The organism is Vibrio sp. KUL80, from assembly GCF_059725495.1.
On record NZ_AP045841.1, the window covers coordinates 3,514,803 to 3,557,306 of the forward strand.

At 47.8% G+C, this 42,504-nt stretch carries 41 protein-coding genes (1 of these 41 cut by a window edge); 13 read left to right on the forward strand and 28 right to left on the reverse strand.

Annotation, left to right across the window (positions count from 1 at the left end; translation table 11 throughout):
- The 3 genes in view from ccoG to AC6I8U_RS16410 are tightly spaced (at most 60 nt apart) and all read left to right on the forward strand, a layout consistent with a single transcriptional unit that may run on beyond the window.
- Positions 1-1,358: the 3' portion of a cytochrome c oxidase accessory protein CcoG gene (gene ccoG, locus AC6I8U_RS16400; protein WP_498017377.1), read on the forward strand. Its footprint begins 61 nt before the window's first position; the window shows 1,358 of its 1,419 coding nt (coding positions 62-1,419); the start codon falls outside the window, past its left edge; the stop codon is at positions 1,356-1,358.
- Positions 1,359-1,418: 60 nt separating this feature from the next.
- Entirely contained in the window at positions 1,419-2,402 is a 984-nt protein-coding gene (locus AC6I8U_RS16405) for a serine/threonine protein kinase (protein WP_498017378.1), read from the forward strand.
- Between the two features lie 52 nt (positions 2,403-2,454).
- Positions 2,455-3,054 carry a thiol:disulfide interchange protein DsbA/DsbL gene (locus AC6I8U_RS16410; RefSeq protein ID WP_042478078.1) on the forward strand — a complete coding sequence of 200 codons (600 nt, stop codon included), beginning with the start codon at positions 2,455-2,457 and terminating at the stop codon, positions 3,052-3,054.
- Between the two features lie 67 nt (positions 3,055-3,121).
- Here AC6I8U_RS16410 and yihG read toward each other — a convergent pair whose 3' ends face one another.
- Positions 3,122-4,006 carry a 1-acylglycerol-3-phosphate O-acyltransferase, YihG family gene (gene yihG, locus AC6I8U_RS16415; protein ID WP_498017379.1) on the reverse strand — a complete coding sequence of 295 codons (885 nt, stop codon included), beginning with the start codon at positions 4,004-4,006 and terminating at the stop codon, positions 3,122-3,124.
- A gap of 199 nt (positions 4,007-4,205) precedes the next feature.
- On the opposite strand from yihG, the gene AC6I8U_RS16420 reads away from it, so the two are divergent.
- Complete coding sequence (locus AC6I8U_RS16420; RefSeq protein WP_498017380.1) at positions 4,206-5,210, forward strand: DUF2860 family protein; 1,005 nt, start codon at positions 4,206-4,208, stop codon at positions 5,208-5,210.
- A 107-nt stretch (positions 5,211-5,317) separates the two neighbouring features.
- Positions 5,318-6,325: a DUF2860 family protein gene (locus tag AC6I8U_RS16425; protein ID WP_498017381.1), complete on the forward strand. Its 1,008-nt coding sequence runs from the start codon at positions 5,318-5,320 to the stop codon at positions 6,323-6,325.
- On the opposite strand, the gene AC6I8U_RS16430 is transcribed toward AC6I8U_RS16425, so the two are convergent.
- Positions 6,326-7,849 (reverse strand): YifB family Mg chelatase-like AAA ATPase, encoded by a 1,524-nt coding sequence (locus AC6I8U_RS16430; RefSeq protein WP_498017382.1) that lies wholly within the window; start codon positions 7,847-7,849, stop codon positions 6,326-6,328. It lies immediately after the preceding gene.
- Between the two features lie 479 nt (positions 7,850-8,328).
- Between AC6I8U_RS16430 and ilvG the strand changes: the two genes are divergently transcribed.
- The 6 genes from ilvG to AC6I8U_RS16460 all read left to right on the forward strand — a co-directional run bounded on the left by ilvG (position 8,329) and on the right by AC6I8U_RS16460 (position 16,162).
- Positions 8,329-9,975 carry an acetolactate synthase 2 catalytic subunit gene (gene ilvG, locus AC6I8U_RS16435; protein ID WP_234494881.1) on the forward strand — a complete coding sequence of 549 codons (1,647 nt, stop codon included), beginning with the start codon at positions 8,329-8,331 and terminating at the stop codon, positions 9,973-9,975.
- Complete coding sequence (gene ilvM / locus AC6I8U_RS16440) at positions 9,975-10,256, forward strand: acetolactate synthase 2 small subunit (protein ID WP_103881691.1); 282 nt, start codon at positions 9,975-9,977, stop codon at positions 10,254-10,256. The genes ilvG and ilvM overlap by 1 nt, the downstream gene beginning before the upstream one ends.
- A gap of 14 nt (positions 10,257-10,270) precedes the next feature.
- The gene (locus AC6I8U_RS16445; RefSeq protein WP_128649116.1) at positions 10,271-11,212 is read left to right on the forward strand and encodes a branched-chain amino acid transaminase; all 942 of its coding nucleotides are present in this window, start codon (positions 10,271-10,273) and stop codon (positions 11,210-11,212) included.
- A 29-nt stretch (positions 11,213-11,241) separates the two neighbouring features.
- A complete protein-coding gene (ilvD, locus tag AC6I8U_RS16450; RefSeq protein WP_498017383.1) occupies positions 11,242-13,083 on the forward strand; it encodes a dihydroxy-acid dehydratase in 1,842 nt (613 codons plus the stop codon).
- Between the two features lie 2 nt (positions 13,084-13,085).
- The gene (gene ilvA / locus AC6I8U_RS16455) at positions 13,086-14,624 is read left to right on the forward strand and encodes a threonine ammonia-lyase, biosynthetic (RefSeq protein WP_498017384.1); all 1,539 of its coding nucleotides are present in this window, start codon (positions 13,086-13,088) and stop codon (positions 14,622-14,624) included.
- 101 nt (positions 14,625-14,725) lie between these two features.
- Entirely contained in the window at positions 14,726-16,162 is a 1,437-nt protein-coding gene (locus tag AC6I8U_RS16460) for an IS1182 family transposase (RefSeq protein WP_498017385.1), read from the forward strand.
- A 122-nt stretch (positions 16,163-16,284) separates the two neighbouring features.
- On the opposite strand, the gene AC6I8U_RS16465 is transcribed toward AC6I8U_RS16460, so the two are convergent.
- Positions 16,285-17,952, reverse strand: coding sequence for a sensor domain-containing diguanylate cyclase (locus AC6I8U_RS16465; RefSeq protein WP_498017386.1), 1,668 nt, complete (start codon positions 17,950-17,952; stop codon positions 16,285-16,287).
- Positions 17,953-18,037: 85 nt separating this feature from the next.
- Positions 18,038-18,943, reverse strand: coding sequence for a DNA-binding transcriptional activator PunR (gene punR, locus AC6I8U_RS16470; protein ID WP_498017387.1), 906 nt, complete (start codon positions 18,941-18,943; stop codon positions 18,038-18,040).
- 138 nt (positions 18,944-19,081) lie between these two features.
- Here punR and punC point away from each other — a divergent pair, with 138 nt between their 5' ends.
- Positions 19,082-20,287: a purine nucleoside transporter PunC gene (gene punC / locus AC6I8U_RS16475; RefSeq protein ID WP_498017388.1), complete on the forward strand. Its 1,206-nt coding sequence runs from the start codon at positions 19,082-19,084 to the stop codon at positions 20,285-20,287.
- Between the two features lie 76 nt (positions 20,288-20,363).
- On the opposite strand, the gene AC6I8U_RS16480 is transcribed toward punC, so the two are convergent.
- Positions 20,364-21,140 carry a transporter substrate-binding domain-containing protein gene (locus tag AC6I8U_RS16480; protein WP_498017389.1) on the reverse strand — a complete coding sequence of 259 codons (777 nt, stop codon included), beginning with the start codon at positions 21,138-21,140 and terminating at the stop codon, positions 20,364-20,366.
- A gap of 92 nt (positions 21,141-21,232) precedes the next feature.
- Here AC6I8U_RS16480 and AC6I8U_RS16485 point away from each other — a divergent pair, with 92 nt between their 5' ends.
- The gene (locus AC6I8U_RS16485; protein WP_252012976.1) at positions 21,233-21,976 is read left to right on the forward strand and encodes an amino acid ABC transporter permease; all 744 of its coding nucleotides are present in this window, start codon (positions 21,233-21,235) and stop codon (positions 21,974-21,976) included.
- 93 nt (positions 21,977-22,069) lie between these two features.
- Here the strand turns inward: AC6I8U_RS16485 and glmU are convergent, their stop codons facing one another.
- The 23 genes from glmU to AC6I8U_RS16600 form a co-directional block, all read right to left on the reverse strand.
- The gene (gene glmU / locus AC6I8U_RS16490; RefSeq protein ID WP_498017390.1) at positions 22,070-23,431 is read right to left on the reverse strand and encodes a bifunctional UDP-N-acetylglucosamine diphosphorylase/glucosamine-1-phosphate N-acetyltransferase GlmU; all 1,362 of its coding nucleotides are present in this window, start codon (positions 23,429-23,431) and stop codon (positions 22,070-22,072) included.
- Between the two features lie 153 nt (positions 23,432-23,584).
- A complete protein-coding gene (locus tag AC6I8U_RS16495) occupies positions 23,585-24,007 on the reverse strand; it encodes a F0F1 ATP synthase subunit epsilon (protein ID WP_042478114.1) in 423 nt (140 codons plus the stop codon).
- An 18-nt stretch (positions 24,008-24,025) separates the two neighbouring features.
- Positions 24,026-25,429 carry a F0F1 ATP synthase subunit beta gene (gene atpD, locus AC6I8U_RS16500; protein ID WP_006073055.1) on the reverse strand — a complete coding sequence of 468 codons (1,404 nt, stop codon included), beginning with the start codon at positions 25,427-25,429 and terminating at the stop codon, positions 24,026-24,028.
- 35 nt (positions 25,430-25,464) lie between these two features.
- Positions 25,465-26,331, reverse strand: a complete 867-nt coding sequence (gene atpG, locus AC6I8U_RS16505; protein ID WP_042478116.1) for a F0F1 ATP synthase subunit gamma — start codon at positions 26,329-26,331, stop codon at positions 25,465-25,467.
- A gap of 41 nt (positions 26,332-26,372) precedes the next feature.
- Positions 26,373-27,914: a F0F1 ATP synthase subunit alpha gene (gene atpA / locus AC6I8U_RS16510; protein ID WP_006073059.1), complete on the reverse strand. Its 1,542-nt coding sequence runs from the start codon at positions 27,912-27,914 to the stop codon at positions 26,373-26,375.
- A 13-nt stretch (positions 27,915-27,927) separates the two neighbouring features.
- Positions 27,928-28,461, reverse strand: coding sequence for a F0F1 ATP synthase subunit delta (gene atpH / locus AC6I8U_RS16515; RefSeq protein ID WP_042478162.1), 534 nt, complete (start codon positions 28,459-28,461; stop codon positions 27,928-27,930).
- A 14-nt stretch (positions 28,462-28,475) separates the two neighbouring features.
- Positions 28,476-28,946: a F0F1 ATP synthase subunit B gene (gene atpF, locus AC6I8U_RS16520; RefSeq protein WP_042478163.1), complete on the reverse strand. Its 471-nt coding sequence runs from the start codon at positions 28,944-28,946 to the stop codon at positions 28,476-28,478.
- 82 nt (positions 28,947-29,028) lie between these two features.
- Complete coding sequence (gene atpE / locus AC6I8U_RS16525; RefSeq protein WP_006073065.1) at positions 29,029-29,283, reverse strand: F0F1 ATP synthase subunit C; 255 nt, start codon at positions 29,281-29,283, stop codon at positions 29,029-29,031.
- Between the two features lie 57 nt (positions 29,284-29,340).
- A complete protein-coding gene (gene atpB / locus AC6I8U_RS16530) occupies positions 29,341-30,144 on the reverse strand; it encodes a F0F1 ATP synthase subunit A (protein WP_234494890.1) in 804 nt (267 codons plus the stop codon).
- Positions 30,145-30,152: 8 nt separating this feature from the next.
- Positions 30,153-30,542 carry a F0F1 ATP synthase subunit I gene (locus AC6I8U_RS16535; protein WP_042478120.1) on the reverse strand — a complete coding sequence of 130 codons (390 nt, stop codon included), beginning with the start codon at positions 30,540-30,542 and terminating at the stop codon, positions 30,153-30,155.
- 190 nt (positions 30,543-30,732) lie between these two features.
- Entirely contained in the window at positions 30,733-31,614 is an 882-nt protein-coding gene (locus tag AC6I8U_RS16540; protein WP_128649111.1) for a ParB/RepB/Spo0J family partition protein, read from the reverse strand.
- A 22-nt stretch (positions 31,615-31,636) separates the two neighbouring features.
- The gene (locus AC6I8U_RS16545) at positions 31,637-32,410 is read right to left on the reverse strand and encodes a ParA family protein (RefSeq protein WP_042478124.1); all 774 of its coding nucleotides are present in this window, start codon (positions 32,408-32,410) and stop codon (positions 31,637-31,639) included.
- Between the two features lie 13 nt (positions 32,411-32,423).
- The gene (gene rsmG / locus AC6I8U_RS16550) at positions 32,424-33,056 is read right to left on the reverse strand and encodes a 16S rRNA (guanine(527)-N(7))-methyltransferase RsmG (protein WP_234494892.1); all 633 of its coding nucleotides are present in this window, start codon (positions 33,054-33,056) and stop codon (positions 32,424-32,426) included.
- Positions 33,053-34,948, reverse strand: a complete 1,896-nt coding sequence (gene mnmG, locus AC6I8U_RS16555) for a tRNA uridine-5-carboxymethylaminomethyl(34) synthesis enzyme MnmG (protein WP_394154549.1) — start codon at positions 34,946-34,948, stop codon at positions 33,053-33,055. The genes rsmG and mnmG overlap by 4 nt, the downstream gene beginning before the upstream one ends.
- 471 nt (positions 34,949-35,419) lie before the next feature.
- Entirely contained in the window at positions 35,420-35,857 is a 438-nt protein-coding gene (gene mioC / locus AC6I8U_RS16560; protein WP_498017391.1) for an FMN-binding protein MioC, read from the reverse strand.
- A 70-nt stretch (positions 35,858-35,927) separates the two neighbouring features.
- Positions 35,928-37,289, reverse strand: a complete 1,362-nt coding sequence (gene mnmE / locus AC6I8U_RS16565) for a tRNA uridine-5-carboxymethylaminomethyl(34) synthesis GTPase MnmE (protein ID WP_252012978.1) — start codon at positions 37,287-37,289, stop codon at positions 35,928-35,930.
- 108 nt (positions 37,290-37,397) lie between these two features.
- Positions 37,398-39,026: a membrane protein insertase YidC gene (gene yidC / locus AC6I8U_RS16570; protein ID WP_498017392.1), complete on the reverse strand. Its 1,629-nt coding sequence runs from the start codon at positions 39,024-39,026 to the stop codon at positions 37,398-37,400.
- A 2-nt stretch (positions 39,027-39,028) separates the two neighbouring features.
- Positions 39,029-39,286 (reverse strand): membrane protein insertion efficiency factor YidD, encoded by a 258-nt coding sequence (gene yidD / locus AC6I8U_RS16575; RefSeq protein ID WP_081836355.1) that lies wholly within the window; start codon positions 39,284-39,286, stop codon positions 39,029-39,031.
- Positions 39,253-39,609 carry a ribonuclease P protein component gene (gene rnpA / locus AC6I8U_RS16580; protein ID WP_103881710.1) on the reverse strand — a complete coding sequence of 119 codons (357 nt, stop codon included), beginning with the start codon at positions 39,607-39,609 and terminating at the stop codon, positions 39,253-39,255. Before rnpA ends, yidD begins: the two co-directional genes overlap by 34 nt.
- A gap of 9 nt (positions 39,610-39,618) precedes the next feature.
- Positions 39,619-39,756, reverse strand: coding sequence for a 50S ribosomal protein L34 (gene rpmH / locus AC6I8U_RS16585; RefSeq protein WP_004400210.1), 138 nt, complete (start codon positions 39,754-39,756; stop codon positions 39,619-39,621).
- A 222-nt stretch (positions 39,757-39,978) separates the two neighbouring features.
- Positions 39,979-40,713 (reverse strand): amino acid ABC transporter ATP-binding protein, encoded by a 735-nt coding sequence (locus AC6I8U_RS16590; protein WP_234494896.1) that lies wholly within the window; start codon positions 40,711-40,713, stop codon positions 39,979-39,981.
- Positions 40,710-41,381 carry an amino acid ABC transporter permease gene (locus tag AC6I8U_RS16595; RefSeq protein WP_042478165.1) on the reverse strand — a complete coding sequence of 224 codons (672 nt, stop codon included), beginning with the start codon at positions 41,379-41,381 and terminating at the stop codon, positions 40,710-40,712. Before AC6I8U_RS16595 ends, AC6I8U_RS16590 begins: the two co-directional genes overlap by 4 nt.
- Positions 41,382-41,449: 68 nt before the next feature.
- Entirely contained in the window at positions 41,450-42,211 is a 762-nt protein-coding gene (locus tag AC6I8U_RS16600; protein WP_042478133.1) for an amino acid ABC transporter substrate-binding protein, read from the reverse strand.
- Positions 42,212-42,504 lie beyond the last annotated feature (293 nt).

Consider the following 42,504-nt stretch of genomic DNA (forward strand, 5'->3'; position numbering starts at 1 on the left):
ACAAAGGCAACGGCGACAGATTCAACCCAAGTAATCGAATCTATGTACGTGAGAGCAAAGGTACCTTTCAAAAACTCAGACGCTACGGTGGCTGGTTCTTACTCGTGCTCTTTGCCATCATTCCATGGATACCCTACGGCGAGAGACAAGCGGTACTGCTCGATATCGGTAATCAGCAGTTTAACTTCTTTGGTACCACCCTTTATCCGCAAGATCTCACTCTACTCGCCCTGCTATTTATGGTGGCGGCCTTTGGTCTGTTCTTTATCACCACCTTTCTAGGTCGCGTCTGGTGTGGCTACTTATGTCCACAAACCGTGTGGACCTTTATGTACATCTGGTTTGAAGAAAAACTGGAAGGCAGCGCGAACAAACGCCGCAAGCAAGATAGCGGAAAGCTCACCGGTAACCTTATTGCTCGCAAAGGTCTCAAACATGCCGCTTGGATTGCGATTGCACTCGCTACCGGCTTTACCTTTACCGGCTATTTTGTACCCATTGGTCCACTGGTCAGCGATTTCTTCACCTTCAATGCCAGCTTTTGGCCTGTATTCTGGGTTGTGTTCTTCGCTGCATGTACCTATGCCAATGCAGGATGGATGCGCTCTATCATGTGTATCCACATGTGCCCTTATGCACGCTTCCAGTCTGCGATGTTCGACAAAGACACCTTTATCGTCGGTTACGATACTAAGCGCGGTGAAAAGCGAGGACCTCGATCTCGCAAAGCCGATCCCAAGCAGCTTGGCTTAGGCGACTGTATCGACTGCGATCTGTGTGTACAAGTTTGTCCAACGGGTATCGATATTCGCGATGGTCTGCAATACGAATGTATTAACTGCGGCGCCTGTATCGACGCTTGTGACAAGACCATGGACCGCATGGGCTACGACAAAGGGCTGATTAGCTACACCACTGAGCATCGACTTTCAGGTAAACACACCAAAGTCATGCGACCAAAACTGCTCGGCTATGGCGCGGTATTGCTGGTTATGGTGGGACTGTTCTTTGCGCAAGTCTCCGCAGTAGATCCCGCAGGCTTGAGTGTACTTCGCGACCGTAACCAACTGTTCCGTGTAAACAGTGACGGTTTGGTCGAGAACACCTACACCTTAAAGGTCATCAACAAAACACAGCAAGAGCAGCAATACACCTTGAGCGTCTCTGGTTTAGAAGGGGCAACCTGGTATGGTAGACAAACCATCACCGTTGATCCTGGTGAGGTGTACAACCTGCCGATGAGCCTAGGTGCAAATCCTGATGAGCTAAGTTCACCTGTCTCGACAATTCAGTTTATACTGAGCGACAGTAATGACTTCTCCGTACAAGTGGAGAGTCGATTTATCAAAAAGCTCTAGCTCGCTAGCAGCACGACATAATAGGAAAGGGCTCGGCAACGAGCCTTTTTTATCATCACGATGACAGATACTGCGTTCAACTTCGATGCCCTGACACCCGATTTCATGTGGTACGCCCTTGAAAGTATTGGCGTCAGAGCCGAATCCGGTCTACTTCCCCTCAATAGCTATGAAAACCGTGTGTATCAGTTCACTGATGAAGAGCGCCGACGTTATGTGGTGAAGTTTTATCGCCCTCAACGCTGGACACACGCACAGATCCAAGAAGAGCACGATTTTGCTCATGAACTACTAGAACATGACGTGCCAGTCTCTGCACCACTCATTATCAACGGACAGTCGATTCATGAGTATCAAGGCTACCTATTTACCTTGTTTGCTAGCGAAGGCGGTAGGCAATTCGAGGTCGATAACCTTGAGCAGATTGAATGGGTGGGACGCTTCCTTGGTCGTATTCATAAAGTCGGTGCAAGCAAGCCATTTGAACACCGCCCTACTATAGGTCTGGACGAGTATCTGTATCAGCCCCGCACCCTGCTGCAAAATTCGAGCTTTATCCCTGCACATCTAGAGAACGCCTTCTTTAGTGATTTGGACATGCTTATTAATCAGATTGAAGCGCATTGGCAACCCACTGAGACCATTAGACTGCATGGTGATTGCCACCCTGGCAACATTCTATGGCGTGACGGTCCGATGTTCGTCGACCTTGACGATGCGCGCAACGGACCTGCGGTTCAGGACCTGTGGATGCTGCTCAATGGTGACCGTCAGGACAAACTGATGCAGCTCGACGTGTTATTGGAGGGGTATCAAGAATTCAGCGACTTTCCTAGCAGTCAATTGAAACTTATTGAGCCTTTACGCGGTCTACGTATGGTGCACTACATGGCATGGCTAGCCAAGCGCTGGCATGATCCTGCGTTCCCGCTCGCGTTTCCTTGGTTCAACGACGCCAAATATTGGGAAGGTCAGGTACTGGGGTTTAAGGAGCAAATCGCCGCTCTTAACGAAAAGCCACTTTCATTGCAGCCGCAGTGGTGACAAACTAGTCGAAATCCATCAATAGGATTGAGTTATACACATGGAGAAAATAATGAAAAAAATCATCGCACTTTTTGCGACGCTACTCGTCAGCCTAAGCGTCAGTGCCGCACAGTTCCAAGAAGGCACACACTATAAAGTGTTGGAGCTAGAAAAGTCGTCTAAGCCTGTCGTCACCGAGTTCTTCTCATTCTATTGCCCACACTGTAATAGCTTTGAGCCTATCATTGCTCAGTTGAAGAAAAAGATCCCTGCTGACGCGAAATTCCAAAAGAACCACGTCTCTTTTATGGGTGGTAATATGGGTATGTCGATGAGCAAGGCTTACGCGACCATGATTGCACTTAAAGTCGAAGACAAGATGGTGCCAGTGATGTTCCGCCGTATCCATGACCTAAACCAACCACCAAGAAACGATGAAGAGCTTCGCCAGATCTTCCTTGATGAGGGTGTTGATGCGAAGAAATTCGACTCAGCATTCAAAGGTTTTGCTGTCGATTCAATGGTGCGCCGCTTTGACAAGCAGTTCAAAGACAGTGGCTTATCTGGCGTTCCAGCGGTAGTAGTAAACAACAAATATCTAGTGGAATCTGGAAGTATCCAGTCTCTGGATGAGTATTTTGAGCTGGTTAACTTCCTACTGAAGAAGTAACCCTAGCGTCGAAATAACGGATGTAGAAAAAACCGAGCCCAGTAAACACTTCAAAGGCTCGGTTTTTTTATTTGCGATGAATCTCTTTCAGCGCTTCATCTTTCTCTTGCCAGACCTCTACCAGCCATTGCTGGAAGCGACGTTTGTATGGCTTGTCATTAAAGTAATCGCCGCGGACATTCTCGTCGACGGGTAAGGTTCGCACCTTAACCACGATCTTGGTCATGTTACCCATCAACGCTGCCTTAAAAGGCTCAACACGATTCTCTGGGTAGGCGAGTGTCACATCAATAATGCTATCAAACTGTTCGCCCATCGCGGCCAGTGTGTAAGCTATGCCACCCGATTTAGGCTGCAGTAAGTGCTCGAAGCCAGCTTTGCTGCGTTTTTGCTTCTCTGGTGTAAAGCGCGTCCCTTCGACATAGTTCACGACCGTCGTCGGGGTATCCTTAAACTTGGCGCATGAGCGGCGGGTGGTCTCCAAATCTTGACCACGCTTCTCTGGGTGCTTAATCAAATACTCGCGAGAATAGCGCTTCATAAAGGGCATATTCAGCGCCCAACACGCCATCCCTACGAATGGCACATACAGCAGCTGCTGCTTAAGGAAAAACTTTGGCATTGGAATGCGGTCTTTAAACACGCTACACAGCACAACAATATCAGTCCAGCTAAGGTGATTGCTGATCATCAGATACCAGCCATCTTTTTTCAGCGATTCTATTCCTTCAATTTCCCATTCGAGCTTTGGATTCACCAAATGCAGTATGCCGTGGTTTATGGTTGCCCATAGCCACATAAACTTGTTTGCCAGCGAGGTACACAGTGCCTGAATAGGCTTAAACGGCAACACCAGTTTGATCAGCCCAAAACCCAAGATTGGGATAGAGCAAAATGCCGTGTTGAGAATGACGAGCGACGAACTCATTACAAAAATTAGGTATCCAAGCATATCTAACGTTCTATGAAGTATTTGTAACAGTTTTATGGCGGTTAATTGTACAAGGGGAAAAGCCCCACGCAACGATTAATTTATTGGTCTGATTTGTGTTGTAACTTGCAAAAAACAATCTTATTCTGAACCAATAACATAACATAAACATATAATTACAACCGTTACCTCGATATTCAGAATGTGATAAGGAACCGTTATGAAAAGGGCATGGAGTGTCTTAGCAGTGTCACTGAGTGTTGTCTCTCATGGTGCAGTGGCTAAATTAGGAGAAAGTAATGGCTTTAGTGGCGAGATAGCAATAAACGCCGCTTACGCCAGTAAAACGTCAAATCTCACCAATACCGATGATGAGTTCCGTACCTACAATGGGGGACAGCAAGAAAATAGCAGCGCGCTCGTTCTCCCTCTAGGTAACGTTCAATACACGTGGGGCTCACGCTCCAACCATCAAGTTTTCTTAGGTACCTCCCGAGCAGACGTGGCGGTCGGTACTTTAGCGCTAGAAACAGGTTATCGCTATCAGTTTCAAGGTGGTACCAAGTGGAGTCTAGCAGTACTCCCAACCATTCTTGAAGGCGAAGTTTGGCAAGACCCTTACCTCCTCAACTCTGCGCGAAGCACCACGGATGAGAAAGGCACCGCCTACCGTATGCAGATCGATAATATCGCTGGCTCCCTGTTTAGCCTCGATCTTGCTTACGGAAAACGAAAGTTGGACTCTGAACAATCTGGCTCTGGCGATAACCAATCTGGCACCAATCTAACGCCAGCGCAAATGGCGACTCTCGATCGTAACGCCGATATCTTCTACGGCAAGTTCAAGATGATGCTACCGATCAACCGAGGCGTTCTGTTGTTCCCAGCACTGATCTACACCCAGCAAGATGCCAATGGCAGCGCGATGAAGAGCAATACCTATGGTGCTGAAGTGTCTTCCTTCATCTCGGCAGGAAATCACCAATTTGCCTTCACTGTAACCTACTTGAACCGTCAGTATAACGGTGCCAACCCAGTATTTGATGATGTCACTCGCAAAGATGATGAGTGGAAAGCCTTCTTGGCCTATGAGTACCCAGGCATCTTTTACTCAGACAACCTCTCATTGGTTGCTTTCGGTGGTATCAACAACAGCAGTTCAAACATCGAGTTCTATGACTCCAAAGATTGGATCACGTCTGTTGGTCTAAACTGGGAATTCTAATAGAAGCTCTCCCAAAGCATTAAAGTAACCGATATATGGCTTAGCAAGATGTGTTGTTAAGCCATTTTTTGTCGTTAAAGTATCCGCACTAAATATAGGTGTACGTGATGAGCGTGCCTTTTTCTGACGGATATAGTATGACGATAAGCAAGCCTCTTCTCAGCGCCACACTGCTGGTAGTGTTCTCCCACTCAGTGTCAGCGGCTCTTGCACCCGACAGCGGGTTTAGCGGAGAGATATCCATCAGTAATGCGCAGGTCGGTGATAAGTCGAATCTTGTTGCGAGCTTAGATCCCAAAATCAGCGCCTCGCAAGAAGCCTATGATGATTTTTGGATGCCACTGGGCATGGTGAAATACACCTATGGTGCTCAGCGTGACAAAGAGTGGTTTATCGGTACATCTCGAGACGACATCGCAGTCGGTACCTTTGTGCTCGAAGGTGGCTACCGTCAGCAATTACAAGATGGCTCCATTTGGAGTGCCTCTTATCTCCCTACCGTGATTGGTGAGCCTATCTGGAAAAACCCTTACGTTGGCTCAGACCAGCTCGAAGAAACCGAAGCAAAGGGCGAAGCCTATCGCCTACAGATAGAGAATATTGCGGGCTCATTATTTACCCTTGATATGGCTTACGGCAACCGCGAGGTAACCGACGAAAGCTCCGCCGCCAACCTAGCAAACAACCTGTCGAGTCAATACGACCGTAACAGCGACATGTACTACGTTAAAGGCTCTTACACCCTATCGATGAGCAACGCTTGGACGCTGTTTCCCTCGCTGATTTACCTCCTCGATGATGCCAAAGGCGAAGCGCTTAACAACCAGGGTGTGGGCAGCGAAATCACCGCTTTGTTTGTTCATAAAAACCATAGCATTGCCGCAACTATGAGCTACATGAATCACGAATATCGTGGTAACAATCCGATTTTCGAGCAGTCTGGTCGTATCGACGACAAGTACAGTGCGTTTCTTGCCTATGAATACCTGTCGCTAGGAAACATCGACTCACTGTCGCTGATCTCGCTCTCTGGCTACAACGCGACAGATTCCTCAATCGCCTTCTATGACTCCGCAGACTGGATCACCTCTATCGGTATGAACTTCGCGTTTTAACTACACCGCTTGCGCAGTAAGCTGCTTAAGCAATCTGTCCATGGCGCGGTAGCCTAGCGCCTCTGCAATATGAGCTCTCTGGATGTTGGGCTCATTGGCAAGGTCAGCAATGGTTCGCGCCACCTTGATAATACGATGATAGGCCCGAATAGATAGGCCTAGGCGATGCAGAGCATTCTCCAAAAACTCAGCATCGGCTTTTTCTAGTCGGCAGTAGTGCTCGATTTCGCGACTTTGCAACAGGGCATTGACCTTGCCACTTCGCGATAGCATGGTCTCTCTAGCAACCAACACCCGCTGCTTAACCACTTGCGTGGTTTCTCCCCTATCGCCACCTTCCGCCAAGGTCCCTTTGGGCAGTGAAGGTATCTCGATAGACATATCAAACCTATCTAGCAGTGGTCCGGATAGTCGACTCAGATAACGAAGAATGAGCTGGGGATTGGTTCTGGCTTGATTGCCTTCGTAGTAGCCTGTAGGGCTCGGGTTTAGTGCACCAACAAGTTGAAATCTAGCTGGGAAACGCGTTTTCCCTTGAGCACGCGAAATGATGATCTCACCAGACTCTAGTGGCTCACGAAGTGAATCCAGCACTTTACGCTCAAACTCCGGCATCTCGTCCAAGAAGAGCAGCCCGTTGTGTGCCAGCGAGATTTCTCCCGGTCTTGGAATCGATCCGCCACCAACCAACGCGGCCATTGAACTGGAATGATGGGGCGCTCGAAAAGGCCTGGTTTTCCAGTTACTCTCGTTGATCTCTTGTTGAGTTAACGAAGCGACAGAGGCGGTTTCCATCGCTTCTTCTTCACTCATCTCCGGCAGCAAGTCACACAGGCGAGAAGCGAGCATGGTCTTACCGGTGCCCGGTGGTCCCAGGAACAGTAGATTATGATTACCTGCCGCTGCGATCTCCAAGGCACGTTTGCCCTGTTGCTGACCAATAATATCTTGAAGATCGCGCGTTTTAGCGCAAGATGGCGCTCGGGCTTCACTGGTCACCAAAGAAAGCGTCTGCTGCCCCATCAAATAACTGCACACATCCAACAGTGAGGAGGCAGATTTGTGGTTATCTTTGCCCACAAGCGCTGCTTGGTCGCCGTTGTCTTCTGGTACAAGCAAGCAGCGCTGCGCTTTGTTAGCAGCAAGTGCAGCAGGTAGTACACCTTTTACCGTTCTGAGCTCCCCTGACAGCGCCAGTTCACCGACCAGCTCATGTGCCAGCAACTTATCGTGTGGCAGTTGGTCGGACGCGGCGAGTATTCCTAACGCTATCGGTAAATCAAACCGCCCTCCCTCTTTAGGCAGATCCGCAGGGGCGAGATTAACCGTGATTCTTTTGGCCGGAAATTCGAAGCGAGAGTTGATGATGGCACTGCGAACTCTGTCCTTGGATTCCTTTACGGTTGTCTCGGGAAGTCCTACCAGTGTAAAGCCTGGCATGCCATTACTGATGTGCACTTCCACCGTCACCAAAGGTGCCTCCACACCAACACTGGCACGACTATAAATAATAGATAATCCCATAGAATCCCTTTTTTATTCCGACTTCTCTTTGTTGGGTGGTTAAAAGTCAGATTTTTATATATACCCAATGTTATATCCCGACATTTAATGCTGAGTAAATGTGAAGAAAGTATGATTTTTTGCTTGTCAGCTAACAGAAATTTGTGATACCACTAGGGACGCAAACAATTTCGTTAGACACAACGCAACGATTAATAAACAAGATAATGACTTTTAACGCACACTCTCACACTCTGATTAGCCTGATTATTGTGGTCCTGATTGGTACCGCACGGGGGCATGTGGGCGTTAAATAACCACAAGATTTTAAAAACCCCCGCACTGAAAAGTCCGGGGGTTTTTTTACAAACTCATATTAGTAATTTGATAGTGATCACTCATTGAAGGCCAACTGGCTGAGATGACAGGAAGAATGGAGCACAACATGTGCAAGCGAACGACAAATCGTCACGATAAGCGTGGCACTCAAGGAGGCTATAATGACAGGTGCTGAATTAGTTGTAGCCGCATTGAAGCAGCAAGGTATCGAGACCGTGTTTGGTTACCCAGGGGGAGCCATCATGCCAATCTACGATGCCTTGTATGACGGTGGTGTGGAACATATCCTTTGCCGACACGAACAAGGCGCTGCAATGGCTGCCATCGGAATGGCAAGAGCCACCAAAGATGTTGCTGTTTGCATGGCAACCTCAGGCCCAGGAGCCACCAACCTTGTTACCGGCCTTGCCGACGCTTTCCTTGATTCTATCCCTCTCGTTGCTATCACTGGCCAAGTTGCTAGTTCACATATCGGTACTGATGCCTTCCAAGAAATGGATGTGATCGGTATGTCTCTCTCGTGTACCAAACACAGCTACCTCGTGACCGACATCAATGAACTCGCTCCCACTCTAGCCGAAGCATTTGAAGTTGCTAAAACAGGCAGACCTGGTCCTGTCATCGTTGATATCGCCAAAGATGTCCAACTTGCTAATGCTCCGGTGGACGTGCTTCCTCCATTTACACCGCCTGCAATCCCGGTTGCTGATGAGCAACAGGTAAAACGCGCGCAGCAATTACTTGATGAAAGCTCTCGTCCGGTGCTGTATGTCGGTGGTGGTGTTCAGCTTGCCAATGCGACCGAGTCGGTTCGCGAATTCCTTCGCATCAACCCTATGCCAAGTGTCAGCACGCTAAAAGGTCTAGGTACGATTGACCGCCACGATCCTCATTATCTAGGCATGCTTGGTATGCACGGCACCAAAGCCGCGAACTTGGTGGTGCAAGAGTGTGACCTACTGATTGTGGTCGGTGCGCGCTTTGATGACCGCGTGACCGGTAAGCTAGATACGTTTGCACCGCACGCGAAGGTGATTCACATCGATATCGATGCGGCAGAATTCAATAAGCTGCGCGAGGCGCATGCGGCGCTGCGTGGTGACATCAATGTGATCTTGCCTCAGCTTGAGCTATCAAAAGACATCAACGCATGGGCACATCACAGTGAGAGTCTGCGTAGCGGCTTCAAGTGGCGCTACGACCACCCAGGCGATCTGATTTTTGCTCCGCTACTACTAAAGCAGCTATCGGACATGATGCCAGAGAATTCCATCGTCTCTACCGACGTTGGTCAGCACCAGATGTGGGCTGCTCAGCACATTCAGCCAAGACTTCCTGAGAACTTTATTACCTCAGCGGGTCTCGGCACTATGGGCTTTGGTCTGCCTGCAGCGATGGGCGCAGCGGTAGGGCGTCCAGATGACCAATCGGTACTGATTACCGGTGACGGCTCATTCATGATGAACGTTCAAGAGCTCGGTACACTTAAACGCCGTCAGATCCCAGTAAAAATTGTACTGTTAAATAACCAACGTCTTGGTATGGTAAGACAGTGGCAGTCACTGTTCTTCGACGGCAGACATAGTGAAACTATTTTGGATGACAACCCAGATTTCGTCATGCTTGCTAAAGCCTTTGATATTCCGGGCAAGACCATCACGCGCAAAGAAGAAGTCGAACCAGCACTGAAAGAGATGCTGGAGTCAAAGACCTCTTACATGCTGCACGTGCTGATCGATGAAGAAGAAAACGTATGGCCTTTGGTTCCACCAGGTGCCTCAAATAGTGACATGTTGGAGAATACCTAATGGACAGATATCTACTAGACATCAAAGCCGATGACAAACCTGTCTTGCTTGAGCGCGTATTGCGCGTGATTCGCCACCGTGGCTTTATCATCAAACAAGTGGCCGCCACTCAAAACCATGAGAGTAAGATTGCCAGTGTTGAGATCATCGTAGACAGCGATCGCCCGATCACTACCTTGATCAACCAGATTGAAAAGCTTTGGGATATTCGTACCGTCGAGGTAACAGAGCTTAAACACAACGAACTGACCAATCACAACCTACAAGAACAAAGTGCATAAGGAAGGAATGCTAAATGGCTAAAAGTACAGCAGATTTTATTTGGTTTAATGGTGAGATGGTTCCATGGGCAGAGGCGAATGTACACGTCTTAACCCACGCAATGCACTATGGCACATCGGTTTTTGAAGGGGTTCGCTGTTACAACACGCCAAAAGGGCCTGTGGTATTCCGTCACCCTGAGCACGCTAAACGTCTAAAAGATTCTGCAAAAATTTATCGCTTCCCAATTCCTTTTACCGAAGAAGAAATCATGGAGGCGACGCGCGAAACGCTACGTCAAAACAAGCTGGAATCCGCGTATATCCGTCCTCTTGGTTTTGTTGGTAATGTTGGTCTCGGTGTTTGTCCACCAGAAGGTACGGTAATGGATCTTATCATCGCCGCTTTCCCGTGGGGTTCATACCTAGGTGAAGAAGCACTCGCAAACGGTGTAGATGCGATGATTTCTAGTTGGAATCGCGCAGCACCTAACACGATTCCAACGGCGGCAAAAGCGGGTGGTAACTACCTATCGTCGCTCTTGGTTGGCGGTGAAGCCCGTCGTCATGGCTATGATGAAGGCATCGCGCTGAGCGTTGACGGTTACCTATCAGAAGGCGCAGGTGAAAACATTTTCGTGGTCAAAGATGGCGTGATTACGACGCCACCAGCCACCAGCGCTATCCTTCCTGGTATTACCCGTGACTCTATCATGACGCTAGCAAAAGACATGGGCTATGAAGTGCGTGAAGCCAACATTGCTCGTGAAGCGCTATATCTTGCTGATGAAGTGTTCATGACAGGTACGGCGGCGGAAATCGTTCCAGTTCGTACTATCGATAAGATTGAAGTAGGCGAAGGCAAACGCGGCCCAATCACCAAAGTTATGCAAGACGCGTACTTCGGTTTATTCAACGGCACCACTGAAGATAAGTGGGGCTGGTTGGACTACGTCTACCCACAAGATAACCAGTAAGCACCAAGTAAATTTAAGGAAGTATTACAATGCCAAAATATCGTTCTGCCACCACAACTCATGGTCGCAATATGGCTGGTGCGCGTGCTCTATGGCGCGCAACTGGCGTTAAAGAAGAAGACTTCGGTAAGCCTATCATTGCCGTTGTGAACTCGTTCACTCAGTTTGTTCCAGGTCACGTACACCTGAAAGATCTTGGTCAGCTCGTCGCTCGCGAGATCGAAGAAGCGGGCGGCATCGCGAAAGAATTCAACACCATCGCTGTGGATGACGGTATCGCGATGGGTCACGGCGGCATGCTGTACTCACTGCCATCACGTGAGCTCATTGCTGACTCAGTAGAGTACATGGTGAATGCACACTGTGCGGATGCAATGGTATGTATCTCAAACTGCGACAAGATCACCCCGGGAATGCTAATGGCTTCAATGCGCCTTAACATCCCTGTGATCTTTGTGTCTGGCGGTCCAATGGAAGCGGGTAAAACTAAGCTTTCTGATCAGATCATTAAGCTTGATCTGGTGGATGCGATGATCCAAGGCGCCGATCCAACGGTTTCTGATGAGCAAAGTGAGCAAGTAGAGCGCTCTGCATGCCCTACTTGTGGCTCTTGCTCTGGTATGTTTACCGCTAACTCAATGAACTGCCTAACCGAAGCGCTGGGTCTGTCTCAGCCAGGTAACGGCTCTCTACTTGCCACGCACGCCGATCGTGAAGTGCTATTTAAGAATGCAGGTAAGCGCATTGTTGACCTCACCAAGCGCTACTACGAGCAAGATGATGCCTCAGCCCTGCCACGTAATATCGCCAGCAAAGAAGCATTTGAGAACGCTATGGCGTTAGATATCGCTATGGGCGGCTCAACTAACACGGTTCTTCACCTACTTGCCGCGGCGCAAGAGGGCAACGTCGACTTTGATATGGAAGACATCGACCAGATGTCTCGCCGCGTGCCAAACCTTTGTAAGGTAGCGCCATCAACGCCTAAGTATCACATGGAAGACGTACACCGCGCGGGTGGTGTTATCGGTATCCTAGGTGAGCTTAACCGCGCAGGTCTATTGAACAACCAAACCAAAACGGTACTTGGTCTGACAATGGAAGAGCAGTTGTCTCAATACGACATCATGCTGACGGATTCGGAAGAAGTGAAATCCTTCTACCGCGCGGGTCCTGCGGGCATTCGTACTACTCAAGCCTTCTCACAAGATTGTCGCTGGGACACTCTTGATGACGACCGCGAAAATGGTTGTATCCGTACTAAAGAAAATGCGTACAGCCAAGACGGCGGTCTTGCGGTACTAAAAGGCAACATCGCACTGGACGGCTGTATCGTTAAGACAGCAGGCGTGGATGAGAGCATCCTTAAGTTCCAAGGCCCTGCAGTCGTATTCGAAAGCCAAGAAGATGCGGTAGATGGTATCCTAGGTGGCAAAGTGAAAGCCGGTGATGTCGTGGTTATCCGCTACGAAGGGCCAAAAGGCGGTCCAGGCATGCAAGAGATGCTGTACCCAACGACTTACCTTAAATCTATGGGCCTAGGTAAAGAGTGTGCACTACTGACTGACGGCCGCTTCTCAGGTGGTACATCGGGTCTTTCTATCGGTCACGCCTCTCCGGAAGCGGCTAATGGCGGTACCATTGGTTTGGTGAAAGATGGCGATATGATCAACATTGATATCCCAAATCGTGAGATCACGCTTGTTGTTTCTGAAGACGAGCTAACCGCTCGCCGCGCAGAGCAAGACAAGCTTGGCTGGAAACCAGCAGATCGTGAACGTACTGTTTCGCTAGCATTGAAAGCTTACGCTAATCTAGCCACCAGCGCCGACAAAGGTGCGGTACGTGATAAGTCCAAACTCGAGGGCTAATCATGAGTGACGTAGATAATCATCCCGTATCTGGCGCAGATTATCTGCGTCAGGTTCTCAGAGCACCTGTCTACGAAGTGGCGACCGTATCGCCGCTTCAAGATATGCCGAGACTCGGCGCTCGCATCGGAAACCAAGTCCAAATCAAGCGTGAAGACAGACAGCCTGTACACTCGTTCAAGCTCCGCGGCGCCTACAACATGGTAGCGAACCTAAGCGATGAGCAAAAGCGTGCCGGTGTGATTGCCGCTTCGGCGGGTAACCACGCTCAAGGCATGGCGCTATCAGGCACCAAGCTCGGCATCAATACCACTATCGTGATGCCAAAAACCACACCAGACATCAAGGTAGAAGCGGTACGTGGCTTTGGTGGCAACGTGGTGCTTCACGGCAGCAACTTTGATGAGGCGAAAGCTGAAGCCGAGCGTCTCTCACAAGAGCATGGCTATACCTTTGTTCCCCCTTTCGATCACCCTCTGGTGATTGCTGGGCAAGGCACCATCGGTATGGAAATGCTGCAGCAAAATGGTCACCTTGATTACATCTTTGTCCCTGTGGGCGGCGGTGGTCTGGCGGCAGGCGTTGCCGTACTGGTTAAGCAGCTCATGCCTGAAATCAAAGTAATTGCAGTAGAGCCTGAAGATTCTGCTTGTCTAAAAGCCGCATTAGATGCGGGTGAACCCGTCGTCCTTGACCAAGTAAGTATGTTTGCTGATGGCGTGGCGGTTAAGATCATCGGTAACGAGACCTTTAGGCTATGTCAGCAGTACATTGATGGTCACATTACCGTGTCCAGCGATGAGATCTGCTCTGCAGTAAAAGATATCTTTGAAGATACCCGTGCTATTGCTGAGCCGTCTGGTGCGCTTGCGCTTGCAGGTCTTAAGAAGTTTGCTGAAAAACATCAGCTCAAAGACAAGCAGCTGGGTACCGTACTCTCTGGTGCGAATACCAACTTCCACGGTCTTCGCTACGTCTCTGAGCGCTGTGAGCTGGGTGAAAAACGTGAGGGCTTACTCGCGGTCACTATCCCGGAGCGTCAAGGTGCTTTCTTTGAGTTCTGCAATATCATTGGTGGGCGTGCCGTTACTGAGTTTAACTACCGTTACAACGATGATGATCTCGCGAACATCTTTGTTGGTGTGAGATTGGTGGGCGGACAGGACGAACTCGATGGCATCATCAGTGATCTACGAACCGGTGGCTATCCTGTCGCTGATCTCTCTGATGATGAGATGGCGAAACTGCACATTCGTTACATGATCGGTGGTAAACCATCGAAGCAGCTTAAAGAGCGTTTATACAGCTTTGAGTTCCCAGAGTACCCGGGTGCCCTGCTTAAGTTCTTGAGCACGTTAGGCACGCACTGGAACATCAGTTTGTTCAACTACCGCAACCATGGTGCCGATTACGGTCGCGTGTTGTGTGGGTTTGAGCTTGAAGATAGCGATCTAAGCGAGTTCTCTACTCACCTTCGAGAGCTTGGCTACCAATGCAAAGATGAAACGGACAACCCGTCCTATAAGTTCTTCTTATCCTAAAATAAAACACCCCGTTATGGGGTGTCAGATTGCTGACAAAGGTCTAGCCATCAGGCTAGACCTTTGATCTAATAGAGGTATCGAAATATGGATATCTCAATATGCTTCAAGAGCCTTCACCTCAACAATATGAACTCGAAATGGTCACCATGGAGCAGCTCGTTCCTCAGAATCATTTAGTTCGCAAAATAGATAGGGCCATCGACTTCGAATTTATCCGTGATGAAGTCGCTCACCTCTACTGTAAAGATAATGGTCGCCCACCTGTTGACCCTGTACGCCTGTTTAAAATCATCCTGCTTGGCTATCTCTTCGGAATAAAAAGTGAGCGACAACTCGTGAAAGAAATTGAAGTCAATGTCGCGTATCGATGGTTCTTGCGTATGTCACTTACAGAGAAAGTTATCCATGCATCGACACTCAGCCAAAACCGTATTCGCCGCTTTAATGGTACCGATGTGTTTGAGTGTATCTTTATCAATATCGTAGAGCAGGCAATGGCGAAAGGCTTGGTTGCTGGCCAAGAGCTATTTACTGACAGTACGCACCTAAAAGCCAATGCTAATAAGAATAAGCACACGAACAAAGTGACTAAGGTTCGCGCCAGCGCCTATCTTGATATGCTCGATGAAGATGTCGCGCTAGACCGAGAAAAAGAGGGTAAGAAACCTCTAAAAGCACGTGCCTCTGAGCCTAAAACTAAGAATACAAAAACAAGCACGAGCGACCCGGAAAGTGGCTTCATGACTCGAGATAATAAGCCTCAAGGCTTCTTCTATCTCGACCACCGTACAGTGGATGGACAGCATGGCATTATCTTAGATACCCATGTCACTGCAGGTAATATCAATGACTCTCAACCTTATGTGAAGCGCCTGGACTATACCCTAGAGCAATTTCACCTTAATCCAATCGCCGTTGGACTCGACGCGGGCTACTTCACTGCGCCAGTCGCTGAGTCATTAGAGCGTCGAAATATCTTGGGCGTGTTCGGTTATCGCAGGCCGTCCAGCACAAAGAATGCGTTCAAGAAAAAGCACTTTATCTACAATAAAGAGCGAGACAGTTACCGCTGTCCTAACGGTCAAGAGCTCATCTATAAAACAACATCTAGAGATGCGTATCGTGAGTATCACTCCGACCCGAAAGAGTGTGCACTCTGCCCAATGCGAGATGACTGTACGCAAAGTAAAACCATGAAGAAAGTCATTACAAGACACATCTATACGGACGCAGTGGATAGAGCAAATCAAATGCGGCTCTCCCCTTATGGAAAAAAGACATATCGGCGAAGAAGTGAGACGGTAGAGCGGAGCTTCGCCGATGCTAAGCAGCACCATGGTCACCGTTATGCTCGCTTCCGTGGATTATCCAAAGTGCAGATGCAATGTTGGCTGGCTGCTACCGCTCAAAACATCAAGAAGATAGCGTTGGTGGTGAGCTATCTACGAAAAATAGGGCTAAATATGTCCCAAATACGTCAAATTATGGCGTCTAGATACCAAATTAAGCATTGTGCTTTTCTAAACTTGGCATGATCAAAAATATCGCGATCGCGGCCTACGGCCGCTCATAAAAGAGAACCCCACTTCGAAAAGTGGGGTTCGTCAGCAATCTGACACCCCGTTATGGGGTGTTTTTGTATCCGTTGCCAATAACCTTACTGGCTTTCAACCAACTCAAGCTCCGGTGATTTGGCCTCACTGTACTGGCGATAATTCACGACGCGATCCCTACCCTGCTCTTTCGCCATATAGAGCGCTTTATCTGCCATCTTAACCAGCCCCTCAATATCGGAAGACGGCTCAGGGTAAGTCGACACACCAATAGAGACGCTTAGCTGCCCCAAAGATAGCCCTTTATGTTCAAGATGCATGGTACGTATCTGAGTCACGATATTGTCGGCATACTCAGTCGCTTCATCCATATCACTGTGTGGCAAGATCACCGCCAGCTCTTCCCCACCCAAACGGCAAGCAATTTCATCATCAGAGACGGTGCGTTTTAGCATCGCACTGATCTCTTTGAGCACGTAGTCACCGGCATCATGGCCGAAGTTGTCGTTAAATCGCTTGAAGTGGTCGAGATCTAGCATCAACAGAGATAGCGACTCCGTGCTGGTCGCCGAGTTATTCACGTGCTCAGTGAGCTTCTGCTCGAAGAAACGGCGGTTGTAGAGTCCCGTTAATGGATCGCTAAGTGCTTGCGAACGCAGCTTCTCTTGCAAGCTCAGGTTCGCCAGTGCCAACCCTAAGTGCTCGGCGACACTATAGGCAAGCTGTGTTGTGATCTCATCAACCTCTATCTCTCCTTGACCAAAATAGAGATGCATAATGCCAATGGTGTTGCCGTGAGCAGTCAAAGGAATACACAGGGTTTGGTTCTGCTCGATCGACGCCATATGCTCGCAAGAGAGGTTGTGGAAGGCCTCAATCGACAGATGGCTTCGACCTTTGCGCAGCGACCAACACTCGTCGGGCGCGAAGCTGCGACTTCCCGGCCACGCCTCTCCCCAATCCAGCTGAGTGACCAATTGGTTTCGAGAAGATCGCATCAGCGAGATACTTCCATTTACCTTACCGAGAATGCGCGGCACGATATCCTCAACCACACGCTGCGCTTCAATCAGGTTATTACAGGCAGCAAGCATATTAGCGAGACGATGCATGAGCTCAATTTCTAAGGTGCGCTGACGGATTCGCTCATCTTGCTTCTGTTTTTCTGCGGTCACGCTGAGGATGATTTGTCGATGACTCCAAACAGAAGTAGTGATCAGAATCGCTAAACTCAGTAGCGCTAGGCCGATTAAGATGCCCATCAATTGGTAGGTGATGCTTTTTAAGTGGTGCATTGGTACTGCAAGGACAATCACGTAGTCTTGATCGCCGACGTACATCTTGCGCGCCGAGTAGAACATGTCGACTGACAACACTGAGCTAAAGCGGACATCTTCACCCACACCCGTTTCCCACGCTTTAATGAACTCAGGGCGATCTGCGTGGTTATCGAGATCCACCAGCGCTCTGTCTGAAAGCGCCGTATCACCGACAACTGTGCCAAAGCCATTAATCACCTGAATTCGCGCATCAGCATCGGCTTGAGTGAGATCGCCGATGTAGTCATCAATCGTCTGACTGCTGACAAAGCTTGGGGCATCTTCTTGAATTTCATAGATAACATCCGCAAGCAACGATTCTGTAGTTCGCCTTTCGGAGTCATGGATGGATTTCTCCAATGTGATATAAAAACCGTACAACCCAACCAGCATACATACTGATAGCGCTATGACTGGCAGCATCTGCCACTTCTTATCAATCAGCTTAGACATACAACAACGCTACTTTTACCGAACACCATATTAACAGTTTTCAAAATAGCGTTATTTTTAATCAAGAGCAACGATTAGATGATATTTATGTCGATTGTAGCCAGTCGCGATACAGCTGCTGCTCATCGCCTAGATAATCCACCATCCACTCAAGTAGCTTATGGTTATCATGTTTTCGCCACACCATGCAGCATTCACTCGATAGCTTAGCGTCCGGCAATACACGCTCAACCAAAAGACCTTGGCGAACCAAAGGCTCAGCAATATGGCTGGGCATGTAGCCAATTCCTACATTGCTTTTCAAACACTCAATCGCAGTGAACCAGTTGGGAAGCAATAAGCGACGCTGCTGCGGAAAGTGTTCTGTGTGACGTTTTGGCAATTCACGCGAGGTATCATCAATGCAAATGGCAGGATATTGGCTGACTAGAGTTTCATCCAGCGCGTCTGCTAGCGCGCACGGATGCGTCGGCGACATCACCAAAGCCCAGTCCAGACTGCCAATCTTCTTAACCCCATACTCGCCACTAACCGGAACGGCTGAGGTCGCGCCAATCACGATATCTGCACGCTCTTGCGAGATAGCCTCCCAAGCTCCGTTGTACACTTCCATGTTGATCTGCAGCTCAGCAAACTCAAACTCGCGATAAAAGTCTTCGATGAGATCCGATAGCTTGTCGACCTTAACGATATTATCTAGGGTCAGCTTTAAGCTACTTTGCCAGCCCTGAGCTGCACGGCGGGTTTGGTGAGTAAGTTCATCCATACGGCGCAGCATCTGGCGAGCTTCCAGTATGAATACCTCGCCGGCAGGTGTCAGCTCAACCTTGCGTGGTAAACGGGTAAACAGCTGCACGCCAAGTTCTTGCTCTATCTGACGCACGCTATAGCTGATCGCAGAAGGGACTTTGTGCAGCACTTCTGCTGCTGCGCTAAAACTGCCTAAATGTGCGACCGCATCGAGCATTTCTAATGAAGAACGTGAGTACATAACCAGCTTTCAAATTTTTTGATAGATGACCACAAAATATAGCGTTTTATTTTTGTTTTATCCAAAAATAGAATACACCCCATCAGCAGTATGGGCTGGCGCCAATCCATTCCTGTGAAAATATTTCAAGGAATAACAATGAAAATCTCTAAACTTCAACTTGTCTACCTATCCGCCTTGTCCATGTTGGGCTTTATCGCCACGGATATGTATTTGCCTGCGTTTAAACTTATCGAGCAGGACTTTGCCACTGGGCCCGAGCAGATCGCGCTATCACTAACAGTATTTCTTGTTGGTATGGGGCTGGGTCAATTTGTATGGGGGCTGGCGAGTGATCACTTTGGTCATCGTAAAACGCTGTTTGCTGGACTCGCTATCTTCACCGTCGCGTCATTTGGTCTGGCGTGGAGCGAACAGGTGTGGCAGTTGTTATCGCTGCGTCTGCTGCAGGCGATTGGTGTCTGTGCACCCGCTGTTATCTGGCAATCTATGGTTATCGATAAGTTTGATAAGAAAGCCAGCCAACAGATTTTTGCCACCATTATGCCGCTCGTCGCGCTATCTCCGGCACTCGCACCACAGCTTGGTGTCTTGCTAACAGAATTGTGGGGCTGGCACAGTATTTTTGTGGTTCTGGCGATCACAGGTGCGCTACTGGCAATGATCACCCTATCACTTGAAGATCAGCCAAAATCCATCGAGCAACGATCGTCAATTAGCGCCGATCTTAAGAGTCTATTTGGATCAAGAGAGTACATGGGCAATGTGATCATGTACGGTGTGGCATCGGCGGCATTTTTCGCTTACCTAACCGGTATGCCAGAAATCATGAGCCAGCTTGGCTACTCAGCCAAAGACATTGGTCTTAGCTTTATCCCGCAAACCATCGCCTTTATGGTTGGTGGCTATGCGGGTAAAAAGCTGGTGGCAAAACTCGGTGATGATGCTGTACTCAAGCAGCTACTTGGGTTAGAAACCGTGGCTATCTTGATGGTGTTTGTGGCGTGTCAGTGGGAGCTTAGCAGTGTTTGGCCTATCTTATTGCCATTCTGTTTGTTAGCTGTCGCCAATGGTGCTCTATACCCAATTGTAGTAAACCGAGCGCTATCAAGTGCAGCGCACTGCTCGGCAACCGCTGCGGGTCTGCAAAATAGCCTACAGATAGGGGTAAGCAGCCTAGCCAGTACCATTGTGGCTACGTTTGCTGTTATGGCGCAGTCTGCGGTTGGCTACGTCATTCTAGGCTGCTTGGCTATCATGTGGATTGGCTATCTGATTGCGAACCCAGCGGTCACCGAGGAGCTAACGATTCCTGATAACTCTCGCGTCGTTGGCGACGAGTAGAGACAACAAAGGGCGACCTTGCACTGTATGCAGGTCGCCCTTTCTATTTATCGACTGGACTTATTATCGACAGTGCTTACAGACTTTTCAGTCCCCACTTCTCTGCCGTCGCGTCAAAGAAGCCCTGGGTCTTCTTAAGCTCTACCCAGTGGTTTACGTAGTTAATCCATACTTGGTCTTTTTGTGGCAACAGCATAGAGATTGGCGTTGGCTTACGTGGCTCTTCTACTGGCACAATCGCCAATTGCCCAAACTTAGTCACCAAGGTCGCTGCTTCAACGTTTGAAGTCACAGAGACATCAGCTCGGCGAGCCAATAGCTCTTGGAAGTCACGCGCTGGCGCTTCAATCACGATGTGTTCGGCATCAGGGAAGAAGTCTTTGACCATCTTCTCTTGCACTGTACCTAATGTCGCTGCCACCTTAACTTCAGGCTTGTTGAAGTCTGCCCAATCAGCGTACTTGTCAAGGTCTTTCTTTTGCACTACTGGTACAAAAGCTAAGTAGAAATACGGTTGGCTGTACCCTGCGACCTTAGCGCGGGACATGTTAAGTGACGCGCTTCCCGTGATATCGTATTTGTTGGCGGTAATACCGTTAACCAATGTCTTCCAATCGGTCGCCACATATTCCACCTTGACGCCAAGATCTTTGGCAAGCTCAGTGGTCACATCAATATCAAATCCACGATAAGAATTGGTCGCCGGATCTTTCATGGTCATCGGGTTCCAGTCTCCCGTGGTTCCGACCCTAAGCACACCTGAGTCTAAGATCTTTTGTAGACGACTGGTTTCCGCCGCTACCTGACCGATAGAAAGAAAAGTAATAATAAAGCCCAGAATCCACTTCTTCATTGAATAGTCCCTAAAATTATTAAACATTCGTGGTACATCCTTGATAACATAGCAGTAACAGATGGATTTTTCAGGAATATTTAGGGACGATTGTGAGCTATCGATTACTTGCTGTTGTTTTGTGCCTACCACTACTAAGTGGTTGTTCTGATTACGAGTGGGGCTGGTATGTGCTCGACCCCTCCACCGAACAAGGGAAAACCAACCTCGGCTTCTTATTGGCAGGTTTTAAGGACACTATCTATGTGTCGCTGCTCAGTATGGTATTTGCCATGCTGTTGGGTCTACTTGTTGCCTTTCCAGCGCTTTCCGACAAACCTTGGCTGCGCGCGATAAACCGCGTCTATGTTGAAGTAATACGCTCCATTCCGGTATTGGTACTGCTGCTCTGGGTCTACTACGGTATGCCCACACTACTCGACGTTTCACTCAACCATTTCTGGGCTGGCGTGATAGCACTGACTATCGCTGAGAGTGCGTTTATGGCTGAGGTGTTTCGTGGCGGTATTCAAGCTGTGACTCGTGGTCAGCATGAAGCGGCAGAATCGTTAGGGCTCAACTACTGGCAGAAAATGCGCTTGGTGATTTTGCCTCAGGCGTTTAGGCAGATACTGCCGCCGCTGGGGAACCAATTTGTCTACATCTTAAAGATGTCTTCACTGGTGAGTGTCATTGGCTTAAGCGACTTAACTAGGCGTGCCAATGAGCTGGTGGTTAACGAGTACTTACCATTAGAGATCTATACCTTCCTAGTATTGGAGTACTTAGTGCTGATTCTGCTGGTTTCTCAGGCCGTTCGCTGGCTAGAAAAAAGGATTGCGATCCCAAGTCACTAACCACCAGCATGATATATCATAAGGCTTAACTAAGCTTCAGAAACCAAAAAGGGTCTCAATGAGACCCTTTTCACTATTAGAGTGTAATCGTGATTACTTTTTCTTTACTGGGCGCTGCCAGCCTGTGATTTTGCGCTCTTTAGCGCGAGTGATCACTAACTCACCTTCTGATACGTCTTTGGTTAGGGTAGTACCCGCACCAATAGTCGCACCATCAGCAATCGTCACCGGTGCTACCAACTGGCTGTCTGAGCCTACGAATACGTCGTTACCGATAATAGTCTTAAACTTGTTTGCGCCATCGTAGTTACAGGTGATCACACCGGCACCAACATTAGTGCGCTGACCGATCTCTGCATCACCAAGGTAAGTAAGGTGGTTTGCTTTAGAGCCTTCGCCTAAACGTGCATTCTTGACCTCAACGAAGTTACCCACGTGAGAGTCATTGCGCATGTCAGCACCAGGACGTAGGCGAGTAAATGGACCTACGGTACATTGTTCACCGACCGTCGCGCCTTCAATCACGCTGTATGGACGCACAATCGTATTGTCATCGATTTCACAGTCTTTCAGCACACAGCCAGCACCAATCACCACGTTATCACCGAGCGTAACGCTGCCTTCGATGATGACGTTAGTATCGATTTCGACATCCATACCGCACTGCAACTGACCACGTAGGTCAAAGCGTGCAGGATCACGCAGCATAACACCCTGCTCTAGCAGCTTCTGTGCTTGCATCGATTGGAATGCACGCTCTAGACGAGCGAGCTGGGCGCGATCATTAACACCTTCAACCTCAATTGGGTTCGCTGGGTGTACCGCTTCTACTGCACGGCCTTCATCGTGCGCCGCGGCGATGACGTCTGTCAGGTAGTATTCGCCCTGCGCGTTGTCATTGCTAAGGCCTGATAACCAGCGCTTAAGATCGCCACCCGTTGCGACCATCACACCCGTGTTGATCTCTTTAATCAGCTTCTGCTCTTCAGTCGCATCTTTTTGCTCGACGATAGCAACCACTGGACCATTCTTACGCACGATACGACCGTAACCCATTGGGTTATCCAGCACGACAGTAAGCAGTGCAATACCGCCTGTTGGCTGCGCATCTAGCAGGTTTTCAATAGTTTGTTCAGAGATTAGCGGTACATCACCGTACAGAACAAGAACCTTCTCGTCATCGGCTAGATGAGGTGACGCTTGATCCACTGCGTGACCGGTGCCCAGTTGATCGGCCTGCAAAACCCAGTTTACGGTTTCTTGCTCAAGAGCAGATTTCATTAGGTCGCCACCGTGGCCATACACTAGGTGGATATTTTGAGATCCCAAGCCTTCGCACGTATCGATGACATGTTTCACCATCGGCTTACCCGCTAGGGTATGCAGCACTTTCGGCTTATTGGAATACATGCGGGTTCCCTTTCCCGCGGCGAGAACAACTGCGCTGAACTTCATTATTATCAAACCATTGACGTTAAAAATATTGTCAACATTCTAACGATGAATCGCACCAGTGTTAATGTCGGTATGCAAATTTACGCTAAAAAATAAGCAAAAAGGCGACCTAACGGTCGCCTTTCTCATCGCGGTTAATCTAATTAAGTCAGATTAACGACGTTTTTTTGTCAGTTCGATTACTCGAAGCTGAGCAATGGCTTTAGCCAGTTCACTGGCCGCTTGCGCGAAGTCCATGTCGCCATGCTGATTAGAAATAGATTCTTCAGCTTTGCGCTTGGCTTCTTCTGCCTTCGCTGCGTCTAGTTCCTCACCACGGATAGCCGTATCAGCCAGTACAGTCGCTGTACCAGGCTGAACTTCTACAATACCACCAGAGACATAAATGAACTCTTCGTGGCCGTGCTGTTTAACGATACGCACCATACCAGGCTGAATAGCGGTCAGCAGCGGTGTGTGACCATGGAAAATACCAAGTTCACCTTCGCTACCGGACACCTGGAACGTTTCTACGCGACCAGAGAAAAGCTTTTTCTCAGCGCTTACTACGTCTAGGTGAAAGGTTATTGCTGCCATATCGCCTCCTATTTAGCCTTATAGCTTCTTAGCATTCTCGATAGCATCGTCGATAGTACCGCAGTACATGAACGCTTGCTCTGGAATGTCATCGTAGTCACCAGCTAGTAGACCTTTGAAGCCACGTAGAGTCTCTTTAAGAGGTACGTAGATGCCTGGGTCGCCAGTAAATACTTCCGCTACGTGGTAAGGCTGAGTTAGGAAACGCTCAATCTTACGAGCACGAGATACAACTTGCTTATCTTCTTCAGATAGCTCGTCCATACCTAGGATCGCGATGATGTCTTTCAGCTCTTTATAACGCTGCAGTGTTTGCTGCACACCACGAGCTACCTCGTAGTGCTCTTGACCAACCACTAGTGGATCAAGCATACGAGATGTTGAATCTAGTGGGTCAATCGCTGGGTATAGACCCATAGCAGCGATGTTACGGTTAAGTACAACCGTTGCATCCAAGTGCGCAAACGTTGTTGCTGGAGACGGGTCAGTCAAGTCATCCGCTGGTACATATACCGCCTGTACAGACGTGATAGAACCTGTTTTCGTTGACGTGATACGCTCCTGCAGTACACCCATCTCTTCTGCAAGAGTTGGCTGGTAACCTACCGCAGATGGCATACGACCTAGTAGTGCTGATACCTCTGTACCTGCAAGTGTGTAACGGTAGATGTTATCAACGAACAGTAGTACGTCACGACCTTCGTCACGGAACTTCTCTGCCATTGTTAGACCAGTCAGTGCAACACGTAGACGGTTACCTGGTGGCTCGTTCATCTGACCGTAAACCATTGCTACTTTTGATTCTTCAGGCTTCTCAACGTTTACAACGCCCGCTTCCTGCATCTCAAAGTAGAAGTCGTTACCTTCACGAGTACGCTCACCTACACCCGCAAATACGGATAGGCCTGAGTGTTGTAGTGCGATGTTGTTGATAAGCTCCATCATGTTAACGGTCTTACCTACACCTGCACCACCGAATAGACCGATTTTACCACCCTTAGCGAATGGACAAACCAAGTCGATTACTTTAACACCCGTTTCTAGAAGAGCGACTTCGTTAGATTGCTCTTCGTAGCTTGGCGCTTCACGGTGAATCGCATAGCTTTCTTCTGCACCGATCTCACCACACTCGTCAATCGCATCACCAAGTACGTTCATGATACGACCAAGAGTCTTAGTACCTACTGGTACTGAGATTGGCGCGCCTGTGTTCTCTACTGTTACGCCACGACGTAAACCATCAGAGCTACCCATTACGATACAACGAACTACGCCACCGCCTAGCTGTTGTTGAACTTCAAGAACAAGACGCTCTTTAGAGTCCGTTACGTTTAGAGCGTCGTATACACTTGGTACGTCACTCTGTGGGAACTCTACGTCGACTACCGCACCGATGATCTGTACGATCTTACCTGTAGCCATCGTTAATCCTCTAATCTATTTCGTTTTACCTAAGCTTAAACCGCAGCTGCGCCGCCAACGATTTCTGATAGTTCTTGTGTGATAGCCGCTTGACGCGCCTTGTTGTACACAAGCTCTAGATCATCAATCAAGTTGGTCGCATTGTCCGTTGCAGCTTTCATTGCAATCATTCGAGCCGCTTGCTCACAAGCAAGGTTCTCTACCACACCTTGATACACTTGAGATTCGATATAACGAAGCAATAGTGCGTCTAGTAGTGGTTTTGGCTCAGGCTCATAAATGTAGCCCCATGAATGTTCGCGCTGCATCTCATCACTGTCAGATTTAGGCAGAGGTAGCAATTGATCGATCGTTGGTTCCTGAATCATAGTGTTCACAAAGTGGTTATACACTACATACAGGCGATCCAATTCGCCTTCGTCATATTTCTTCAGCATGACGCCTACAGTACCGATTAGGTCTTCTAAGCTAGGCTCATCACCCAGACCAGATACCTGTGCCGCTACTTTCGCACCGCTGTTGTTAAAGAATGCCGTTGCTTTTGAGCCAATCACAGCCAGTTCAACTTCAGCACCTTTTTGTTTCCAATCCTGCATCTCTAGGACAGCTTTTTTGAACAAGTTAATGTTCAAACCGCCACAGAGACCACGGTCGGTAGAAATAATGACATAACCAACACGCTTGGCTTCACGCTCTTCTAGGTACGGATGTTGGTACTCTAGGTTTGCGTTAGCCAAATGACCGATCACTTTACGCATAGTTTCAGCGTATGGACGAGAAGCTTCACGCGCGTCTTGCGAACGACGCATTTTCGAAGCTGCTACCATTTCCATCGCTTTCGTAATTTTCTGAGTGCTTTTCACACTACCGATTTTATTACGTATCTCTTTTGCGCCGGCCATCGTTACTCTCCATAAGTGGTGACCAGAAGGTCACCCACCAATTACCAAGTCTGAGTTGCTTTGAAATCGTCAGTCAGTTTCTTAAGCTGAGCTTCGATATCATCGTTGTAAGCACCCGTAGTGTTGATCTCTTTAGCAAGATCAGCATATTGACTGTGAGCATACGATAGAAGCGCTGCTTCGAAGTCTAGAATCTTGTTGATTTCAACATCATCTAGGTAGCCGCGCTCAACAGCAAAGATAACTAGCGCTTGGTCAAATACAGACATAGGAGCGTATTGCTTCTGCTTCATTAGCTCTGTAACTTTTTGACCGTGGCTTAGCTGACGCTTAGTTGCTTCATCTAGGTCAGATGAGAACTGTGCGAATGCCGCTAGTTCACGATAAGCCGCTAGTGCAGTACGGATACCGCCAGATAGCTTCTTAATGATCTTAGTCTGTGCTGAACCACCTACACGAGATACTGAGATACCTGGGTCAACGGCTGGGCGTACACCCGCGTTGAAGGCTTCAGTTTGTAGGAAGATCTGACCATCGGTAATCGAGATTACGTTCGTAGGTACGAACGCAGATACGTCACCCGCTTGAGTTTCGATGATAGGAAGAGCAGTCAAAGAACCAGTCTTACCTTTCACTTCACCATTAGTGAAACGCTCTACGTACTCTTCGTTTACACGAGCTGCACGCTCTAGTAGACGTGAGTGAAGGTAGAATACGTCACCTGGGAATGCCTCACGGCCTGGTGGACGTTTAAGTAGTAGAGAGATCTGACGGTAAGCTACCGCTTGCTTAGATAGATCATCATAAACAATCAGAGCGTCTTCACCGCGGTCACGGAAGTACTCACCCATTGCACAACCAGAGTATGGCGCAAGATATTGCAGTGCAGCAGATTCAGATGCAGATGCTACAACAACGATAGTGTTTTGTAGTGCACCGTGCTCTTCCAGTTTACGCACAACGTTTGCGATTGTAGATGCCTTTTGGCCAATCGCTACGTAGATAGAGAAGATACCAGAGTCTTTCTGGTTGATGATTGCATCGATCGCCATCGCGGTTTTACCGATCTGACGGTCACCGATGATAAGCTCACGCTGACCACGACCGATTGGGATCATTGAGTCAACTGACTTATAACCAGTTTGTACTGGCTGATCAACCGATTTACGGTCGATTACACCCGGTGCAATCACTTCAACTGGTGACGTAAGTTTCGCTTCAATTGGACCTTTACCATCAATTGGCTCACCTAGCGTGTTTACAACACGACCAAGCAATTCTGGACCAACTGGTACTTCAAGAATACGACCAGTACCTGTTACTTTCATGCCTTCCTTAAGGTCAGCATATGGGCCCATTACTACCGCACCAACCGAGTCACGCTCAAGGTTAAGTGCTAGTGCATAACGGCCACCCGGTAATTCAATCATTTCACCTTGCATCACGTCCGCTAGGCCGTGAATGCGAATGATACCATCGCTTACCGATACGATAGTACCTTCATTACGAGCTTCACTCACAACATCGAAAGATTCGATACGCTGCTTGATTAGGTCGCTAATTTCTGTGGAATTAAGTTGCATGCTCCAATCCCCATCAAGACTGCATTGCTTCACTCAGGCGGTTCAAACGACCACGTGCTGAGTTATCAATTACAAGATCTCCGGCTCGAATAATAACCCCACCAAGTAGGGTCTCATCTACACTGCAATTCAGCTTAACTTTGCGTTCAAGACGCTTTTCAAGTTTGTTGCTGATCTCAGTGCGCTGCTCTTCGGTTAGCTCAGATGCAGAAATCACGTCTACATCGATTTGCTTTTCTAGCTCTTTTTTCAGCTCTAGAAACTCAACTAACACATCAGGCAACGCGACTAGTCGACCATTTTCAGCCATTACCTTAATCAGGTTTTGACCAAATTCATCAAACTGTTCACCACCAATTGCGTTGAAAATTTCAGCCACTCGCGTCGCTGTCACAGAGCCTGAAATCAGGTCTGCAATTTCATCGTTCTTAGCGATTGCAGCGGCAAACGTTAGCATTTCGACCCACTGGTCTAGCGCTTGTTTTTCCACCGCAAAGTCAAATGCTGCTTTAGCATAGGGGCGTGCGATTGTAGTCAATTCAGACATAGGCGCCCCTCGCTTTAAAGTTTCGCAGTAATATTGTCGAGAATGTCTTTTTGCGCATCTTTATCGATACTACGCTCAAGAATCTTCTCAGCACCAGCTACAGCCAGAGTTGCAACCTGTTTGCGCAGGTCATCGCGAGCACGGTTACGTTCCGCTTCAATTTCCGCTTCAGCTTGCGCTAGGATTTTTTGACGTTCTGCCAAAGCTTCCTCACGAGCTTCATCGATAATTTGTGCTTTACGCTTGTTTGCTTGCTCAATAACCTCGGTTGCAGTGCGCTTCGCTTCCTTCATTTGATCAGAAGCGTTGGCTTGCGCTAGATCTAAGTCTTTTGCAGCGCGTTCAGCGGCTACAAGACCGTCAGCAATTTTTTTCTGACGCTCTTCAATCGCATTCATGATTGGCGGCCATACATATTTCATGCAGAACCACACAAACATTGCGAATGAGATTGCTTGACCTAGCAGAGTTGCGTTCATATTCACAACAGCTACCCCTCTAAAGATTCATTGACGAGCTAAAGTTTAATCAGTTGACAAGCTCGAAGCTTGTCGGAGAAAAGTCTGATTAACCTAGCTGACCAACGAATGGGTTCGCGAATGTGAATAGAAGTGCGATAACAACACCAATCATAGGAACCGCATCAAGTAGACCAGCGATGATGAACATCTTAACTTGAAGCATCGGAGCCATTTCAGGTTGACGAGCTGCACCCTCAAGGAATTTACCACCCAAAAGACCAAAACCGATCGCAGTACCGAATGCAGCCATACCAATGATGATACCTACGGCGATTGCAGAAAAGCTCAGTAAAGTTTCCATTACTATCTCCAATTTATAGTTGTTGGCTTAAATTTGCCTAAATAAAACGCGTTAAAATTAATGACTGTCTTCGTGTGCCATTGATAGATAAACAATCGTTAGCATCATAAACACGAAGGCTTGAATCGTTATTACTAGAATATGGAATATCGCCCATGGTAGTGAGCCCATCCATTGTAAATACCATGGTAGCATTGCCGCACAAAGGATGAAGACCACCTCGCCCGCAAACATGTTACCGAACAGACGCATACCAAGTGAAAGTGGCTTTGAAAGCAAAGACACGACTTCGATAAGCATGTTAAATGGAATCATGATTGGGGTATTAAACGGGTGTAGGGTCAACTCTTTTGTAAAGCCAACTAGACCTTTTACTTTGATGCTGTAGTAGATCATCAGAGCAAAAACACCTAGTGCCATAGCCATCGTGATATTGACATCAGTAGTAGGCACCACTTTCAAGTAAGGGATACCCATTTGCTCTGCAGGGTAAGGAATGAAATCGATAGGCACTAAGTCCATCAAGTTCATTAGGAATACCCAACAGAAGATAGTTAGTGCTAGGGGCGCGATGAGTGCGTTGCGTCCATGAAACGTATCCTTGACGTTTTCGTCAACGAATTCCACGATCATCTCAACAAAACACTGCAGCTTGCCCGGCACACCAGCTGTTGCTTTCTTTGCTACTGAACGGAATATCCAAAGGAATACCAAACCAGTTAGCAGAGAAAAAAACAGGCTATCGATATGTACGTTCCAGAAACTCGACTCGTCCACTAAACCTAGCTTTCCTAAAGAAAGGTTGGTCAAGTGGTGAGTGATGTATCCGGCCGATGTTAGCGCTTCACCTGGCGCAGCCATAACTCATCCTATTTTTTGTTGTTAACGAAAATTACTGGAGCCATAAGGTTAATTAAGACGACCAGTAAAAATGTGAGATTCAGAGGAATCACTTCCACCTGAATATACATGTAAGCTATTGAGAATAGGGAGGCTATAATAAGGATTTTCAGGGCGATACCCGCATAGAAAGACGCGGCAACTTTCTTCGCTGCACGAGCCCCACTAAACAGAAATGCGCACAACGCAAAAACAGCATTAGCAATAACAAAACTGCCACCACCAATGAGCGCTGAAATTCCCCACTCAGCATTTACAGCCACTGTCATCCCAACAGCTACTAACGCAACCGCACCCGCTTGAATCAGTAACAATCGCTTTGCAAGCGCTCGTCCTGGTCTCGCTAATGCCGCTACCATGTATTCTTACCTTTAGTTCTATCCACTTTGCACCTAATAACTACTGTGCTGGGAGATTGGCGAAAATTATACTTTCTACCAAAGTTATTGCAATCAAAGCGCATCAAAAAGACACACTTTCACTCACAAAACTATAACTTTCGCACAAATTTATCATTTATCAATAATTGACCTACATCAATTATCTCATTTAGCTCTCAAGCTTGGCAATAAGTTGCTCCAATTTGTGAGGTTCATCAAGACTTATCGTTACCTTTGACTTTCCACTCGCGTTTCTTGTCAAAGAAACTTTAGCCCCAAGTTTTTCGCTCAACCTTTGGGAAATTTCTTGTGCATCACGGTCTTCAGACTGTTTTTTCTCTGAAGAGTTCGGTTTTAAGCATTTTTTTACCAAATCTTCAGTTTGTCTGACGGTCAATTGCTTGTTCGCCACAGTCTGTGCGATCTCACACTGAACCTCACCCTCTAGTGCCAATAATGCACGTGCGTGACCCATATCGATCTGCTTGGTTTCAACAAGCTTCTTCACGGGAGTTTCTAACTGGTTCAAACGCAGCAAGTTACTGACTGCGGTGCGAGACTTACCAATCACATCAGCAACTTGCTGGTGGGTAAGCTCAAACTCATCCTGCAATCGCTCGAGCGCCTGTGCCTCTTCAATCGCGTTAAGATCTTCGCGCTGAATGTTCTCGATTAATGCCATGGCAACTGCCGCGCGATCTTGAACATTTTTCACGAGGCAAGGGACCACTTTCAGACCCGCTTGTCGTGCCGCGCGCCAACGGCGCTCGCCCGCAATGATCTCAAACTGATCGTGTCCGACATTTCTGACAACAATCGGTTGGATGATGCCTTGAGATTGGATGGATGCAGCCAGTTCTTCCAGAGCTTCAGGTGCCATATCTTTTCTTGGCTGATAGATACCTGGACGAAGGCTGTTAATTGAAAGTTCAGTCAACTCTCCATCGGTAGAGAGTGTCTGACTTTGAGTTGCAACCTGCTGTTTTTCTCGTGCAAGCGAACTAGTCGACAGCAGTGCGTCTAGTCCTTTCCCTAAACCACGTTTAGACATTGAATCTTTTTCCTTAAGAGCGTTAAGCCGTTACTTCTTCTCGTCGTAGCATCTCACCAGCCAACGCTAAATACGCTTTCGCCCCTGCAGAATACTTGTCGTAGTACATTGCAGGCTTGCCATGGCTAGGAGCCTCAGCGAGGCGGACGTTCCTAGGGATAACGGTTCGGTAGACTTTGTCGCCGAAGTGTTTTTTCAATTGTTCCGATACTTCATTCGCCAGACGGTTTCGAGGGTCATACATAGTTCGAAGCAAACCTTCGATCTTAAGATTCTCATTCACCACCGCGGCCAGCTTACTGATGGTATCCATCAGTGCGGTCAGACCTTCAAGCGCGAAATACTCACACTGCATCGGCACGAGCACAGAGTCTGCTGCAGCCATCGCATTAATTGTAAGTAGGTTCAAAGAGGGAGGACAATCGATAAAGATGAAATCATAGTTATCACGGATTGGCGCTAACGCGTGTTTTAGCCGAACTTCGCGCGCAAACACCTCCATAAGCTTGATTTCCGCTGCAGTTACGTCCCCGTTCGCAGCAATTAGATCAAATTGGCCCGAGGTATCGGTGCACACAACTTGGTCAAAAGGTAGCTCATCGACCAGTAAATCGTAAGCAGTTGTTTCAACTTGGTACTTATCAACACCGCTGGCCATTGTCGCATTGCCTTGAGGGTCAAGGTCAATCACTAACACTTTACGCTTTGTCGCTGCCATCGAGGCAGCTAAGTTAATACACGTGGTAGTCTTCCCAACCCCACCTTTTTGGTTCGCGATAGCGACAATTTTTCCCACGACAAGCTCTCCGTTATCCTTTCTTGGATAAGATTACAAGATGACGGTCACCTTCCAACTCAGGAACTTGCAAAGGTTTGATTTCGATCACAGAACACCATGACGGTAATTCGGCGATCTCCTGTTCGTGAAGCTGACCCTTTAGAGCATAAAAGCGACCAGACTGTGGTTTTGGTAAATGTTCACACCAGTTCACCATGTCTGTCATTGACGCAAATGCACGACTCAATACTCCATCAAAGCCTTCTCCTGCGTCAAATTCTTCCACTCGAGATTGGACTGGGCTGACATTTTTTATCTTCAGTTCGTGCGCAACCTGCTTTATGAATCGAATTCGCTTGCCAAGACTATCCAACAAGGTAAATGACTTGGTTGGGTTCATGATGGCAAGAGGAACGCCAGGCAATCCAGGGCCTGTACCGACATCAATAAAGCGTTCGCCTTCAATATGCTCACCCACGATGATGCTATCAAGAATATGTTTCACTAACATATCTTCAGGGTGGCGCACTGACGTGAGGTTGTAGGCTTTGTTCCACTTGTCGAGAAGCTGAACGTAGCCTACGAGCTGTTCACGTTGAAGTTCAGAGACCTCTAGTGAGGTCTCCGCAATGAGTTGATCAAGTTTTGTTCTTAGGTTGCTCACGCAGCTTCACCTTTTTTAAGCACACCTTGCTTCTTCAAATAGACTAGCAAGATTGAGATTGCCGCTGGAGTAATACCAGAAATACGGGACGCAATACCGATAGTTTCAGGCTTGGCTTCACTCAGCTTCGCCACTACCTCGTTAGATAATCCTTTGACATCGCTGTAATCGAGATCCGCTGGGATCTTAGTGTTTTCATGACGCAGCGATTTTTCGATCTCGTCTTGCTGTCTTTGGATATAACCTTCGTACTTCACTTGGATCTCAACCTGCTCACTCGCTTGTTGATCTTCAAGAGCAGGACCAAAGGCATCGAGCGCGGTCAGTTGCGAGTAGGTTAGCTCTGGACGACGCAACAGATCTTCACCGCTGGCCTCACGAGAAATCGGGGTTTTTAGCAAGGCATTTAGTGCCTCAACACCTTCAGACTTAGGGTTAATCCACGTTTCTTTCAGACGCTGACGCTCTTGCGCCATGTTCTCCATCTTCTCGTTGAAGCGGCTCCAGCGCTGCTCATCGATAAGACCAAGTTGGTGTGCATGTTCCGTCAGACGAATATCGGCGTTATCTTCACGTAGCAGAAGTCGATATTCTGCACGAGAGGTAAACATACGGTATGGTTCTTTCGTGCCCATCGTTGATAGGTCGTCAATCAATACACCCATGTATGCCTGATCGCGACGCGGGCTCCAGCCTTCTTTGCCTTGAGAGAACAAGCTCGCATTAAGACCGGCCATCAAACCTTGTGCAGCGGCTTCTTCATAACCAGTGGTGCCATTAATTTGTCCAGCAAAGAACAAACCAGAAATAAATTTGGTTTCGTAGGTCTGTTTTAGGTCACGAGGATCGAAGAAATCGTACTCAATGGCGTAACCTGGACGAACGATATGTGCATTTTCAAAGCCTTTCATCGAGCGAACGATCTGTACCTGTACGTCGAACGGCAAACTCGTCGAGATGCCATTTGGGTACAATTCATGTGTCGTTAAGCCTTCCGGCTCAATGAAAATTTGATGGCTATTTTTATCCGCAAAGCGCATGACTTTATCTTCGATAGATGGGCAATAGCGCGGGCCAATACCTTCAATCACACCGGCGTACATAGGGCTGCGATCTAGGTTGTTACGAATCACTTCATGAGTGCTTTCGTTGGTGTGCGTGATAAAACATGGAATCTGTGTTGGATGCTGTGTGCGCTGACCTAAGAAAGAGAACACTGGTGTTGGGTTGTCACCATGTTGAACTTCTAACTCAGAGAAATTAACACTACGTGCATCGATACGTGGTGGGGTACCTGTCTTAAGGCGATCCACTCTAAATGGTAACTCACGAAGACGATGAGCAAGCGCAATAGACGGCTGATCTCCCATGCGACCACCGGATGAACTTTCCATACCGATGTGGATCTTACCACCAAGGAAGGTGCCGACTGTTAGTACCACGGATTTAGCGTGGAACTTAAGTCCCATTTCCGTTACAACACCGCGCACTTGATCTTGTTCGACGATCAAATCATCTACCGACTGTTGGAATAAGGTCAGATTCGGCGCGTTTTCTAGTGCGTGACGTACGTACGCTTTGTACAGTGCACGGTCTGCTTGTGCACGAGTAGCACGTACCGCTGGACCTTTAGACGCATTTAACGTGCGGAACTGAATACCAGCATGATCGATGGCCTCTGCCATTAGACCACCCATAGCATCCACTTCCTTTACTAGGTGCCCTTTGCCGATGCCACCAATAGCTGGGTTACATGACATCTGACCCAGAGTATCAATATTGTGCGTTAGCAGAAGTGTTTTTTGCCCTGTGCGAGCAGATGCGAGTGCGGCTTCCGTTCCTGCATGTCCGCCACCTACAACGATGACGTCAAATGTTTCGTGATAAAGCATGAACCGACCTCAGTATTCAATCGATAGAAATAGACAAACCAAAAGGAGCGGTATTCTACCGCTTTTCTGGTATTGAGAAAATCGCTTTTAAAACATTTTGGATCTAAGAAATAAGAATATAAAGATAAGATCTATATATATGATCTTTTATTAGATCTATTATTAAGATCCACGATCTCTGTGGATAACTCAAAAATGATCAACAATACCATGGATCTTTTTGAGATCGCTTGTTGTGATCTAGTGTTGATCTGAGACTGTATTAGCTGGGATCAAAAAGGCATGTTATACACAAGTCTCGGGGTGATCAAAACTTGTTCTTTGGATAAATATAGGTTTTTCACCGAAAAGATCATGTTTTATCCACAGTTTAACAGGTTGAATAGTGTTCAAATGACCTTGGGCCAGAAAAAAAGTTACTCACAGGCATAAAAAAAGCGGCTTACGCCGCCTTTTAAGCAATAGGTTTCGCTACTGAAACTTCGCCATATGCTCATTTAGCCATGCTTCTGCTGCATCTTCTGGAACGGGATCGTTAAGAATGTCGATCTCTAGACAGTCAGTTAATGGTGTGCCGCCGATATCTTCCAGCAGTGAAAACGCATGCTTGCCTGCTGCGCAGAAGGTGTCATAGCTAGAGTCGCCAATTCCTACCACGGCAAACTTCACGTTTGACATGCGAGGAGGGGTTGCCTGGAGTGCTGCGATAAAAGGCTGAATATTGTCTGGATAGTCACCCGCACCATGCGTAGACGTGATGACCAGCCAGGTTCCTTCTGCCGGTATGTCTGATAACTCAGGCTGGTTATGGATGGTTGTCTCAAGACCTTGCTCGATGAACAAGTCACTAAGGTGGTCTCCCACATACTCCGCGCCGCCGAGCGTACTGCCTGTGATGATATGAATCATTAATATTCCTTATTTACTAATATTGCCAGTCAACGACTTCCTTAGCGTCTGCCGTTAACGCTAAGCTCACTTACTTACCAATACAGAAAGAGGAGAAGATACGTCCAAGTAGATCGTCAGAGCTAAACTCTCCGGTGATCTCGTTCAAGTGCTGCTGGGCTATGCGCAGCTCTTCCGCCAAGATTTCGCCGGCCATATAGCCTTCTAATTGTTGTTGACCAATATCCAGATGCTCCGCTGCACGCTCAAGAGCGTCAAGGTGGCGACGACGTGCCATAAAGCCGCCTTCATTAGCACCTGAGAAGCCCATGATAGACTTAAGATGCTCGCGAAGTGCAGGGACGCCTTCACCCGTGCGTGCGGAGAGACGAATCAGAGTAGGATCATTCACATGGCAGATCCCTAGAGTTTCCCCAGTCTCATCGACTTTGTTGCGGATCACGGTGATGCCGATCGATTCAGGTAAGCGATCAATGAAGTCTGGCCAAATCTCTTTCGGATCGGTCGCATCGGTGGTGGTGCCGTCTACCATGAACAGCACGCGATCGGCTTGTTCGATTTCTTCCCAGGCGCGCTCAATACCAATTTTCTCAACCTCATCGGAGGCATCACGAAGACCCGCGGTATCAATAATGTGCAGTGGCATACCGTCGATATGGATGTGCTCACGCAGAACATCACGTGTGGTTCCGGCTATGTCGGTCACAATGGCAGACTCTTTACCTGACAGGGCATTGAGCAGGCTCGATTTACCAGCGTTTGGACGTCCCGCGATAACCACTTTCATACCTTCACGCATAATCGCGCCTTGGTTGGCTTCTTTGCGCACTGAATCGAGATTGTCAATGATGGTTTGTAGGTCGCCAGCGACCTTACCGTCGGCGAGGAAGTCGATTTCTTCTTCTGGGAAATCGATCGCTGCTTCGACATAGATGCGCAGATGGATAAGGGATTCCACTAGCACTTGAATACGTTTAGAGAACTGACCCTGCAGCGATTGCAGTGCTGATTTTGCCGCTTCTTCTGAGCTTGCATCGATGAGATCGGCGATCGCTTCTGCTTGTGTCAGGTCCATCTTGTCGTTGAGAAACGCGCGCTCACTGAACTCACCTGGTCTGGCTGGACGAACGCCAGGGATAGAGAGAATACGCTTAATCAACATATCCATGACGACAGGGCCGCCGTGGCCTTGGAGTTCAAGAACATCTTCACCCGTAAAGGAGTGCGGGTTAGGGAAGTACAGCGCAATACCTTGGTCCAACTCGCTGCCATTTTCATCTTTAAATGGGAGATAGTCAGCGTAGCGAGGCTTGAGTGTTTTGCCTGTTACTTGCTGTGCGACTTCTTGAGCCATAGGGCCTGAAACGCGAATGATACCCACGCCACCGCGGCCTGGGGCTGTAGCTTGAGCCACAATTGTATCTGTTGTCATTGTATTGCCTATTCGCCGTGCTTTAGCCAAATTGTAATCATGGACAATGAAAAAGGCGACCACTTAGGCCGCCTTTATTTATTCGAATTCGTTTACGATTCGTTTGGACTACTTAGAGTGCAGACCTTTTTTCTCGAGCGCTCGATAAATCAGCGTTTGCTGGATAAGCGTCACGATGTTCGATACCAACCAGTATAGAACCAGACCTGATGGGAACCATAGGAAGAAGAAGGTGAACATAACCGGCATAAAGGTCATGATCTTCTGCTGCATTGGATCCGTTACCGTTGTTGGGCTCATCTTCTGGATCAGGAACATACTTGCACCCATCAATAGCGGTAGGATGTAGTATGGGTCCTGAGCCGATAAATCGTGAATCCAGCCGAAGAATGGTGAATGACGTAGCTCAACCGACTCCATCAGTGCCCAGTACAGTGCGATGAAGATAGGCATCTGTAGCAAGATTGGCAGACAGCCACCCAGTGGGTTCACTTTCTCTTTCTTGTACAGTTCCATCATTTCCTGGCTCATGCGCTGGCGGTCATCACCGATACGCTCACGCATTGCTTGCAGCTTAGGCTGTAGCATGCGCATTTTCGCCATTGAGGTGTACTGTGCTTTAGTTAGTGGGTACATCGCACCACGCACCAGGAAGGTCAAACAGATGATTGCCAGACCCCAGTTAACCACAATACCTTGAATGAACGACAGCAGTGTGTGAAGTGGTTTCGCAATAAACCACAGCCAGCCGTAGTCTACAACTAGGTCTAGGTTTGGTGCCACTTCGGCCATTTCGCTTTGCAGTTTTGGACCTGCCCAAAGTGTTGCTTTTAGTGTGGTTGATTGGCCATTTGCAATACTAACATCTGGTAGACGAACACCGATATCACCTAGGTCTCGGTTCACAATTACTCGAGTGTAAAGTTTTGTGCCCGGAGCTTCACGTGGGATCCACGCTGCGGCGAAGTAGTGCTGGATCATCGCTGCCCAACCTTGACCATCCGTCAGGTTAAGAGACAGGTTGCGATCTTGCATGTCTTCAAAGCTGTACTTTTTATAGCGAGTGTCTTGAGTTGAGTAAGCACCGCCATTGTAAGTTGGCATTGTGATGCTACCGCCTTTGTCCTGTAGGTTTTGACGAAGGTGAGCATACATACCAAACGTCGCATTCTGGCCAGAGTTGTTGTTTACATCGTATTCAACATCAATCGCGTAGTTGCCACGTTTTAGAATAAAGGTCTTAGTGTAAGTGATGCCGTTGGCTTCAAAGGTCATTGGCACACGAAGTTCGTCCTGACCGTCAGCAAGAGTGAAGCTCTCAGCCGATACAGAGTATGCTGGGCGACTTGTGCTGCTCAGATCGATGCCCTGAGGGCCAACCAGGCCACTTTGTGCGATAAACTGATGACCTTGACTGTCTTTCAGTAGCTCAAACGGGTCGCTAGATTCTAACTCAGTTGCGTACTCGTTTAGGTTTGCTGTTACTACATCACCGCCAACGGTATTGATACCGAGCGTTAGTACGTCAGTTTTCACTGTAATGACTTTTTCTGATGCTGCCTGGCCTTGGCCTGGTGCAGGATCTAGTTCATCAGCGAAAGATGGCGCAGGTAGAGTACTGCTTTGCGTCTGCTGAGTCGGAACGGGTGCTGGGTTCTTATACGATTGCCATTGTTGAAACAGCAAAAAAGAAACCAAAGCCAAACCGATTAACAGAATATTACGTTGAGAATCCATCGTTATTTATCTCTGTCTTGTTTTTGGACTGGTGGTACGGGGTCAAATCCCCCTTCATTCAAAGGATGGCATTTTAATAGACGTTTGCCTGATAACCAACATCCTTTTACAAAACCGTGAGCTTTCAAGGCTTCTATAGCGTAAAGAGAACAGGTTGGGGTGAACCGACAGCGAGGTCCGATAAGAGGACTGATTATCCACCGATAGAGGTAGACGAGTCCGATAGCTAACCACGCGAAGGGCGAGACAGGCGATGCCATAACTTATCTAGAAGTTTGAACATTTCTTCATTGCTTAGAGTTTGCGCACTCTTCTTGGCAATTACAACAAAATCTTTGCTTGGAAGCTCATGTTGTTTGTTACGAAAACTTTCACGAACCAAACGCTTAAAGTGGTTTCTGGCAACAGCTGTTTTAATCTGCTTTTTAGGAACCGCTAGGCCAAGACGAGGGTGTGATAGTGTGTTTTTGCGAGCAATGATGGTGAAATGGGGGGAGCCAGCTCGATGAGCTTGCTTAAATACGTTTTGGTAATGCTCGGGAGTTAACAAGCGTAACTCCCGAATAAAGGCATGCTTTTTCAAAATAGAAGATTATTTTGAAAGGCGAGCACGGCCTTTAGCACGACGTGCGTTAATTACTTTACGACCGTTCTTAGTCGCCATGCGAGCACGGAAACCGTGAGTACGCTTGCGCTTTAGAACTGAAGGTTGAAAAGTGCGTTTAGACATGGTTATTACCTTTACTGATCAGTAGTTTTAGGTTCTCGTTGAACCCGGCGTGGGACATATTTCCCGTCTTCTTTCTCTATATAGAGATAGAGAGGAAATCCGACGCCTCTCAACAAAGAGGCGGAATTGTAATCACTGACTCGTCAAGAGTCAATAATCAGTTCAACTTCAATTCCAGCCGGCGAATTATACTTTTTGTGAGCTAGAGCGCAAGGATCATTATCAGATCCCAACCTGATTTAGGAATTTTTTAAGTTGGATATCCTGTGGATCATTGAATATCTGCTCTGGTGTCCCTTGTTCCACGATATGGCCGTTGGCCATGAAGATCACTCTATCAGCGACCTCTTTGGCAAATTGCATTTCGTGGGTCACAACCAACATGGTTTGATGTTGAGTTGCGAGCTTTTTCATAAGGTTAAGTACTTCGCCAACCCACTCAGGATCGAGTGCTGAAGTTGGTTCATCGAAGAGCAACAGTTCAGGTTGGAGCGCCATAGCGCGACCAATACCGACGCGTTGTTGCTGTCCACCGGATAGGGAAGCAGGGTATTGATCCCCTTTATCGCCTAGACCGATGTCATCGAGAATTTGCTGTGCTTTTTCAAGAGCTTGGTCTTTTTTCCAACCTTTTACGGTAATCAGACCTTCGGCAATGTTCTGACGCGCCGTCATATGCGCGAACAGAGCGTAGTTTTGAAATACAAAGCCGGTTTTACGGCGCAGGGCTAATACTTCGGCTTTAGTGTGATTTTGACAATCGACCTTTACATCATCAATGGTGATTGTGCCTTCGTCTGCTTGCTCAAGAAAATTTACGCAGCGCAGCAGCGTCGATTTTCCGGTGCCGCTTGAGCCGATAATGACGATGATTTCCCCTTGTTTGATATCAATATCGATACCTTTTAGGACTTCTGTATCGCCAAACTGCTTGTGGATATTTTCCAGTTTAATCATCGTTGGTATGCCTTGTTCAATCTTTGTTCAGCCCACAGTTGCACGCGAGTAAGCACTAACACCACGCCCCAGTAGATCAGAGCCACTGCCAAGAAGGCCTCAAAGAAGCGGAAGCTGGATGACGCCTCCATTTGAGCCTTGGCCATGATTTCAGCCACGCCGAGCGTAAAGGCCAACGACGTCGATTTGATCATGTCGATGAAATAGTTCATCAGCGACGGTAATGCGACACGAGTCGCCTGCGGCAGAATAATACGGCGCATGGCTTGGCTGGTCGTCATACCCACAGACAAGCTCGCTTCCATCTGGCTGCGATCAATGCCGATGATGGCTGCACGAATACTTTCTGCCATGTAAGCGGCGAAGTGGAGCGTTAAACCGATGACGGCCGCACTAAACGCATTCAGCCCAACCATCCATGGGAAAATTTGTGGTAGACCGTAGTAAAGCAAGAACAGCTGCACCAAAAGTGGGGTGCCGCGGAAAAAGCTAATATAAAGCTGACTGAGCTGATCGAGGACAGGGATCTTGAAAACACGAATATTCGCTAAAATAACCGCAAGAATCAGTGAAAAAAACAATCCCCAGACTGCCATTTCCATTGTGGTGCCGAGATACTTGAGCAGTATCGGCATCAGCTCCAGCATGTATTGAAAATCAAATCCCATAATGTTACCAACTTCTAGAAAAACAAACGCCCACTACCAAGCGTAGTGGGCGTAATAATAGTGATCACTTACTTTTTAGTGATGTCTGCGCCAAACCACTTCTCAGAGATTTTCGCTAGCGTACCATCTGCACGCATGTCAGACAGTGCTTCGTTAACTTCTTGTTGCAGCTTTAGACCTTTTTCGTTGTCCACAAATGGCCATGCGTTTTCAATCGTTTCAAACGGTTCGCCCGCTAGCTGTAGTGGCAGACCTGTCTTCTTGATAAGTTCAAGTGCAGATAGGCGATCCATCACGAATGCATCAGCGCGGCCAAGGGCAACATCGTGTTCAATACCTGTATCGTAGGTTTTAACATTGATTTTGTTGTCTTTATCGTAGCTGCGTAGCAACTGCTCAAAGTTAGAACCCAGGTTTACCGCCACAGTTTTACCCGCGAGGTCTTCAATGCCTTGAATGCTGTCATTACCTTTGCGAACGGTAATCTGTGCACCATCAATCACGTATGGGTCTGCAAATAGGTATTTCGCTTTACGCGCATCGGTCATGGTGATCTGGTTTGAGATAGTGTCGATACGACCCGTCTCAAGCAAACCAAACAAACCAGAGAAGTTTGCTGTCACATACTCGACCTTGTAGTCGTTACGGCGACCAATTTCGTCCCAAAGGTCGACTTCAAAACCTTGCAACTTGTCTTGCTTAACAAACGTAAATGGGAAGTAGCGACCAGACATGCCGACTTTCACTTCTTGAGTAGCAGCATAAGCTGCTTGAGATACGGTTGCAGAAAGCGCTAAGGCGGTTAATAGACCTTTAATCCAGTTTTTCATTTTACTACTCCTTCTATTTATGGAGAGGGATGTTACTGGCAAAGCTGTCGATAAGTTAAATAACGAGTTGTTATTAACCATAACAAATCCGTGGTTGAACGCTGACTTTTTCGACAGCTTTATTAGGCGTGTGGTCAAAACCGACGACAGCTTGAACACGGATCTATACACAAGTTAGATCATATTGCGGGTTTTGTGGGTAGATCTGTGTTTTGTGCATGCGTTTGTGAGTAAAATCAGGGCAATTTGTGCGGATCGAGCCAAATCAACCGAAAAAATTGTGAATAACTTAG

Coding starts and splice junctions, on each gene's coding strand:
- AC6I8U_RS16405 (WP_498017378.1), top strand. CDS start 1,419: ATGACAGATACTGCGTTCAACTTCGATGCCCTGACACCCGATTTCATG.
- AC6I8U_RS16410 (WP_042478078.1), top strand. CDS start 2,455: ATGAAAAAAATCATCGCACTTTTTGCGACGCTACTCGTCAGCCTAAGC.
- yihG (WP_498017379.1), bottom strand. CDS start 4,006: ATGCTTGGATACCTAATTTTTGTAATGAGTTCGTCGCTCGTCATTCTC.
- AC6I8U_RS16420 (WP_498017380.1), top strand. CDS start 4,206: ATGAAAAGGGCATGGAGTGTCTTAGCAGTGTCACTGAGTGTTGTCTCT.
- AC6I8U_RS16425 (WP_498017381.1), top strand. CDS start 5,318: ATGAGCGTGCCTTTTTCTGACGGATATAGTATGACGATAAGCAAGCCT.
- AC6I8U_RS16430 (WP_498017382.1), bottom strand. CDS start 7,849: ATGGGATTATCTATTATTTATAGTCGTGCCAGTGTTGGTGTGGAGGCA.
- ilvG (WP_234494881.1), top strand. CDS start 8,329: ATGACAGGTGCTGAATTAGTTGTAGCCGCATTGAAGCAGCAAGGTATC.
- ilvM (WP_103881691.1), top strand. CDS start 9,975: ATGGACAGATATCTACTAGACATCAAAGCCGATGACAAACCTGTCTTG.
- AC6I8U_RS16445 (WP_128649116.1), top strand. CDS start 10,271: ATGGCTAAAAGTACAGCAGATTTTATTTGGTTTAATGGTGAGATGGTT.
- ilvD (WP_498017383.1), top strand. CDS start 11,242: ATGCCAAAATATCGTTCTGCCACCACAACTCATGGTCGCAATATGGCT.
- ilvA (WP_498017384.1), top strand. CDS start 13,086: ATGAGTGACGTAGATAATCATCCCGTATCTGGCGCAGATTATCTGCGT.
- AC6I8U_RS16460 (WP_498017385.1), top strand. CDS start 14,726: ATGCTTCAAGAGCCTTCACCTCAACAATATGAACTCGAAATGGTCACC.
- AC6I8U_RS16465 (WP_498017386.1), bottom strand. CDS start 17,952: ATGTCTAAGCTGATTGATAAGAAGTGGCAGATGCTGCCAGTCATAGCG.
- punR (WP_498017387.1), bottom strand. CDS start 18,943: ATGTACTCACGTTCTTCATTAGAAATGCTCGATGCGGTCGCACATTTA.
- punC (WP_498017388.1), top strand. CDS start 19,082: ATGAAAATCTCTAAACTTCAACTTGTCTACCTATCCGCCTTGTCCATG.
- AC6I8U_RS16480 (WP_498017389.1), bottom strand. CDS start 21,140: ATGAAGAAGTGGATTCTGGGCTTTATTATTACTTTTCTTTCTATCGGT.
- glmU (WP_498017390.1), bottom strand. CDS start 23,431: ATGAAGTTCAGCGCAGTTGTTCTCGCCGCGGGAAAGGGAACCCGCATG.
- AC6I8U_RS16495 (WP_042478114.1), bottom strand. CDS start 24,007: ATGGCAGCAATAACCTTTCACCTAGACGTAGTAAGCGCTGAGAAAAAG.
- atpD (WP_006073055.1), bottom strand. CDS start 25,429: ATGGCTACAGGTAAGATCGTACAGATCATCGGTGCGGTAGTCGACGTA.
- atpG (WP_042478116.1), bottom strand. CDS start 26,331: ATGGCCGGCGCAAAAGAGATACGTAATAAAATCGGTAGTGTGAAAAGC.
- atpA (WP_006073059.1), bottom strand. CDS start 27,914: ATGCAACTTAATTCCACAGAAATTAGCGACCTAATCAAGCAGCGTATC.
- atpH (WP_042478162.1), bottom strand. CDS start 28,461: ATGTCTGAATTGACTACAATCGCACGCCCCTATGCTAAAGCAGCATTT.
- atpE (WP_006073065.1), bottom strand. CDS start 29,283: ATGGAAACTTTACTGAGCTTTTCTGCAATCGCCGTAGGTATCATCATT.
- atpB (WP_234494890.1), bottom strand. CDS start 30,144: ATGGCTGCGCCAGGTGAAGCGCTAACATCGGCCGGATACATCACTCAC.
- AC6I8U_RS16535 (WP_042478120.1), bottom strand. CDS start 30,542: ATGGTAGCGGCATTAGCGAGACCAGGACGAGCGCTTGCAAAGCGATTG.
- AC6I8U_RS16540 (WP_128649111.1), bottom strand. CDS start 31,614: ATGTCTAAACGTGGTTTAGGGAAAGGACTAGACGCACTGCTGTCGACT.
- mnmG (WP_394154549.1), bottom strand. CDS start 34,948: ATGCTTTATCACGAAACATTTGACGTCATCGTTGTAGGTGGCGGACAT.
- mioC (WP_498017391.1), bottom strand. CDS start 35,857: ATGATTCATATCATCACAGGCAGTACGCTCGGCGGCGCGGAGTATGTG.
- mnmE (WP_252012978.1), bottom strand. CDS start 37,289: ATGACAACAGATACAATTGTGGCTCAAGCTACAGCCCCAGGCCGCGGT.
- yidC (WP_498017392.1), bottom strand. CDS start 39,026: ATGGATTCTCAACGTAATATTCTGTTAATCGGTTTGGCTTTGGTTTCT.
- yidD (WP_081836355.1), bottom strand. CDS start 39,286: ATGGCATCGCCTGTCTCGCCCTTCGCGTGGTTAGCTATCGGACTCGTC.
- rpmH (WP_004400210.1), bottom strand. CDS start 39,756: ATGTCTAAACGCACTTTTCAACCTTCAGTTCTAAAGCGCAAGCGTACT.
- AC6I8U_RS16590 (WP_234494896.1), bottom strand. CDS start 40,713: ATGATTAAACTGGAAAATATCCACAAGCAGTTTGGCGATACAGAAGTC.
- AC6I8U_RS16595 (WP_042478165.1), bottom strand. CDS start 41,381: ATGGGATTTGATTTTCAATACATGCTGGAGCTGATGCCGATACTGCTC.
- AC6I8U_RS16600 (WP_042478133.1), bottom strand. CDS start 42,211: ATGAAAAACTGGATTAAAGGTCTATTAACCGCCTTAGCGCTTTCTGCA.